The following is a 56,812-nucleotide window of genomic DNA, read 5'->3' as shown; positions in this document are numbered from 1 at the left end:
CGCGGACGTCGAGCTCGCCGCATAATCCCAGCAAGACCGAATCACCCCAAACCCGACAGAGGCACCTTGACGAAAGACATAGAGGCACCCCCCCCAGACGGGGCATCCCCGACCCGTCCGCTCACGCATGGGCCCGAAAACGAGACAGCGCCCAAGCCAGCCGAAGCCGACCTGGACGCTGCGCAGCAGGTCAGAAGGGGTTTCCCCTCCCCCGCATCCGTAGGCCCTGTGGGACTCGAACCCACAACCAATGGATTAAAAGTCCACTGCTCTGCCAATTGAGCTAAGGGCCCAGGCGTTGTTGCCTCCCCGAGCATAGCCGCAGGGAGCCGGGACTCCGATCGGGTATCGGGGTCTCGGCCACCCCAACGGGCGAGATACACCGTCGGCCTGGTCCTCGCGGGCTACGGATCGACCGGCTCCACCGCCACGGCGCGCGCCGCTTCACGGGCGAGGGTGCGCTCGTGCTCGGGGTTCAGGAACCAGTGCCGGGCCGACGCCAGCCACCACGTCGCCGCGAAGCCCAGCACCACCAGGACCGCGATCGGCGCGTAGTTGAACGTCTCCCAGGTCACGGGCGAGAGCTGAGGCAGCATGAACAGGACCGTGATCACTCCGACCCACACCACCGACACGATCCCGATCAGCCGTGACCAGCGGCCCAGGTGCCAGGGTCCGCGCTCGAACGCGTCACCCTTCCGCACCCGCAGCAGCGTCGGGATCACATATGCGACGTAGAGCCCGATGACGGCGATCGACGTCACCGCCGCATAGGCCGTGTAGTTGATCAGGTAGGGCAGGCCAAGTGCCAGAGCGCCCAGCGCCGCGAGCCACACCGCCGCCACCGGCGTCCGGGTCCGCGGGCTGACCGAGTGCCACACATGCGAGAACGGCAGCGCACCGTCACGCGAAAAGGCGTAAATCATGCGGCTGTTGGCCGTCACGGACGCCATTCCGCAGAACAGCTGGGCCCCGACCACCACGAGCAGCAGCAGCTTGCCCGCGCTCGCGCCCAGCGCGTCGAGCAGGATCTGGGCGGGCGGCGCGCCCGTCGGCGAGGCCAGCTCCTTGTCGTACGACTGGATGGCGAAGGTGAAGCCGAGCAGCAGGACGAAACCGGCCACCCACGACGTCCAGATGGACCGTACGATCCCCTTCGGGCCGGCCGTCGACGCATCGTGCGTCTCCTCCGTCATGTGCGCGGAGGCGTCGTACCCGGTGAACGTGTACTGCGCCATCAGCAGCCCGATGAGGACGACATACAGGCCGCTGCCCCAACCCGTGTTGTTCACGAACTTCGTGAACACGAACGACGCCGACTGGTGGTGGTCGGGCACGAGGGCGAGCGCGCCGACGATGACCAGGACTCCCAGCACATGCCACCACACGCTGATGTTGTTCAGGATGCCGACGATCCGGACCCCGAAGGTGTTGAGCAGGCCGTGCAGCACCAGGATCGCGGCGAAGAGCAGCATCGTGCGGCCCGGAGTCACCTCGAAACCGAACTGGAGATTGAGGTAGGCGCCCAGGAACGACGCGGCACCGAAGTCGATACCGGCGGTCACTGCGACCTGCCCGAGGACGTTGAACCACCCGGTGAACCAGGCCCAGGCCGCCGCGCTTCTCGGTGGGGCCAGCCGGTGCGCCCAGAAGTACAGGCCCGCCGAGGTCGGGTACGCCGAACAGATCTCGGCCATGGACAGTCCCACGAACAGGGTCATCAGCCCGACCGCTACCCAGCCCCAGGTGATGAGGGCGGGCCCGCCGGTGTTCATGCCGAAGAGATAGAGCGTCAGGCAGCCGGACAGCACCGAGATGATCGTGAACGACACGGCGTAGTTCGAGAACGCCGACATTCGGCGGGCGAGGACCTGGGTGTAACCGAGCTGGGCAAGCCGTTCCTCGTCCGACAGCCCGCTGGGTGTGGCGTCATGTGTCATGCACCCAGCGATTCCCCGGCCGAAGGCGTGACATGCGCCACACAGTACGTGCTTTGGCCAAAAGTTGCCGCACGGAAAACGCCGCGCCCCCGGCCCGGGATCGGGACGGGGGCGCGGCGCCGGTCGGTGTCAGCCGTTGCGCCGACAGCCTGTGTGCTGTGTCAGCCGTTGCGCTTCCAGCGCGGCTTGTCCTCGCGGCGGCCGAAGGAGCCGGAGCCGCGGTGGTCGTCACGACGGCCGAACGGGCGGTCGTGGCCGCCGGAGCGGAAGCCGGGACGGTCGCCCTGGCGGTCACGGTTGAACGGACGGTCGCTGCCGCGGTGGCCGCTGCGGTCGTCACGACGGTCACGGTCGAAGGGACGACGGTCACGGTCGCCGTCGCGGCGGAAGCCACCACGGTCGTCACGACGCTCGGACGAACGGCCACCACGGTCGCCGTCACGACGGTCACGGTCGAAGGTACGACCACCGCGCTCGCCGTCGCGACGGAAGCCACCACGGTCGTCACGACGCTCGAACGAACGGCCACCACGGTCGCCGTCACGGCGGTCGAAGCCGCGGTCACGGTCCCGGTCGCGGTTGAAGCCGCCGCGGTCGTCACGACGGTCACGGTCGAAGCCGCCACGGTCGTCACGACGGTCACGGTCGAAGGGACGGCCACCGCGCTCGCCGTCACGGCGGAAGCCACCACGGTCGTCACGACGCTCGAACGAACGGCCACCACGGTCGCCGTCACGACGGTCACGGTCGAAGGTACGACCACCGCGCTCGCCGTCACGGCGGAAGCCACCACGGTCGTCACGACGGTCACGACGCTCGAACGAGGAGGAGTCGGCCGCGCGCTCGTCACGCTCGATGTCCTGCGCGGTCGGCTGCTCCGGGACGGAGACCTCCGTCACCGGCGCCTCGACAGCCGACTCCGCCGACGCGGCAGCCGCGAGGGCCGCCTCCGGGTCCTCGCCCCGCTCCCGCGCGGCCCGCGTGACCAGACGGTCGGCCTCCTCGCGCAGTTCGGCCGCGCGCCGCGTGGCACGGTCCAGCTGCTTGGTGAGCTGGGTGACCTCCCGCTCGGCCTGCTGCGCCGCGTTCCCGGCGGACTCGGCCTGGACCTCGGTCATGGACCGGGCACCGGTGATCTCGGCGACCTCGGGGTCGAACGCGGACCCGCCCTGGATGATGTGGCGCGAGGCGTCGACGCCCGCGTCCTCCATCAGCCGGAAGATCTGGCGCCGCTGGTGCGGCAGCGAGAGGGAGACGACCGTGCCCGTACGGCCGGCGCGCGCGGTGCGCCCGGCGCGGTGCAGGTAGTCCTTGTGGTCGCCGGCCGGGTCCACGTTGAGGACGAGGTCGATGCCGTCGACGTGGATGCCGCGGGCCGCGACGTCCGTGGCGACGAGCACGTTCACGTACCCGTCCTTGAAGTCGGCCAGGGTCCGGGTACGCGCGCCCTGCGTCATGCCGCCGTGCAGCGCGTCCGCCTTCGCACCGGCGTCACGCAGCTGCTCGGCGACGCGGTCGGCACCGAGCTGGGTGCGCACGAAGATGATGGTGCGGCCCTTGCGGGACGCGATGGCGGCGGTGACCGGGGCCTTGTCCTTGGGCTTCACGATGAAGATGTGGTGGGACATGGTCGTCACGGCGCCCTGCGCGGCGTCGACCTCGTGGCTCACCGGCTCGTTCAGGTAGCGGTCGACGAGCGTCTGGATCTCGTTCTCCATGGTCGCGGAGAAGAGCATCCGCTGACCGCCCGCCGGCACCTGGTCGAGCAGCTCGGTGACCTCGGGCAGGAAGCCCAGGTCGGACATCTGGTCGGCCTCGTCGAGGACGGTGATCTGCACGTCCTCGAGGGAGCAGGCGCCGCGGTTGATGATGTCGCGCAGCCGGCCCGGGGTGGCGACCAGGATGTCCACGCCGCGCTCGAGGGCGTAGATCTGGTTGCCCATCGAGGTGCCGCCGCAGACGACCTTCATCTTCAGGCCGAGCACGTCGCCGTACGGCTGCAGCGCGTCCGCGACCTGCATGGCCAGCTCACGGGTCGGCGTGAGGATCACGGCCCGCGGGCGCTTCTTCTCGGTGTGCCCGCCGGCCAGGGTGGCCAGGGTCGGCAGACCGAAGGACAGCGTCTTGCCCGAGCCCGTCCGGCCACGGCCGAGGATGTCCTTGCCGACCAGGGCGTCCGGGATGGTCGCCGCCTGGATCGGGAAGGGGGTGGTCACGCCGTTCTGCGCGAGCTTGCGGACGATGCCCTCGGGCAGACCGAGGTCGGCGAACGTGATCTCGGGAGCCGAGTCAACGTTCTCCACGTTGTCGACCGCGACGTTCTCGTCGTTCTCGGGCAGGACGATGTGATCAGTACTGGAAACAGACATGCGAAATGCGAACCTTCCGGAGTTCACGGCACGCGCCCAAACTTCGTGAAGTCGCAAGCGACCGCCTCGATGCGGTCCGGCCACGGCAAGGGAGAGTACGCGCCACACGCGGCGCGTCTTGTTGGCGCCGGGCAAATGGGATCAAACGATCTACCACCATACGCACTCGCCCCCGCCCGACGCAAACCGAATCCCGCATGCCGCGAGTGAGGCTCGCCACAGCGGCTACATCACCGGAATCCCGGCCCTGGGTGCCGGTTCCCGCTCGAACTCCCGCGTGGCCTGCTCGTGGGCCGAGGACGAGGGCTCGGCGGTCGTCGGCGACGGCGACGGCGGATCCGGGGGACTCGTCGGGGACGGGTCGGTGGCCGTCTGCGTGGGGCTCACCCCGCCGCCCGTCGGAGCGGGCGGCACCCCGCCGCCACCCCCCTGGCCGCCGGTCGAAGCCCCGCCGGCGGACGGCCCCGCGCCCTTGCCCCCGGAATCGTGCCGGGACTCCGACGCGGAGGGCGACGCGGAGGCGCCGGAAGCCGACGCGTCCGGACCGGGCGAACCGCTCCTGGCCGCGATACCGCCCCGGCCACCGCCTCTGCCCTCACCCATCACAGGCCCCGACCCGGGCGCGGCACCGCCGTGCCGTCCCGAGGAGTGCGCAGGCGAAGGACTGCCCGCGTCGTCCCCGACGCTCACACAGCCGGCGGCCGCGGCGGTGGCCATCACCGCGGCGGCCAGACGAACGGGTACGTACCAGGCGCGCACGGGCACCCACCTCCGATAGGCGTCTCCCCTGCGCCTGGAGTCCCCGCTCCGGGCGAGCCCGGGAGCGAGGGGTCTTCCGTGAGCCTGGGGAAGGTTCGAGGAGTCCCCCTGTCCAACTCCCGCCGCACGCGCAAGGACACGCGGCGCGCCGGGAGAAGGCCGCACCGCGCATCTGTTTCAGCCGACTGCCGGCCGACCGGCGGTGGACAGAACCTGACCGGACGTCAACCGTCCGCGCCCCGGCCCCGCGCCCCGTCGGCGACCGCCAACGGCGCGCTTCGCCCCGGCTTCCGCCGTCATCCGTACCCGAGCGCGTGCAGCCGCGCGTCGTCGATCCCGAAGTGATGGGCGATCTCGTGCACCACCGTCACCTCGGTCTCCGCCACGACGTCCTCACGCGTCTCGCAGATCCGCAGCGTCGGCCCCCGGTAGATCGTGATCCGGTCCGGCAGCACCCCCGCGTACCACTCCCCGCGGTCCGTCAGCGGAGTGCCCTCGTACAGCCCGAGCAGCTCGGGATCGTCCGTGGACGGCTCGTCCTCCACGAACACGGCCACGTTGTCCATCAGCCGCGTCAGCTCCGGCGGAATGCGGTCGAGCGCCTCCGCGACCAGTTCCTCGAACTCCTCGCGCGTCATCTCCAGCACAGTGCCATTGTCCGGTACGCCCCCTCGTAAGACGGCCGCAAATCTCCTACGAGAGCCTCGAGCCGTTCCGCATACCGGCCCGGGTACTTGGGCATACGGGACCAATGGTCCGCGTCCTCGCCGCAGCTTCGCACCGCATCCGAAGGGCGTCCGGCAGGCTCGCCCGCTCCTACCGCTCCCCGATCCCCGATCCGGCCACCTCCCTGGCACCGCAGCCGCGCCCCTGGCTCCGCGCGCTGGGCATGGTCGCCGTCGTGCTACTCGGCGCCTGGCTGGGGCTGCTGATCGTGGGCGACGTGCGCGTTCCCGTGGGCCCCGTGAACACCACCATGACCCTGCGCCCCTCCCTCTCCGGCGGCACGAAGATCAATGTCTCCCCGCTCGGCACCCTGGAGCTGAGCAGCCACCAGGCCCCGGTCCGCCTCGACGTCAACGTGGACCAGCTCGACCCCGGACGCGCCCAGGCACTGGTCGACCACCCTGAGCGGTTCTCGGACCTCCAGGGGGAGATAACCCACGATGTCGAGCACGGCACGCTCGACCTCGCCGTCCGCTCCTGTATCGCGGTCGTCGCCGGGGCCACCGCACTCGGACTGGCCGTCTACCGCCGCCCGCGCCGCGCCCTGGCGGCCGGCGGTCTGGCGTTCACCCTGCTCGCGGCCTCCGGAGCGACCGCCTACGCCACCTGGAACCCGGAGTCGGTCCTCGAACCGAAGTTCTCCGGTCTGCTCTCCTCCGCCCCCGCCGTGGTCGGCAACGCGCGCAGCATCGTGACCGAATTCGACGTCTACCAGAAGGAGTTGGCGCGCCTGGTGACGAACGTGACGAAGCTGTACGACGTCACCTCAACCCTCCCGGCATACGAGCCCGATCCGACGACCATCCGGGTGCTGCACGTCTCCGACATCCACCTCAACCCGGCGAGCTGGAAGATCATCGCGTCGCTGGTGGAGCAGTACAGGATCAACGTGATCGTCGACTCGGGCGACACCATGGACCACGGCACGGCGGCCGAGAACGGCTTCCTCGACCCGATCGCCGGGCTCGGCGCCCCGTACATCTGGGTCCGCGGCAACCACGACTCCCGTGTCACCCAGCACTACCTGGAGCACCTGAAGAACGTCCACGTCCTCGACGACGGCCGGGCGGTCACAGTGGCGGGCCTGCGCTTCGCCGGGATCGGCGACCCCCAGTTCACCCCCGACCGCTCCATCACGCCGGGCGGCGACCGGGCCGAGGTACTGGCGGGCGCGCGCCTGGCCGCGGCGCTGAACGACCAGAAGGCCGCCGGCACCCCCGTCGACATCGCCATCGCCCATGAGCCAACGGCCGCGCGCGAAACGGACGGCGAGGTGCCCCTCGTCCTGGCCGGGCATCTGCACCACGAGGGGACGGAGATCATGAAGTACGGCACCCGGCTGCGCATCGAGGGCTCCACGGGCGGCAGCGGACTCCGGGCCGTCGAACACGAGTACCCGGCTCCCATCGAGGCCTCGGTCCTCTACCTGGACCGGCGCACCCGCCGTCTGCAGGCGTGGGACGAGATCAGGCTCGGCGGTCTCGGCGAGACCACGGCCGAAGTGACCCGCCATCTGGCCGAGGACAACCAGCCGGGATCGCACCCGTCCCCGGGCGCCACCCCCTCGCCGACCACGCCCACGGGAACCCCCGGAGCACGCACGGCCGGCCCCGGAACGACCCCCACACGGGCCGCCCCGTAAACCGTTTTGGCGAACCCTCCCCGCATCCCATATGCTTCTCACGTCCCCGACGCGCTGAGAAGCGCTCAGGCGGGCCGATAGCCCTCATCGTCTAGCGGCCTAGGACGCCGCCCTTTCAAGGCGGTAGCACGGGTTCGAATCCCGTTGGGGGCACGCACCACCCTGTGCGACACTGTCGTACGCATGCTTGGTCCTGTGGAGCAGTTTGGAGTGCTCGCCACCCTGTCAAGGTGGAGGCCGCGGGTTCAAATCCCGTCAGGACCGCTGAGGTTTCCATGAAGCCTCGTGGCTGGGTAGCTCAGTTGGTACGAGCGATCGCCTGAAAAGCGATAGGTCGCCGGTTCGACCCCGGCCCCAGCCACCAGAGCCCATCAGGGCAAACACCCCCGCGGAAGATTTTCGGCGGGGGTGTTTTGGTATCTGCTACGCCAAGCGGCACGGTGACCTGGTGACACCTGCGCGTCACCACCGCTCACCGGGTTGTTCGTAGGCTACGGGCGAACGACTATAAAACTACCCAAATCGGTGGCCAGGCTTCCGGACCTGGGCTGCCGCTCGACCTGTGCGACCTTGGGGAGCGGCACGGTGGCGAGGTCTCCTGAGGAACGCGGAGTCACGCGCAGCGCGGGTGCGCGGGGCAGGCTGCTGGCCGCGCTGCCTGCTCTGCTGCTGCTCATCGGCCTGCTCATCGGCCTCTTCACACCCATCGACATCAGGCCGGATGCCTTCCTCGCCGCGGCCATGATCTCCGCCGCCGCGCTGCTGCCCCTGTGGGGGACCGTGCTCATCGGAGTGGGCGCATGCTCCGTCTTCGTCGGTCTGATGGTGTACTTCAACGATCTGCATGATGCGATCGCCTACTCCGAGCTGGCCTCCCTCTCGGCGATCGCGGTATTCGCCGCCTTCTTCAACCGCATGCTCGGCCGGCGCGCCCATCAGCTGCTTCAGGTCCGCTCAGTGGCCGAGACCGCCCAGCTGGCGGTGCTGCGTCCGGTACCGCGACACCTCGGGCACGTCTCGCTCGAGAGCCTGTACCTGGCCGCCGCGGCGGAAGCCCGGATCGGCGGCGACCTGTACGAGGCGATACACACCCCGTACGGCGTACGGCTGCTCATCGGCGACGTACGCGGCAAGGGCCTGATCGCGATCCAGGCGGCCGCGGAGCTGCTCAGCGCCTTCCGCGAGGCCGCTCACGACGCGCCCGACCTGCCCCACCTCGCATGCCGCCTGGAGACGAGCATGAGCCGCTACGCGTCCCGGTATCCGGGAGTACCGGGCTCGGAAATCGCTGAACGTTTCATCACCGCCCTCCTCGCCGAGATCCCGGACGAGGAACCGGTCGTCCGGACCGTCGCCTGCGGCCACCCGCCCCCTCTGCTGCTGCACCACGGCGAGGTCCGGGAGCTGCAGCCCGCCGATCCCTCGCCGCCGCTCAACCTGGGGATGCTGGTGAGTGACGGGTACCACGTCGACCTCGCCCCCTTCCACCCCGGAGACCAGCTCCTGCTGTACACCGACGGGGTCACCGAGACCCGCGACCGCTCCGGCACCTTCTACCCCCTCGCCGAACGCGTCCGCTCATGGAGCGCCGAGGCGCCCCACCAGCTCCTCGACCATCTCCACCGTGACCTGATCGCCTACAGCGGCGGGCGGCTCGACGACGACATCGCCGCCCTGGTCGCCCGGCGGCGTTCCGAGCCGCTGAGCCTGAGATGAGGCTCCGAGCCGCCCGGGCCTGATCCGAACGAAAGACCCTAGGGTCTGCGGCCGCCGGAGTGTGCCAAGTAGCGGGCCTTCGGAGCGAGTCGGCCGCACGCGAGGTTCCCCAGCTGCAGCGCCTCGAACGAATTACCGCCGCGCGTCGCGCCGTCTTGGCATGTCCCCTTCGGAGGGGTACGTTCTGGCCGGTCGGGGGCAGTCATACGGCGGTCGTGCGTCAGTCGTACGGCGGCCATACGGTGGGGGATCATGAGCCGGGGCGGGGCGAGTGCCATGCAGGACGTCGAGCTGGAGAAGGACCGGGCCCGTTTCGGCCTGCTAGCCGTGATCGTCAGCAACCTCGCCATCGCCGGGGTCGCGATCTTCGGCGTATGGCGTCTGGACGGCGACAAGTCGGTGATCGTGGGCGTGCTCACCGCCGCCTTCACCGCCGTCAGCGGCATGACCACCGCCTATCTGGGCATCAAGGCCGTCTCCAACACCGCGAAGTCGATGTCCCAGGACAGGGCCGCCCACACGCACCCGGCGCCCACGGCACCGGCACACCCCGCGCCCGCACCCTCGGTACCCCAGCAGCCGGGCGACCACTGACCCATCAGGGGTACGACACGCAGGACCCGCGCGGGCCGGGCAGGCTCCTGGCGCCCACCCGGCCCGCGCGCCCCGGACAGGCCGGACACGCCGCACGGCTTACGGCACCGGTTCCCCGGCCGAACCGCCGACGGCAAATCGTTAGCCATGAATTTCGCCAAGGTGAGATCCTGGACCGCGTATGTCTACGCATCCTGCCCCCACCCTCGGCACCCTGGCCCCCCGCCTGACCGGACTGTCCCTGCGCGACGCGCAGCGTCTCGGCCGCAGGCTCGAAGGCGCGCGCAAGATCCGCTCGCCCGAGTCCCGGGCCGCCGTGCTCGCCGAGATCGAGGCCGAGCTCGCCAAGGCCGAGGGCAGGATCGCCGAGCGCGGCGCCCGCCTCCCCGCGATCACGTACCCCGAACAGCTTCCGGTCAGCCAGAAGAAGAACGAGATCGCCGAGGCCATACGCGACCACCAGGTCGTGATCGTCGCCGGTGAGACCGGTTCCGGCAAGACCACGCAGATCCCCAAGATCTGTCTGGAACTCGGCCGCGGAGTCCGCGGCATGATCGGCCACACCCAGCCCCGCCGAATCGCGGCCCGTACCGTCGCGGAGCGGGTGGCCGAGGAGCTCGACACCCCGCTCGGCGAGGCCGTCGGCTGGAAGGTGCGGTTCACCGACCAGGTGAACCCCGACGCCACCTTCATCAAGCTGATGACCGACGGCATCCTGCTCGCCGAGATCCAGACGGACCGCGAGCTGCGCGCCTACGACACGATCATCATCGACGAGGCCCACGAGCGCTCGCTCAACATCGACTTCCTGCTCGGCTACCTGGCCCAGCTGCTGCCGAAGCGGCCGGACCTGAAGGTCGTGATCACGTCCGCGACCATCGACCCCGAGCGCTTCTCCCGGCACTTCGGCGACGCGCCGATCGTCGAGGTCAGCGGGCGGACGTATCCCGTGGAGGTGCGCTACCGGCCGCTCCTGGAGGAGGACTCCGAGGACGCCGACCGGGACCAGATCACCGCGATCACGGACGCCGTCGAGGAGCTGATGGGGGAGGGCAAGGGCGACATCCTCGTCTTCCTCTCCGGTGAGCGGGAGATCCGGGACACCGCTGACGCGCTGACGAAGAAGCAGTACCGGTTCACGGAAGTGCTTCCGTTGTACGCCCGGCTCTCGCACGCCGAGCAGCACCGGGTCTTCCAGCAGCACACCGGCCGGCGGATCGTGCTGGCGACCAACGTCGCCGAGACCTCGCTCACCGTCCCCGGCATCAAGTATGTCATCGACCCCGGCTTCGCCCGCATCTCGCGCTACAGCCACCGCACCAAGGTCCAGCGCCTGCCCATCGAGGCGGTGTCCCAGGCCAGCGCCAACCAGCGCAAGGGCCGCTGCGGCCGTACGTCGGACGGCATCTGCATCCGGCTGTACAGCGAGGAGGACTTCGAGGCGCGGCCCGAGTTCACGGACGCGGAGATCCTCCGTACGAACCTCGCCTCCGTCATCCTCCAGATGACCGCCGCCGGTCTCGGCGACATCGAGAAGTTCCCCTTCATCGACCCGCCGGACCACCGCAACATCCGCGACGGCGTGCAGCTCCTCCAGGAACTGGGAGCGCTCGACCCCGCGCAGAAGGACGTACGCAAGCGGCTCACGGACACCGGCCGCAAGCTCGCCCAGCTGCCCGTGGACCCCCGGCTGGCCCGGATGGTCCTGGAAGCCGACAAGAACGACTGTGTCCGCGAGGTCATGGTCATCGCCGCCGCCCTCTCCATCCAGGACCCGCGCGAACGCCCGGCCGACAAGCAGACGCAGGCCGACCAGCAGCACGCCCGGTTCAAGGACGAGACGAGCGACTTCCTCGCCTACCTCAACCTGTGGCGCTACATCCGCGAACAGCAGAAGGAGCGCGGCTCGTCCGCGTTCCGGCGCATGTGCAAGCAGGAGTACCTGAACTTCCTGCGTATCCGCGAGTGGCAGGACATCTACACCCAGCTGCGCACGGTCGCCAGGCAGATGGGCATCCACCTCAGCGAGCAGGACGCCCCCGACGACCGTGTCCATGTGTCGCTGCTGGCCGGTCTCCTGTCGCACATCGGCATGAAGGATGTGAAGGACGGCGCGAAGAACGAGTACCTCGGCGCCCGCAACGCCAAGTTCGCGGTCTTCCCGGGCTCGTCCCTCTTCAAGAAGCCGCCACGCTTCGTGATGTCGGCGGAACTCGTGGAGACCTCCCGGCTGTGGGCGCGGGTCAACGCGAAGATCGAGCCCGAGTGGGTGGAGCCGCTGGCCGGGCATCTGCTCAAGCGGACCTACAGCGAGCCGCACTGGGAGAAGGACCAGGCGGCCGTGATGGCGTACGAGAAGGTCACGCTGTACGGCGTGCCGATCGTCGCCCAGCGGAAGGTGAACTACGGCCGTATCGACCCCGAGGCGAGCCGGGAGCTGTTCATCCGCAACGCCCTCGTCGAGGGCGACTGGCGTACGCACCACAAGTTCTTCGCCGACAACCGCAGGCTGCTCACCGAGGTCGAGGAGCTGGAGCATCGCGCCCGGCGCCGGGACATCGTCGTGGACGACGAGACGCTCTTCGACTTCTACGACCAGCGGGTCCCCGCTCATGTCGTGTCCGGCGCGCACTTCGACTCCTGGTGGAAGCGCAAGCGACACGAGCAGCCCGACTTCCTCGACTTCGAGCGGGAGATGCTCATCCGGGAGTCGGCGGAGGCGGTCACCAAGGCCGACTACCCCGACTCGTGGCGGCAGGGGCAGCTGAAGTTCCGGGTGACGTACCAGTTCGAGCCGGGTGCCGACGCGGACGGCGTGACGGTCCACATTCCGCTCCAGGTCCTCAACCAGGTCACGGAGGAGGGCTTCGACTGGCAGATCCCGGGCCTGCGCGAGGAGTTGGTGACGGAGCTGATCCGCTCTCTGCCCAAGCCCATTCGCCGTCACTACGTGCCCGCCCCGAACTACGCCAGGGCGTTCCTGGAGAAGGCGACGCCCCAGGGGGAGCCCCTGACGGCCGCGATGGCGCGCGAGCTCAGGCGCAGGGTCGGTGTGCCGTTCGAGGCCGACGACTTCGACTGGGCCAAGGTGCCCGAGCACCTCAAGATCACGTTCCGGATCGTCGACGAGCGGCGCCGCAAGCTGGACGAGGACAAGGATCTCGAGGCGCTGAAGCTGCAGCTGAAGCCGAAGGCGCGCAAGGCCCTCTCCCAGGCCGCCGCGGCCACGGCCGAGCGGCAGGGCGGGGAGTCCCTCGAGCGCACGGGCCTTGCGGACTGGACGATCGGCACGCTCAGCCGCATCTTCGAGACCCGCCGTTCCGGCCAGCCGGTGAAGGCCTACCCCGCGCTGGTCGACGACGGCGACACGGTCTCCGTACGTCTCTTCGACACGGAGGAGGAGCAGGCCCAGGCGATGTGGAAGGGCACGCGCCGTCTGATCCTGCGGAACATCCCGGTGAACCCGGCGAAGTTCGCCTCGGAGAAGCTCACGAACGCCCAGAAGCTCGGCCTGTCGGCCAACCCGCACGGCTCGATCCAGGCCCTGTTCGACGACTGTGCGATGGCGGCGGCGGACAAACTGATCGGGGACTTCGGGGGCCCCGCCTGGGACGAGGAGTCCCACCGGAAGCTGTACGACAAGGTGCGCGCGGAGATCGTGGACACGACCGTCCGCACCGTCGGGCAGGTGCAGCAGGTGCTGGCCGCGTGGCAGGCGTGCGAACGCCGTCTGAAGGGCGTTCGCAGCCCGGTGCTGCTCGCCAACCTGGCGGACGTCCGGGCGCAGCTGGACGCCCTCGTGAAGCCCGGCTTCGTCACGGAGGCGGGGACGCGGCGGCTGCCCGACCTGATGCGCTACCTGGTCGCCGCGGACCGCCGGCTCCAGCAGATGCCGACGAACGTCCAGCGGGACACGACGCGCATGGACAAGGTGCGCGAGATGCAGGACGAGTACGCGTGGCTGCTGGAGCAGCTGCCGCAGGGGCGTCCTGTGGCCTCGTCGGTGCTGGACATCCGCTGGATGATCGAGGAGCTACGGGTCAGCTACTTCGCGCACGCGCTGGGGACGGCGTACCCCGTCTCGGACAAGCGCATCGTGAAGGCGATCGACGCCGCCGTACCGTGATCACCTGCTCACGGGGGGTGAGTTCGACCAAGGGCTCACCCTCCTGTACAGTCTCTTCTCGCAGCGCACCGCGCGGGAAGCGCCGGGAAACCGGCCCATCCGAACGGACGCCGCGACTCCTGGTCCTGTGGAGCAGTTTGGAGTGCTCGCCACCCTGTCAAGGTGGAGGCCGCGGGTTCAAATCCCGTCAGGACCGCATCGAATGACTGAGGCCCGCATCCGGAAACGGATGCGGGCCTCAGTCATTCCCGGACCGCCCGACCCCCGGCAGAGGCCGCGCCCGCGGCGGAGCCTCGATCAAACAGAGCAAATCCCGTCAGGACCGCAGCGGCCCCGGATGCTCTCCGCGTCCCCACGCCCCTGGCGAGCCCCTCGGGTGAGCCCCTGCGCGCCCATCAGTCCCGGACCCGATAGGCGGTCCTAGCGGTCTTGACGGCGTCACATTCCACCGGTACCCCAGAATCCAGGGACCCGACTGCCCGGGCCCCCGGGGGAGGTGGCGTATGGCAGCGTCCGTTCGGCACGAGACCCGCGCGCTGCTGCGCGCCCATCTGTCCGCCGCGTCCGGGTACCGCCATCTGACGCGACACTGCCCGGTCTGCCATCAGCTGCTGCGCCTGGCCATGGAACCCGCCCAGCGCGGCGACGAGGAGCCCGAGGAGACCGCTGCGGAGGCCGCGGAGGACGACAGCCCCTCCCGGACGTGAGACCGATCCGCGGGGGCCCTGCCGGGGGCGTACGGCCGCCGGCGTACGGCCGGCGCAGGCGTCGGGCATCCCGGAGGTTCCGAGCCGCCGCGCGTGGGCACTCCTGCACGTGCGGCCCGGCGGTCGGCGCCCCTGCCCAACACCCGCTCCCGGAAGCGATGTTCCATTAGCAAAGAGCTCACGGAAGCAGCAAGGAGCTCGCGGTGTGATGGGTGTCACCGCGTGAGTTTCGGGGAGCGTGGTACTTACCACCCTCATACAAAGGGTCAATTTAATATGTGCAATTGCACCATGCCCCCGGGGTCTCGCAGCCAGATCCGACAGCCCTCCTCAGACTCCGACAAGGAAGCTCACAGACTCGGCCCCGCAGCCGCGACCTGGGCACAAAAAAGATCGCGCCGGACCTGGTGGGGTCCAGCGCGATCGACGACGCACCCGTGTCGTGCCACTTACCGAAGCAGGGAGAGGGCTCTGTTGGGGCAGAACCCGCGTCGTGTGGAGCTGTGGTCCGGACGTCGCGGCGGGTTGGGGGACCTGCCGGTATGTCCGTTATGAAGTTGTTCAGGCTTCGCTGCGCTGCTGCGGGATGCCCGCCAGCAGAGCGCGGACCTCAGCCTCGCGGTAGCGGCGGTGCCCGCCGAGCGTACGGATCGAAGTGAGCTTGCCGGCCTTCGCCCACCGCGTGACCGTCTTGGGGTCGACACGGAACATGGTGGCGACCTCAGCCGGGGTCAGCAGCGGCTCGGCATCAGGGGTGCGAGCGGTCATGAGCGGCCTCCTCGGGAGAACCGAACCTTCTCGGTTCTTTCCTCTAAATTCTGCACCTTGACCCGCGTTGCCCGAAATGGCGGACGCGAGTCGAGTCGGTTATAGGACGAACGGCTTGTCCTCGGCACTACAACTACACCATCTGTCCAGCCGCGTCGGCCAAACCGATGGAATTGCCCTCCCAGGTGTTCATCAGCGACGGAAGCCGATGGACCATGCCATAGCGGACAGTCACACCCTTGTGACGATCAGTCACAGGGAGATCAGTGGTCACTAAACCCCCCAAAGCGTGCAATGCGGAGTTTCCGTCCATAGGTGGGCAGATGGAGCCTCCCCCGGGCTCCTTGTCCTATTTTGGCATGAGGAGGGCCGTAAGACGCAAGGTCCGCGTAAGTGCGCTCCATCACGCTTGACGGCATACGCCCGGATCAGCTACCTACGTCCCCGTACCGGGATGCGGTAGGTCAACCATGGGCCAATGGTTGCGACTTCACCATGTCTGGCAGGTCACAATTCGTGCACTGGTGCACGGGCTGCACCGGCGTCTCTGATTTATCTGCGTCGCCGGATTCATCTGTGTCACTCTCACGCCGGCGCCCAGGGTCTTTCGTTTGGATCAGGTCAGGGAGCGGGGTCCGATCCAAACGAGAGGCCCTGCGTCACCGCGAGGCCGGGACGGCCCGGACGAGGCCGGTCCTGCGCATCCCGGACTGGGCCGGTCCTCAGTTCGCCGACCGCCGGTCACGCACCCCGCGCCAGCGCTCCACCAGCCGCGCGTACGCCTCCCCGGCCGCGGCCCCGTCCCCCAGCCGCAGCGCCTCGATGCCCTCGGCGACATCCGCGGCCGAATGGTCCCCGTCCAGGTCCGCGGCCGGCAGCACATGGACGAGCCCGCCGTAGTCCAGCTCGACCAGCGACCGCGGGTGGAACTCCTCCAGCCACCGGCCCACGTCCACCAGCCCGTCGAGGAGCGGTCCCTCGTCGATCGCGTTCCTGAGGGTGCGCAGCGCCCGCGCGGTGCGCCGCCGGGCCTGCACCATGGGCGTGCGGTACCGCAGCATCGGAGGCACCTCGGTGGACCCCTTCTCGTAGCGGCGCTCCCCGTCGGAGACCAGCACGAACCAGTGCAGCGGCACCTGCCAGGTCGAGGTGCGGATCCACGGCCGGGCGTCCGGGTTGCGGGCCAGCCAGCGCTCGTAGTCCTGGGCGGCCTGGCGGCGCACGACGACCGGCAGGACCGCGTCCAGGACCGGCGCGGGGAGCTCCTGCGGCAGGTCCTCGAGGGCCTGCCAGCCGCGCAGCCGGGTGCTCCACGGACAGACGCACAGCGCCCCGTCCACCTCGGTCACGAAGGCGTCGCTGCTCTCGTGCACGGGGACCGGGACGGGCGGGGTGGGCAGCAAGTCGGCCAGGGAGCGGCGCAGTTCGTCCTGGTACGAGGGGCGGTCGGGGCGTCGGGCGTAGCGCTCCCAGTGGGCACGTTCCGGCTCGGGGAAGGCGGCCAGCGGCTCGTACACGCGCAAGTAGGACGCGTACGGGACGATCACGGAGGACACCTTGGGCACGCCTGCTCCCTCCCCATCGGACCTGACACGGAACCCGGCCGGGCGCCACCCGGTCCGCATGGGCGGTCCGGGCGGAAAGTCCGGTGGAAAACCACAGCAAATCGTCCCACGAACCCGTACGGGCGTACTCCGGGGGAGGGTGATCCGCGACACGGCGCGCCCTGTGGCCCGTTTCACGCTCTACCCTCATCCCCACGGGACCCCGCCACCCGTACGGGACCCCGCCCCCAACCGCCGCTACACCCTCGGGAGTCACCACCGTGACCGACGTAACCGACGGCGTCCTGCACACCCTGTTCCGCACGGACCAGGGAGGTCACGAGCAAGTCGTGCTCTGCCAGGACCGGGCCACCGGGCTCAAGGCCGTCATCGCGATCCACTCCACCGCCCTGGGCCCCGCCCTCGGCGGGACCCGTTTCTACCCGTACGCGAGCGAGGAAGAGGCCGTCGCCGACGCCCTGAACCTCGCGCGCGGCATGTCGTACAAGAACGCCATGGCCGGTCTCGGCCACGGCGGCGGCAAGGCCGTGATCATCGGCGACCCCGAGCGGATCAAGACGGAGGACCTGCTGCTGGCGTACGGCCGCTTCGTGGCCTCGCTCGGCGGCCGGTACGTCACCGCCTGCGACGTCGGCACCTATGTGGCCGACATGGATGTCGTGGCGCGGGAGTGCGCCTGGACCACCGGGCGTTCGCCGGAGAACGGCGGCGCGGGCGACTCGTCGGTCCTGACCGCCTACGGCGTCTTCCAGGGCATGCGCGCCTCCGCCCAGCACCTGTGGGGCGACCCCACCCTGCGCGGGCGCAAGGTCGGCATCGCGGGCGTCGGCAAGGTCGGGCGCTACCTGGTCGAGCACCTGCTCGAGGACGGCGCCGAGGTCGTGATCACGGATGTGCGTGCGGACGCGGTGCACCGGATCACCGAGGCGCACCCCGAGGTCGCCGTGGCCGCCGACACCGACGCCCTGATCCGGACCGAGGGCCTCGACATCTACGCCCCGTGCGCCCTCGGCGGTGCGCTCAACGACGACTCCGTGCCGGTGCTGACCGCGAAGGTGGTGTGCGGCGCGGCCAACAACCAGCTCGCGCACCCGGGCGTGGAGAAGGACGTCGCGGACCGCGGGATCCTGTACGCCCCGGACTATGTGGTCAACGCCGGCGGTGTCATCCAGGTCGCCGACGAGTTGCAGGGGTTCGACTTCGACCGGTGCAAGGCGAAGGCGTCGAAGATCTTCGACACCACGCTGGCCATATTCGCACGTGCGAAGGAAGACGGCATTCCGCCGGCCGCGGCCGCCGACCGGATCGCCGAGCAGCGCATGGCCGAGGCGCGTACGCCGACCCCCTCCGGGGAAGCAGCGCAGGTCTGAGCGGTACCCGCCGACAGGAGGTTGGAGAGAACTCTCACTCTTATCGGCGGGTCGCCCGCCAATAAGTGGTTAAAATCGGCCGTGACCAGCGAGGACGGGGCGTCTCGCCGGTCATGGGCACACGCCCGCCCTGCGGGCGACGTACCGTATGGGCGTGGGCTCAGGTACCGTGGAAGCCCTACGGACCGGTCTCTCTGCGGAGAGCCCGTTCCGGATCATGAACGCGTGTCAAGACTCTGGGGCCGTCGAGCCCCGTCACCGAGGGGGTCGAGCCATGGGGCGCGGCCGGGCCAAGGCCAAGCAGACGAAGGTCGCCCGCCAGCTGAAGTACAACAGCGGTGGGACTGATCTGTCACGGCTTGCCAATGAACTGGGCGCATCGACTTCGAACCAGCCGCCGAACAGCGAGCCGTTCGAGGACGACGAAGACGACGACCCGTACGCACGGTACGCGGATCTGTACAACGACGACGATGAGGACGAGGACGACGAGTCCGGTCCCACGTCGCAGCGTCGCGGCGCTTGACTCAACGCCGAGTGCGCTGCGCAGTTCCCGTAGCAACTTCGCAGTACCTGCACCTCACCCGGTCCGGGGCCTCAATGCCGGACCGGGTTTCGTGCTGCCTTTCCAGGATCGGTCACCGCTTCGGGCCCCGGCGCCCTCTCAGGCGTAGTCGCCGACCATCCGCGCGCCCGTCTCGTGGTCCCCGCGGCCGGTGATCTCTCCGGCCACCCACGCCTCGACCCCGCGGTCGGCGAGGGCGGCGAGCGCGACATCCACCGACTGCTCGGGGACGATCGCCATCATGCCCACGCCCATGTTCAGGGTCTTCTCCAGCTCCAGGCGCTCGACGTCGCCGGACCTGCCGACGAGCTCGAACACCGGCGCGGGAGTCCAGGTGGAACGGTCCACGACCGCGTGCAGGTCGTCCGGGATCACCCGGGCCAGGTTGGCCGCGAGGCCGCCGCCGGTGATGTGGCTGAACGCGTGCACCTCGGCGGTGCGGATCAGCGCCAGGCAGTCCAGCGAGTAGATCTTCGTGGGTTCGAGCAGTTCCTCTCCGAGGGTGCGCCCGAGCTCCTCGATGTGCTGGTCGAGACCCAGCTTCGCCCGGTCGAGAAGGACATGGCGGACCAGGGAGTACCCGTTCGAGTGAAGTCCGGAGGCGGCCATGGCGATCACGGCGTCACCTTCGCGAATACGCTCGGCGCCCAGCAGCCGGTCGGCCTCCACGACACCGGTGCCCGCGCCCGCGACATCGAAGTCGTCAGGGCCGAGGAGACCGGGGTGCTCGGCGGTCTCGCCGCCGACGAGGGCGCAGCCCGCCAGGACGCAGCCCTCGGCGATGCCCTTCACGATCGCGGCGACGCGCTCCGGGTGGACCTTGCCGACACAGATGTAGTCGGTCATGAACAGCGGCTCGGCGCCGCACACCACGATGTCGTCCATCACCATGGCGACCAGGTCGTGACCGATGGTGTCGTAGACGCCCATCCGGCGCGCGATGTCGACCTTGGTGCCGACGCCGTCGGTGGCGGAGGCGAGCAGCGGACGCTCGTAGTGCTTGAGGGCGGACGCGTCGAAGAGGCCGGCGAAGCCACCGAGGCCGCCGAGGACCTCGGGGCGCCGCGTCTTCTTCACCCACTCCTTCATGAGCTCAACGGCGCGGTCGCCCGCCTCGATGTCGACGCCCGCCGCCGCGTAGGAGGCACCGGAGGTTCCCGTCGACGGAGTCGACTGGTCGAACACAGACATTGCCTGGGATCTTTCGGTTCGGTGGAACGGGCTCAGGGGCGACGGATGGCGTCGGCCGCGGCCGTGGCGGCGGGACCGGCCGCCAGCTCGGTCTCCAGCAGCTGCTTGCCCAGCAGCTCCGGGTCGGGCAGCTCCATCGGGTACTCGCCGTCGAAGCAGGCCCGGCACAGGTTCGGCTTGGCGATGGTCGTCGCCTCGATCATGCCGTCGATGGAGATGTACGAAAGCGAGTCGGCGCCCAGGGACCGGCCGATCTCGTCCACGGACATGCCGTTGGCGATCAGCTCGGCGCGGGTGGCGAAGTCGATGCCGAAGAAGCAGGGCCACTTCACGGGCGGCGAGGAGATCCGGATGTGGACCTCGGCGGCGCCGGCCTCGCGCAGCATCCGCACCAGAGCCCGCTGGGTGTTGCCGCGCACGATGGAGTCGTCCACGACGACCAGGCGCTTGCCCTTGATGACTTCCTTGAGGGGGTTCAGCTTGAGACGGATGCCGAGCTGGCGGATCGTCTGCGAGGGCTGGATGAATGTACGGCCGACGTACGCGTTCTTCACCAGTCCGGCGCCGAACGGGATGCCGGAGGCCTCCGCGTACCCGATCGCGGCCGGAGTGCCGGACTCGGGCGTCGCTATGACCAGATCGGCCTCGGCGGGCGCCTCCTTGGCGAGACGGCGGCCCATCTCGACACGGGACAGGTACACGTTCCGGCCGGCGATATCGGTGTCCGGACGGGCCAGGTACACATACTCGAAGACACAGCCGCGGGGCTTCGCTTCCGCGAATCGGGACGTCCGCAGACCGTTCTCGTCGATGGCGACGAACTCGCCCGGCTCGATCTCGCGGACGAAGCTGGCGCCCGTGATGTCCAGCGCGGCGGTCTCGGAGGCGATGACCCAGCCGCGCTCCAGGCGGCCGAGGACCAGCGGGCGGATGCCCTGCGGGTCACGGGCCGCGTAGAGGGTGTGCTCGTCCATGAAGACCAGCGAGAAGGCGCCCATGACCTGGGGCAGGACCTTGGCGGCCGACTCCTCGATCGTCAGTGGCTTGCCGTCGTCGTCTACCTGGCCCGCGAGCAGGGCGGTGACGAGGTCGGTGTCGTTCGTCGCGGCCACCTGGGTGGCACGGCCGTTCTCCTTGGGCAGCTCGGCGACCATCTCGGCGAGCCGCGCCGTGTTGACCAGGTTGCCGTTGTGGCCGAGCGCGATCGATCCGTTGGCCGTGGCGCGGAACGTCGGCTGGGCGTTCTCCCACACGGAGGCACCGGTGGTCGAGTAGCGGGCGTGTCCGACCGCGATATGACCCTGGAGCGAACCGAGCGAGGTCTCGTCGAAGACCTGGGAGACTAGGCCCATGTCCTTGAAGACGAGGATCTGGGAGCCGTTGCTGACCGCGATTCCCGCGGATTCCTGACCCCGGTGCTGGAGGGCGTAGAGCCCGAAGTACGTCAGTTTTGCGACCTCTTCACCCGGGGCCCAGACACCGAAGACGCCGCACGCGTCCTGGGGGCCTTTCTCACCGGGGAGCAGATCGTGATTGAGTCGACCGTCACCACGTGGCACGGCACCGAGTGTAGGCGAGATCGCGCACTGGTCCGAATCCGGCCGACCGCACCACGGGGCCCGGGGCCCTGTTCCGCCGCCGGGTTCAGGGCTCCGTGAGCACCGGTAGGACCCATCCGTTTTCGCAGGTCAGCGTGGCTTCGCGAGGGTCGTTCCGACGGCTGGGCGACCGGCCGCAGAACCTGCCCAGGGCGTTCTGCGCCCCCCTGAGTGAGCCGTCGCACATCATGCGAATTCCTGGCGGTATCGGGCACTGTCCGCAGCGCGGGGTGGCGCTCCGTGAGGAGTCGGGCCATGAAGTTCACGGCATGGGTTCGTGCCATGGGTTCACGCCATGAGGGGTCACGCCATGAGAGGCAGCAATCCGCTGAGGTCGGCCCGCTCGCCGCTGGCGCTGACCTTGGCCTCGGCGAGCGCGGCGGACCACTCCACTCGTCCCGTCGCCAGCCGGACCCAGGTCAGCGGGTCGGTCTCGACGACGTTCGGCGGGGTGCCGCGGGTGTGCCGAGGGCCCTCGACGCACTGCACCACGGCGAACGGCGGAACGCGCACCTCGGTCGAGGCGCCCGGAGCCTTCGCCGCGAGCGCGTCGGCGAGCAGCCGGGTGGCCGCGGCGAGCGCCTGGCGGTCGTGCGTGATGCCGAGACCCGGGACCGCGGCGTTCAGGTCGTCCGTGTGGACGACGAGTTCGACGGTACGGGTGACGAGGTAGTCGGCCAGGGGCATGGCACCCGCGTTCGTGTCGAGCAGCCGGGTCGCGGGCTGCTCGGCGAGGTGCTGGATCAGGCTCTTCTCGACGTCTGCGAGGAAGGCGCCGGGCCCCGGGCACGGCCGGAACGCGTGCGTGAGGTCCGCGGAGGCGGCCGGCGGCCAGTCCAGGACAGTGGCGTCCTGCCGACCGGGCTCCGGAACGCCGAGAAGCCGGTCGACGCTCTCAAGGGCCATGCCGATGTGCGTGACCAGCTCGCCGACGGTCCACTCCCCCAGCCGGGTGGGCAACTCGAGCTGCTCCGGCGTGAGCACGCCCACGGCCGCCCGGACGTTCCCGAACTGGGCGAGGACCGCCGTACGGGTCCTGGCGGGGTCATAGGTCCGGGTGCGCTTCCTGGCCGGGGGCATGGAGTTGAGCCTATGCCTTCACGGCGTACCCGCCGAGACCGTTTTCGATCAGGTCGAACGACACGGCGTTCAGACCGGCCGACGGGTCGCGCGCCCGGACCACCGGGTTCCGCCACCCGCGGGAAGACGAACTCCCCGCCGCGTGGCGAGGACCCCGCCCGGCGGACCGGGCGGGGCCTGGGGCGTCGTACGGCCCGGGGGCTTACGCCAGCAGGGCCGGGATGGTGCGCTCGTGCGCCTCGCGCAGCTCGGCCAGCGACAGCGCGAACTCGCCCTGCACGTCGACCGTGTCCCCGTCGACGACACCGATGCGGGTGGCGGGCAGACCGCGTGCCCCGCACATGTCGTTGAAGCGGATCTCCTCGGAGCGCGGCACCGCCACGATCGCGCGGCCCGCCGACTCGGAGAAGAGGAAGGTGAAGGCGTCCAGACCGTCCGGGACGATCAGCCGCGCGCCCTTGTCGCCCAGCAGCGCCGACTCCACCACGGCCTGGATCAGGCCGCCGTCGGACAGGTCGTGCGCCGAGTCGACCATGCCGTCACGGGAAGCCGAGATGAGGATCTCGCCGAGCAGCCGCTCACGCTCCAGGTCGACCTGCGGGGGCAGACCGCCGAGGTGGTCGTGGACGACCTGGGACCAGGCCGAACCGCCGAACTCCTCACGGGTGTCGCCGAGGAGGTAGAGCAGCTGGCCCTCCTCCTGGAAGGCGACGGGCGTACGGCGGGCGACGTCGTCGATGACACCCAGCACCGCCACCACCGGGGTGGGGTGGATGGCCGCCTCACCCGTCTGGTTGTAGAGGGAGACGTTGCCGCCGGTCACCGGGGTGCCCAGCTGAAGGCAGGCGTCGGCGAGCCCGCGTACGGCCTCCGCGAACTGCCACATCACGGCCGGGTCCTCGGGCGAGCCGAAGTTCAGGCAATCGGAGACGGCCAGCGGCCTGGCGCCGGTGGTCGCCACATTGCGGTAGGCCTCGGCGAGGGCGAGCTGGGCGCCCGCGTACGGGTCCAGCTTCGCGTAGCGGCCGTTGCCGTCGGTCGCGATGGCGACACCGAGCCCGGACTCCTCGTCGATCCGGATCATGCCGGAGTCCTCGGGCTGCGCGAGGACCGTGTTGCCCTGGACGAAGTGGTCGTACTGCGAGGTGACCCACTTCTTGGAGGCCTGGTTGGGGGAGGCCACCAGCTTCAGGACCTGATCCTTCAGCTGTTCGGAGGTCTCCGGCCGGGGCAGCTTGTTCGCGTCGTCGGCCTGGAGGGCGTCCTGCCACTCGGGGCGCGCGTAAGGGCGCTCGTAGACCGGGCCCTCGTGTGCGACCGTCCGCGGGTCGACATCGACGATCTTCCCGCCGTGCCAGTAGATCTCCAGGCGGTCGCCGTCCGTCACCTCACCGATGACGGTGGCGATGACGTCCCACTTCTCGCAGATCTCGAGGAACCGCCCGACCTTCTCCGGCTCGACCACCGCGCACATGCGTTCCTGCGACTCGCTCATGAGGATCTCCTCCGGCGAGAGCGTCGAGTCGCGCAGCGGCACGTCGTCCAGGGTGACGCGCATGCCGCCGGAGCCATTGGAGGCGAGCTCGGAGGTGGCGCACGACAGACCGGCCGCGCCGAGGTCCTGGATCCCGACGACCAGCTTCTCCCTGAACGCCTCCAGGGTGCACTCGATGAGGAGCTTCTCCTGGAAGGGGTCGCCCACCTGGACGGCCGGCCGCTTCGACGGCTTGGCGTCGTCGAAGGTCTCGGAGGCGAGGATCGAGGCGCCGCCGATGCCGTCACCGCCGGTGCGGGCGCCGTAGAGAACGACCTTGTTGCCCGCGCCGGAGGCCTTCGCGAGGTGGATGTCCTCGTGCCGCATCACACCGATGGCACCGGCGTTGACCAGCGGGTTGCCCTGGTAGCAGGCGTCGAAGACGACCTCGCCGCCGATGTTGGGCAGGCCCAGGCAGTTGCCGTAGCCGCCGATGCCGGCCACGACTCCCGGCAGGACGCGCTTGGTGTCCGGGTGGTCGGCCGCGCCGAAGCGCAGCGGGTCCACGACGGCGACCGGCCGCGCGCCCATCGCGATGATGTCGCGCACGATGCCGCCGACGCCCGTCGCGGCGCCCTGGTAGGGCTCCACGTAGGAGGGGTGGTTGTGCGATTCGACCTTGAACGTGACCGCGTAACCCTGGCCGACGTCGACGACGCCCGCGTTCTCGCCGATGCCCACGAGCAGGGCGTCGGACTGCGGGGCCTTCTCGCCGAACTGCCGCAGATGGACCTTGCTGCTCTTGTAGGAGCAGTGCTCGGACCACATGACCGAGTACATGGCGAGCTCGGCGCCCGTGGGGCGGCGGCCCAGGATCTCCACGATCCGCTCGTACTCGTCCTTCTTCAGGCCGAGTTCGGCCCAGGGCAGCTCGACGTCGGGGGTCGCGGTCGCGTGCTCGACCGTGTCCAGAGGCGTCCTGCTCATGCGCTGACCAGTTTCTTGATGATCGAGGTGAAGAACGGCAGTCCATCGGTACGGCCCGTACCGATCAGCGGTTCGACGGCGTGCTCGGGGTGCGGCATGAGGCCCACGACGTTCCCGGCCTCGTTGGTGATGCCGGCGATGTCGCGGAGCGAACCGTTCGGGTTGAAGTCGAGGTAACGGAAGACGACCCGCCCCTCGGCCTCCAGCTTGTCGAGCGTGTACGAGTCGGCGACGTACCGGCCGTCCATGTTCTTCAGCGGGATGTGGATCTCCTGGCCCGCGGTGTAGTCACCGGTCCAGGCGGTCCCCGCGTTCTCCACCCGCAGCTTCTGGTCGCGGCAGATGAAATGGAGGTGGTCGTTGCCGAGCATGCCGCCCGGCAGGAGGTGGGCCTCGGTGAGGATCTGGAAACCGTTGCAGATGCCGAGGACCGGGAGGCCGGCCTTCGCCTGCTCGATGACGGCCTCCATCACCGGGGAGAAACGGGAGATGGCACCGGCACGCAGATAGTCGCCGTACGAGAAACCGCCGGGGAGCACCACGGCGTCAACCTGGGCGAGGTTCTTGTCCTTGTGCCAGAGGGCGACGGGTTCGGCTCCGGCGAGGCGGATCGCGCGCTGGGTGTCCCGGTCGTCGAGGCTGCCCGGGAAGGTGACGACGCCGATACGAGCGGTCACTTGGCGGCCTCCGCCACATCCTCCACCTTGACGGTGAAGTCCTCGATCACGGTGTTGGCGAGGAAGGATTCCGCGAGATCGTGGATGCGGGCGAGAGCCGCGTCATCGACGGGCCCGTCCACTTCGAGTTCGAATCGCTTTCCCTGACGTACGTCGGAGATGCCTTCGAATCCGAGCCGCGGCAGGGCGCGGTGCACCGCCTGGCCCTGGGGGTCGAGGATCTCCGGCTTGAGCATGACGTCGACTACGACGCGTGCCACTGGCACTCCCGGTGTGTGGTGCTGAGCAGGTTCCTTCAGACTACCCGCACAAAATTTCTACTCGCGTAGATTCGTAGTATCCTACGTGACGGCCGTCACGATCCCGCAGGAGCGGAGGCGTCCGCGTGGAAAATCCTGGGAAAAACCACAGAAGGGTGCCGGTGGGGCATTGCACGCGGACACGCGGATGTATTCAGTCGGTCTTCACAATGCAATGCCGGGCACTGTACAAAGGAATTGGCAATAGCCGATACTTCGCTCAATTACTGCCGGACAGTCGACATCTCCCGGACATCCGCCTGACGTCTACGCACGTCATGGTGGGCTCTCAGGGAGGTGCCGCACGAAGGGACCGATATTCGTGGCGCAGCGTGTCGTGGTCACTCTCTTTGACGACATCGACGGCTCAGAAGCGGCGGAAACGATCGCCTTCGGACTGGACGGCAAGTCGTACGAGATCGACCTCAATCAAGCCAATGCCAAGAAACTGCGTAAGGCGCTGGCGCCCTACGTCGAGGCGGGCCGCAAGAAGGCGAAGTCAGGGAAGGCGTACACCCACACGGCGCTGACGCCCGACCCGGCCGCCGTCCGCGCCTGGGCACGCTCCAACAAGATGGACGTTCCGCCACGGGGCCGTATCCCCAAGAAGGTGTACGAGGCGTTCGCCGAGGCGAACTGACGCGAGCTCCGGCGGGCGGGGCCCGAGGGCCCCTTCGCGGGAGGCTCCATCGGACCCCGCCCGCAACCGACTTGCGCTGCCCCCCTGGTGATCAGCTAGAGTCTGGAACACGCCGAGGGGCGAGGCCGGAAGGCCAGGGTCCCAAGGAGTCACGCGGGTGTAGTTCAGTAGCAGAACACCCCCTTTCCAAGGGGGAGGCGCAGTGTGCAATCCCTGTCACCCGCTCCAAGCATCAGCCGGACCACCATGAGGGTTCCCCTGCCCGGGCTTGTCCAGAGCTCGGCGGAGGATCAGGTAGGCTGGTGCTCGCACCGATCGGTGAAAGCCGGTCGGGGGCAATGCGGACGTAGCTCAGTTGGTAGAGCGCAACCTTGCCAAGGTTGAGGTCGCGAGTTCGAGCCTCGTCGTCCGCTCCATGGAGGAAGGCCCCGGTCATCGACCGGGGCCTTCGTCGTGCCACGGCTTCTTCTCCCGGTCTGACATTTGTCACGAAGACCGGTGACACCGCGCACTGCTGCCCCCGCCCGGCGCCCCGGACGCTGGGCTCATGGACATGAACCAGTGCGGACCGCTGATCGAGGCCACCGGCCTGCGGCGTGTGTACGAGGGCGGCTTCGAGGCTGTGCGCGGGATCACCTTCTCCGTGGACCGCGGCGAGGTCTTCGCGCTCCTGGGCACCAACGGTGCCGGAAAGACCTCCACGGTCGAACTGCTGGAAGGACTCGCCCCACCGTCCGGCGGGCACGTACGGGTCCTCGGTCACGACCCCCACAGGGAGCGCGCGGCCGTCCGGCCGCGGATCGGGGTGATGCTCCAGGAGGGTGGCTTCCCCTCCGAACTGACGGTCGCGGAGACCGCTCGGATGTGGGCCGCCTGCACCAGCGGCGCCCGGCCCGTCGAGGAGGCACTCGAACTGGTCGGGCTGCGCCGGCGCTCCGGTGTACGGATCAAACAGCTGTCGGGTGGTGAGAAGCGGCGACTGGACCTCGCGCTCGCGCTGCTCGGCCGGCCCGAGGTCCTCTTCCTCGACGAGCCCACGACCGGGCTGGACGCCGAGGGCCGCCAGGACACCTGGAGGGTCGTCCGCGATCTGTGTGCCACCGGCACCACGGTGCTGCTGACCACGCACTACCTTCAGGAGGCCGAGAGCCTCGCCGACCGCCTCGCCATCCTCCACGAAGGGCGCATCGCCGTCTGCGGCACACCGGCCGAGGTGACCGCCGCCCAGCCCTCGCGGATCTCCTTCGAGCTGCCCGAGGGCTACTTCCTCGGCGACCTGCCCCCGCTCGCCGACCTCGGTGTCACGGCGCATGAGACGGAGGGACGGACGGTCCGGATGCGCACGGGGGACCTCCAGCACACGGCCACCGGCCTCCTGCTGTGGGCCCAGCGCGCCCGGGTCGAACTGCGCCGCCTCGACATACGGTCCGCCTCGCTGGAGGAGGCGTTCCTGCGCATCGCACAGGAGGCCGCGGCAGGCGCCGGGGACACGAGCGGCAGTGCCCGCACCGTGAACGACGGGCCGGCGCGCGGGGACGCGCACCACGGGACGGAGGCGGCTGCATGAGCACCACCACGGCGACCGGACGGCTGCGGGCCCTCGCACACGCCGAACTGACCCTGCTGTTCCGCAACAAGAGCGCGGTCGTCACCGCGCTGTTCGTCCCGCTGATGCTGCCCTTCAGCGTGCGGCCCGCGATGCGGCAGATGGATCTCAAGGCCGCGGGACTGACCATGGGCGCAGTGACGGCGACCGCCGCCATCGGATTCTCCCTGCTCTTCGCGGTGTACACGTCGCTGGTGAGCGTTTTCGCCGCACGCCGCGAGGAGTTGGTGCTCAAACGACTGCGCACCGGCGAACTCGGCGACGCCGAGATCCTCGCCGGCGCCGCGCTCCCCGCCGTCTGCGTCGGCCTGGTCCAGTCCGTGATCCTGGCCGTCGGCTGCACGGCACTGCTCGACGCCGGAACGCCACGGGCCCCTCATCTCATCTTCCTGGGACTGCTGTTGGGACTCGTGTTGTGCGCGGCGCTCGCGGCCGTCACCGCGAGTTTCAGCAGGACCGTGGAAAGCGCCCAGGTGACGGCGCTGCCGCTGCTGTTCGTCTCCATGCTGGGCTCGGGCATCGCGATCCCCTCCTCACTGCTGCCCGGCAAGATCGCCTCCGTGTGCGCGCTGCTGCCGCTGTCACCGGCGGTCCGGCTCGTCCGCGCAGGCTGGAGCGGCGGACTGTCGGCGTACGGCATCCTGGGCGCCGTGGCCACGGGGACCGCCTGGGTGGTGGTCGCGGTACTGGCCGTACGACGATGGTTCCGCTGGGATCCACGGCGCTGACCGGCACCGGGGGCGGAGCGAGGCGGGTACGGACGACCGGGCACGCAGGGGGAGGGACGGGTGTGATCACACGGATGAGGGCCTGGCAGCGCCGTACCTGGCACGACCGCAGCCAGGCCGCCCGGGTGGAGCTGCAGAGCGTGATCGTGTGGCACGCCTCGGTCTGGTTCTTCTGCCTGTGCTGGATGGTCATGCCACTCGTCTCGGCACCCCACCACGCTCCCCTGACGCTGGCCCTCCAGGTACTGCTTGTCCTCGTCAACGCCGCGCAGTGCGCGGCAGCCGACCGCGCCCTCAGGCCGGTGCTCGACCACTACCTGGGCCGGGCCGTGCTGCCGCCGCGCGCCCTGTGGACCCCGGCCGGCCTGTTCGTACTGGGACTGGCGCTGGCGCCGGTACTCGTCGCCGTACACGTGATCACGCCCTCGACGGGCAAACTGGCCCTGTCCGCCGTGCTGCTCCCGTTCGGGATGCTGTACGGGATCGCCGTGTCCGTACGGCAGTTCCTGCGCAGGGCCGCCGTGCTCGGGGCCGTCCTCATGGCGGCGAGCGCGCTGATCCGCGAGGACGCCGCGGATGCGGTGGCGACCGCCGCCATCATCGCCTTCGGGGCCGGGTTCTCCTTGCTCGCCACCCGCTGCGGAGCCTGGAACCTGGCCGTGCTGTGGGAGGCCGAGAGATCCCGTGGGATCGAGGCCCGGCTCGCGGTGGCCGAGGAGCGGCTCCGCTTCGCACGCGATCTGCACGATGTGATGGGCCGCAACCTCGCGGTGATCGCCCTCAAGAGCGAACTCGCCGTGCAGCTGGCGCGGCGCGGACGCCCTGAGGCGCTGGAACAGATGATCGAGGTGCAGCGGATCGCCCAGGAGTCCCAGCGGGAGGTCCGCGAGGTGGTCCGCGGCTATCGCGAGGCCGATTTGGAAGCCGAACTCGCCGGTGCGCGAGGTGTGTTGAGGGCGGCGGGCATCGACTGCACGGTGAGCGGCTCGGCGGCCGGGCTTCCGGCGGCCGTGCAGTCCGCTCTGGCGTGGGTCGTAAGGGAGGCGGCGACGAACGTACTGCGCCACGGGGACGCCGGACGGTGTGCCGTGTCCCTGCGCACGACGGGCGAACAGGTCGTGCTCCGCGTCGAGAACGACGGGGCACCGGACGACGGGCAAGGGCGGGGATCGGGACTCATGGGACTGCGCGAACGGCTGTCGGAGGTCGGGGGCACCCTGCGGGCCGGACCCGCGGAACAGGGACTGTTCCGGCTGACGGCGGAGGTCCCCCTGCCACGGTCCGCGGATTCTCCCGTCGTCGCCGAGGGCATGGACGGGGTCGCCTCATGACCTCCGCACCGCTTGTACGCCTGCTGCTCGCCGACGACGAGCATCTGATCCGGGGCGCCCTGGCCGCGCTGCTGGCCCTGGAGGAGGACCTGCTGGTCGTGGCCGAGGCGGCCACAGGACCCGAGGCGCTCGCGATGGCGCGGGCGCACGCCCCGGACGTGGCCGTTCTGGATCTCCAGATGCCGGGCGCGGACGGTGTGAAGGTCGCCACATCGCTGCGGACCGAACTGCCGGAGTGCCGCGTGCTGATCGTGACCAGCCACAGCCGGCCGGGACATCTGAAACGGGCCCTTGAGGCGGGTGTGCGCGGGTTCGTCCCGAAGACCGTCAGCGCCCGGCGGCTCGCCGAGATCATCCGCACCGTTCATGCCGGAAGCCGTTATGTGGACCCCGAGTTGGCGGCCGACGCCATCGCCGCCGGGGACTCGCCGCTGACCGCCCGGGAAGCCGAGGTGCTGGAGTACGCGGCCGACGGGGCGCCGGTCGCGGAGATCGCCGAGCGGGCCGCGCTCGCGGAGGGGACCGTGCGGAACTACCTCTCGTCGGCCGTGTCCAAACTCGGGACCGAGAACCGTCACGCGGCGGTGCGTCTCGCACGCGAGCGAGGTTGGGTATAGTTGCTCTCGCGCAGCAGCGCAATGCGGACGTAGCTCAGTTGGTAGAGCGCAACCTTGCCAAGGTTGAGGTCGCGAGTTCGAGCCTCGTCGTCCGCTCTGAAAAGAAGCCCCCGGTGATCACCGGGGGCTTTTTCATGCGTGCCTCAGGACCAACTCATGCCCGTCAGACGCTCGTAAGCCTCCACGTACTTCGCCCGGGTCGCCTCCACGATCTCCTGCGACAGCGGCGGCGGAGGCTGCTCGCTCGCGCGGTCCCAGCCGGACTCTGGAGAGGTGAGCCAGTTCCGTACGAACTGCTTGTCGAACGACGCCTGGGCACGGCCGGGCTTCCACTGATCGGCCGGCCAGAAGCGGGAGGAGTCCGGGGTGAGGACCTCGTCGGCGAGGACAAGGTCCTCACCGTCGTAGCCGAACTCGAACTTGGTGTCCGCGAGGATGATCCCGCGGTCACGGGCGATGTCACGGGCCCGGCCGTAGACGGCGAGGGTCGCCTGCCGCAGCTGGGCGGCGGTCTCGGCACCGACCTGGCGGGCGACCTCCTCGTAGGAGACGTTCTCGTCGTGCTCGCCGACCGCCGCCTTGGTGGCGGGGGTGAAGATCGGCGCGGGCAGCTCGGAGCCGTCGACCAGGCCCTCGGGCAGCGCCAGCCCGCAGACGGTACGGGACTCGTTGTACTCGACGAGACCCGAGCCGGTGAGATAGCCGCGCGCCACGCATTCCACGGGCACCATCCGCAGCGACTTGCACACCAGGGTGCGGCCCGCCCAGTCTGCGGGGGCGCCGGGCGGCAGTTCGGTGCTCAGGACATGGCTCGGGACCAGGTCGGCGAGCTGCTCGAACCACCACAGCGACAGCTGGGTGAGGATCCGGCCCTTGTCCGGGATCTCGGTCGGCAACACCCAGTCGAACGCGGACGTACGGTCGCTGGCGACCATCACGAGGTCGCCCGCCTCGTTCTGGTACAGCTCGCGCACCTTCCCGGTGTGCAGATGCACCAGACCCGGCACCTGGACGGGCTCGGGCTTTTCCACGAATCCGGACACGGTTCCTCCCCGTGGTTCTCTCCAATTGGCTCGATTCTCCCGTATGCGGGCAGCGCGCCGGACCGCGGGGCCCCGGCCGGGGTGCGGAGCAGGCCGGAGGGCGGACGCCGGGCGGGTCCGGGGCCGGGCGCGGTCAGTCCCGTTTGCAGATGCGGTCGAGGAGGTTGGCGGTCGCCTGCTGGACCCGCGTGTCGACGTGGCCGGGACGGTCGAGCGCGGGAGACCAGGCGAACGTTCCGGACGCGAAGACCAGGGCGCCGGACGGGGCGCGGTAGAGGGAGGTCTCCTGATGGCGCAGCACTCCCTCGCCGTCCCGGTACGGGGAGTGGGCGAGCAGGATGCGGCCCTGGTGCTCGGGCAAAGGGGCGCGCGGGAAGTAACGGTCCGCCTCTCCGGCGACCATCCCCGCCAGCTCATCGCCCTCGTGGGTGTCGGTCGCCTCCCACAGCCAGTGGTCCGCGTTGCGGACGACGAGCGGATGGGGCTCGGGCACCCGTCCCGCGTACTGGATGCCGATCATCTCCTGCTCGGGACGGTCGATTTCCCGCCACAGCGTGGCCTTCCCGGGGCCGCGGCGCTTGCGACAGGTGAGCAGGCGGTCGGGAACACCTGACGGGGACGGTCCCAGCTCCACCTGCCAGTACATGGTGTTGGCCGAGAGGAAGACGAGCGAGGTGCCGTTCTCGCGGGCGAGTTCGACGGTACGGCGCATCTGGGCCGACCAGTACTCGTCGTGCCCCGGGAAGACGAGGCCGCGGTAGCGGGTGGGGTCGATGCGGCCGGCGTGCAGATCACGGGCGTCGGCATAGGAGAGGTCGTAGTGGTAGCGCTCGGCCCAGCGGATGAAGTCGTAGGCGTGGCCGACGTGGAGCGGGAGGCCCGCGCCCGCGTAGGGGCGGTCGAAGGAGACCGTGGTGGCGGCGTCCGCCTCGCCGAGCAGCCGGCCCTGCTGGTCCCACGCGTGATAGAGGCTGGCGCCGGTGTGGCCGTCCTCCGGATAGAGGTTGTACGCCTGCCAGGTGACGTCCGGCAGCAGCAGAAGGAGGTCCGCGGGGCGGCTGTCGCGCACGGTGAAGGGGACATGGGAGCGGTAGCCGTCGGATGTGGTGAGAACGGCGACGTACGCCCCGATGCTCCAGTACGACGGGATCTGCAGCCTCCAGGACAGCCACCAGTGATGGCAGGAGACCGTGCGGTCGGCCGCGAGCGGGGGCGGCTGGACGATCCCGGAGAGCCGCGGGCTTGTGGTGATCTTGCAGGCCCCGTCGCCCCCGTAGTGCCCGATCCGGTACACGTCGACGGCGAACTCCTGGGGCGGGTCGACCGTGATGTGGAAATCGATGGCCTCGCCGGGGGCGACCGCGCCGGTGGAGGTGAACCCCTTGATCTGGCGGTGCACATCGTCCGCGGAGCGGGGGCCGCCCGTGCGGGGTGCCGGGATGCGCGCGCCCTTGTGGCTCTGGGACGGGACGTGGGCCGGCGCCGGGTCCACGTACCAGGGGACCACGTGGCCCGTGTCGTCGAAATACGTCTCGCTTCCGCGAAGCCAGGGGACGGGGCCCTGGCCGAAAGGATCCGTCACGGCGTGCGCGAGAGCGCCCGACTCCCAGCGGCGGATGTGCTCCGACCCCATGCTGTCCCCTCCCTCGTCCCCCGTGAGCCGTCTGGTGGCCTGGTCGAGGCCGTGCGTCGTACGCGATCGGTCCCAGCACATCACATTACGCACGCAGTCCGTCACCGTTCGTCGCGAATTGACGTGAACGGAATGGGATTCTCCGGCCAGGGGTCGGGGTTGCGGATCCGGGGTGCGGAGCGTTCTCGCAGGTGGGCGGGGTGGGACCGCCTTCGGTGCGTCGACCCGGCACCTGAGGGGTGACGGCGGGCACACGGGGTGGATGGGGCGCGGGGGGCCTTCGGGCCACCGAGCCCCGGGACGGTCCCCGGCCCGCCGGTGTCCGTCCGCCCCTTCACACCAGGCGGACCGGCTTCTCGGGGCGTACGCCGAGCTGAAGAAGCCAGGCGCGCAGCGGTGCCGGGTCGCCCTCCTCGACCAGCGTGAGGATCCGAGGGGCCAGATCGACCGCGCGCTCGCCCCTGACCAGCAGGGACGGTCCGTCCAGCCAGTCGAGGCCGGGCGCGGCCCCGGCCGTGTCCATCGCGGCGCAGCACACCATCGCGGTGACGTGGTCGACCAGTAGCTCGCGACCGGTGCGGGGAGGCTGGAGCGGGAACAGCGGCAGCCAGGCGCCGTCCCACAGCGCCTGGTCCGGTCCGGGCGGCTGCCCGGTGGCACCGCCGGGCAGCGTCCTCGCCAGGACCGCCTCCTCTCGCGCCATCTCGGCGCTGAGTCCCGCGCCGAGGGCGGCCGTCCGTACGCCGGCGAGCACACCGTCCTCGCCGTCGCCGTCCTCGCAGTCAGTGCCGTCGCCCTCAGTACCCTCGCCGTCAGTGCCCTCGGCATCGCCGACCGATTCGTCACCGAAGACGGCGTTCTCATCGGTCTCCGCCCCTGGGACCTGCGCGCCGTACACGGCCGCCGCGTACAGCGCGCTCTCCGCACCGGGGGCCCGTTCACCGGGCACAACGCTGTGGCGCGGACCGTCCTGGCCATCGCCCTCGCTCCCGGGCGTGCGGACCGTCAGATACTCCAGCACCCGCTCAAGCGTCGGTCCGCCCGCGTCGCGCGCGGCCTGCCGTGCCGCGTGCCGCACCCCCAGGGCGTCCAGCACGCGGTGGAGGCGCGCCGCGTCGGTGCGCCACTTGCGGTCGACGACCTCCTCCGGGTACTCCTGCCAGTTCACCGGGGACCAGGCAGGTCCGGATTCCGCCGGGCCGCCGTGGAAGAGACGGGCCGCCAGCAGCGACGCGGCCTCGTCGACCGTCCCGGGCTCCTCCAGCAGATCGCAGGCCGGGCGTTCACCCAGGCGTGAGGCGAACCCCTCGGCCAGCCGGTCCCGGCGGGACAGCTCCGTGAGCGCCGCGACGACGCCCGCGTCCAGACGGGACGGCCAGCGGCCCATACGCCAGGCCGGCAGCGCCACCCGGGTCAGCAGCCGGTCCCAGCCCGCGTACGCCAGGCCCACCTGCTCCTGGGCGACGATCCGCAGGCCGTAATCCACAGCCTGTGCACGCTCGGCGGCGGCCGACGCGACCCCCCGCTCCATCTCCTCCGCGTGCCCCCGGCAGCTTCGCAGCAGCAGCCGGGCCACCCAGCCCGCACCGGCCAGCACCGGCCGGGTCAGGGGACCGCGCGTCGACGTCGACGTCACGGCCACGGCGGCGTCCAGCCCCCGTACGAAACGGCGCGCCGCGGCTATGTCCGGGTGCGCCGACGGGCCCGTACCGGCGACGACCGGGGCGAGGACGGCACGCAGCTCACCCACCCGCATCCACCACAGGAACGGCGAGCCGATGACGAGGACGGGCGCGGTCGGGGCGCGGTGGTGCCGGGACGCGGCCAGGACGCCCATGCCCCGCGCTTCCCCCGCACCTCGTGCACCGGGTATCCGGGCGCCGTTCCGGCGCGGCGGACCGTGAGCGGGATGGGTGCGGTCCTCCAGCCAGCTGTCACAGTCCGGGGTGAGCGCTATGGCGGAGGGCGCGGGCACCTCGAGGCGGTCGGCCAGGTCGCGGACCATCCGGTACAGATCGGGCGCCGCGTCCTCCGTGACCGGGACCGTGGGGCTCAGGGCCGGGCGAGCCCGGGCGACGACCAGGGCGATACCGGCGGCGGCGAGCAGGACGGCCACCGCGACGCCGGTCACGATCCAGCGCACGGTCCCCCAGTGCCCACCGGTGATGTGACCGGTGGAGTGGCCCACGAGAAGCACGACGGCGACGGCGGCGGGCAGCAGGGCGACGGCCAGCGCTCTGCTGCGGATCCGCAGCACGGCGAGGGCCCTGGAACGCGCTGCCTGCGCGCCCACTTCCACACCCATACCGGTCACGACCGGACGTCACCCCCTTTGACCCGCCTCTGTCCCGCGCGGCGGACGCCGTGACGCTCCCCGTCACCCGTGTCGCCGCCGGATATCCGTGCGTTGCTCACTCCCCCACTGTGGCATCCGTCACTGACATCGCAATGCCGGTGGGCCAAGTGCCGGAACGCTTGCGCCGCACCCTAGTTGGGGCACCGGCCCTCGTCAGCCGGATGGGGCACCGCTCACTCGATGGAATGGCTTTGGGGAAAGGTGGATGACGCAGCGCGAGCGGCGCGGGTCCTGATCCCCGCTCCCGATCACCGCCTCCCCTTCCCCGCTCTCACGTTCTCCACTTCACGACGCGGGCCCCGAATCCTGAGACGGATCCGGGGCCCGCGGGGTTGTTCATGGGCGCTCATGGCCGGGCGGGGCCACGGCGCCGGGGCCGGGGCCGTGCGGCCGGGCTCGCCTCGGGCTCACGCGCCGGTCTTCGCGGCCTGAGCCGCTTCCGCCGCCTTCGCCGCGATGTCCGTACGGTGCTGGGAGCCCTCGAGTCCGATGCGGTCCAGCGCCGTGTACGCCCGTCGGCGGGCCTGTTCGAGACCGGAGCCGGTCGCCGTGACGGACAGCACGCGTCCGCCCGCGCTCACCACGGTGTCGCCCTCGCGCCTGGTACCCGCGTGCAGGACGTACGTGTGCGGGGCGTCCTGCACCGCCACCGCGTCGAGCCCGGTGATCGGGTCGCCTGTGCGCGGGGTGCCCGGGTAGTTGTGCGAGGCCACGACCACGGTGACGGCCGCGTCCTCGCTCCAGCGCAGGGGCTCCAGATCGCCCAGGGTGCCCGTCGCCGCGGCCAGCAGCACCCCGGCCAGCGGGGTCCTCAGCCTGGCGAGGACGACCTGGGTCTCCGGGTCGCCGAAACGGGCGTTGAACTCGATGACCCGTACGCCGCGCGAGGTGATCGCCAGCCCCGCGTACAGCAGCCCCGAGAAGGGCGTGCCCCGGCGGCGCATCTCGTCGACCGTCGGCCGCAGAACGGTCTCCAGGACCTCCTCGACCAGCTTCGGGTCGGCCCAGGGAAGGGGCGAGTACGCGCCCATGCCACCGGTGTTGGGGCCCTCGTCGCCGTCCAGGGCGCGCTTGAAGTCCTGGGCGGGCTGGAGCGGGACCACCGTCTCGCCGTCGGTGACGGCGAACAGGGAGACCTCCGGACCGTCGAGGAACTCCTCGATGACCACCCGCTCGCAGTGTGCAGCGTGCGCCTTGGCCGCCTCCAGGTCGTCGGTGACGACGACACCCTTTCCGGCGGCGAGGCCGTCGTCCTTCACGACGTAGGGGGCACCGAAGGCGTCGAGCGCCTCGGCCACCTCGTCGGCGTTCGTGCAGACGTACGAGCGTGCGGTGGGGACGCCCGCAGCCGCCATCACGTCCTTCGCGAACGCCTTGGAGCCCTCCAGCTGCGCGGCCTCACCGGAGGGGCCGAAGACGGGGATCCCCGCCTCACGCACCGCGTCGGCGACGCCCGCGACAAGGGGCGCTTCGGGACCCACGACGACCAGTCCGGCGCCGAGGCCGGTGGCCAGCGCGGTCACGGCCGCTCCGTCGAGGGCGTCGACCGGGTGCAGCCGGGCCACCTCCGCGATGCCCGCGTTGCCGGGGGCACAGTGCAGTTCGGTGACGTCGGGGTCGAGGGAGAGGGAACGGCACAGGGCGTGTTCGCGGGCGCCGTTACCGATGACGAGGACCTTCACGGGGTCAGCCTAACCGGCAGGAGAAGGGGATCCTTGTGGGGGCCGCCGAAGGAAGTGGGGGTGAAGGTTTGTAGCTTCCTCCCACGGCCCGGAAATGGCGCCCACCGTTCCCCGAAGTTCTCCACGGGAAGGTGTCACTCGTTGGGGATCTCGTCCACCACCGTCGCCCCCAGTTCCCGGATGATCAGTTCATGCCCCGAGAGAGCCGACTCCTCAAGGTCCGGGTCGTCGTCCTCCGGCATGTCGTCCTCGGGGGCCACCACCTGCCGCTCCGGCGTGGGAGGCGTGGCGGGACCCCGGTCGGAAGGCGAAGGAGCGGGCGCCGGGGCGGGGGCGGGAGTGGCGGCCGGTCGCGCGGCGGGGGCCTGCTGCTGGGGTGCGGGGCGCGGAGCGGCGGGGGCGCCGCCGTGACCACCGCTTGCCGCGGACTGGAAACCGCCGCCGAACCCGGAGCCCGGGGCGACCGGTGGTGCCGAGCCGCCCGACGGGTCGACGATCGCCTCGACCTTCCACTGCACATTGAACTGCTCCGCCAGCGCCTGCCTCAGCACGTCCTCGCTGCCGCTGCTCAGGAAGTTGTCCCGTGCGCCAGCGTTCACGAAGCCGAGTTGCAGCGTCGTGCCGTCGAACCCGGCCACCTGGGCGTTCTGGCTCAGCAGGATCCAGGTGAAGCGGCGACGGTTCTTGACCGCCTCCAGGATGTTGGGCCAGAGCATGCGCGGGTCGAGGCCGCCGGGCGCGGGCGTGGCGGCCTCGGCCGGGGCGGGCGCCGGGGGCGCGGCCGGTGCGGAAGGCGTCGCCGGTCGTGCGGAAGCCGCAGGGGGCTGCCCCCCGCCGGCGGGCGCCGCCGTGGGCCACCCTCCGGGCCTGCGGCCGCCGCCCGCGGGGGCAGCGGTGGGCCAGGCACCGGCGGCCGGGACGGCGGGTGTCTGAGGCTGAGGCTGTTCCACCACGGGTGCGGTGGCCCGTGCGGGCTCGGGTGCGGGGGCCCGTGCGGGCTCGGGTGCGGGCGCCGGTGCGGGCTCGGGTGCGGGCGCCGGTGCGGCGGGGGGCGTCGCCCCACCGTCCTGGACACCCGGGGCGGGCGCGGGGCCGGGCCCGGCGGGCGCTCCCGCACCGGCCGCCCGCGCCGCCGCCCGCGCCGCGGCGGCACCGCCGCCGTGCGCCTCGGGCGCGGGCACATAACCCATGGCGGGCCCCACGGCGGGCCCCGAGCCGCCACCGCCGGCCGCGGCCCCCCGCTCCAGCCGGTCGAGCCGTGCCATGACCGACCGCTCGTCCCCGTACGCCGCGGGCAGCAGCACACGGGCGCAGATCAGTTCGAGCTGGAGCCGGGGCGAGTTGGCCCCGCGCATCTCGGTGAGCCCCTCGTTGACGAGGTCGGCGGCCCGGCTCAGCTCGGCCGGGCCGAACACGCCCGCCTGCGCCTGCATCCGCTCCAGTACATCGGCCGGGGCGTCGATGAGCCCCTTCTCGATGGCGTCGGGGACGGCGGCGAGGATCACCAGGTCCCGCAGCCGCTCCAGAAGGTCGGTGACGAACCGGCGGGGATCGTTGCCCCCCTCGATGATCCGGTCCACGACCTCGAAGGCGGCGGCCCCGTCCCCGGACGCGAACGCCTCCACGACGGAGTCGAGAAGCGGCCCGTCCGTGTACCCGAGCAGGGAGGTGGCCATGGCATAGGTCACACCGTCGGCATCCGCACCCGCGAGCAGCTGGTCCATGACGGACATGGAGTCACGCACGGACCCGGCACCCGCGCGCACGACGAGCGGCAGAACGCCGTCCTCGACGGGGATCTCCTCCTTCTGGCACACCTCGGAGAGGTAGTCCCGGAGGGTCCCCGGAGGCACGAGCCGGAAGGGGTAGTGATGCGTACGCGACCGGATGGTCCCGATGACCTTCTCCGGCTCGGTGGTCGCGAAGATGAACTTGAGGTGCTCCGGCGGCTCCTCGACGACCTTGAGCAGCGCGTTGAACCCTGCCGACGTGACCATGTGTGCCTCGTCGATGATGTAGATCTTGTACCGGCTGCTCGCGGGCCCGAAGAACGCCTTCTCGCGCAGGTCACGGGCGTCGTCCACACCACCGTGCGACGCGGCGTCGATCTCGATGACGTCGATGGACCCCGGCCCGTTCCTGGCCAGGTCACGACACGACTGGCACTCGCCGCACGGGGTCGGCGTGGGACCCTTCTCGCAGTTCAGGCAGCGGGCCAGAATCCGCGCGCTGGTCGTCTTACCGCAGCCGCGAGGCCCGCTGAACAGGTACGCGTGATTGACCCGGTTGTTCCGCAGCGCCTGCTGCAACGGGTCGGTTACATGCTCCTGCCCGATGACCTCGGCGAACGACTCCGGGCGATAACGGCGGTACAGCGCGAGAGACGACACGCATACGAGGTTATAGGCGCCCGCTGACAAAGCGCCCCGCTCAAGCCGGGGCCCCGGCCGCTCGGCCCCAGGCCCAGGGAACGCAGAAGACCCCCCACGCACCCGCCAGAGCCGACCTACCCTTGCTGCCTTCCGGCCCTGGGGGAGTTCAGTCAGATAGCGCCGCGTGAGGGGCTGTACCCCAGCCTACCCGATCCCAGGGGGGCCGAACGAGTTCGCAAGCACTCCCCAGCGTCATGTAATGTTTCCGGCGGAGGATTCGCCTAGAGGCCTAGGGCGCACGCTTGGAAAGCGTGTTGGGGGCAACCCCTCACGAGTTCGAATCTCGTATCCTCCGCCAGTGCCTCACCGGGCACGATGTCGAAGGGCCCCCTGGAAACAGGGGGCCCTTCGACATTGTCCTCAGACCTCGTTGTCCTGGTTTTTGTCCACAGTGGATGTTTCCGCGGGTCCCCAGATGGCATCGGCGATCTTCCGGGCGACTTCCTTGAGCATGACGTCCGGCACATGGAGGTACCGCGCCCGCATGCTCGCGGAGGTGCCCGGCTCCCAGCCCATGATCTGATCGATGACGCGAGCCGGGACACCAAGCAGCATGAGCACGGTCGCGGCCGTGTGACGTGCGTCATGAAGTCGAGCGTTCCGAACCCCCGCGTCCTCCAGCAGCCGCTTCCAGTCGTGATAGTCCGTGTTCGGGCTCAGGGGACCACCTAGCGGCTTGGTGAACACGTAGTCCGACTCGACCCACAGGTCCGCTGCCACCTTGCGCTCGCGCCCTTGTGTTTCAGCATGTGCACGGAGCATGGCGACCAGCGGGCCCGGCAGGGGCACGGCACGGCGGCCGGCGCGGGACTTGGTGTTCTTGGTCTCGCGCCGAACCTGCACTTTTTCCGGGCAGTAGCCGGGCTTCCGGCCGCAGGGTGAGGCTTCCGGGCACCCATGCCTGTACCTGGGGCGCAGACGGTTCCGCCGCAACTTCAGGTACTCATTGGCGAGGTCGACGTCAGACCAGCGCAGTCCAAGCGTCTCGCCCTGCCGCAATCCGAGCGCCAGCGCCAACATCCACCGGGCGCTGTTCCGACGCTTGTTGGCTTCGAGCAGCAAGCACTGAACCTCTTCCACGGAATAGGGCTCAACCTCTGATTCGTCTTCTTCCATCCGTGGCGGTTTCGCCAAGGCGGCGGCATTCTTCGCCGCGTAGCCGCGCCGTACCGCCTCCCCCAGCGCGGTTCGGGCAGTGCGGTGGGCCTGGTGAGCCGTACCGGCCTTGCGCTCCCCGTTCGCCTGCATACGGCGGTACAGGCTTTCCAGGTGTTCAGGCTGCAAGCGGTCAAGACGGTGCTTGCCGACACCAGGCACGAGGTGCACGCGAACGGCGACCTCGTATCCGTCGTACGTGTTCTCGCTGACGGTCGGCTTGGCGATGTTCTCCACCCAGTGCTGAAGCCACTTCTCAACCGTCCATGGCTTGCCTGGCTGTTGTGCCGAACCCGCGTCGCGCTGCTTCTCCAGCCTTTTGACTTCTTCGACCAAGTCATCGCGGGTCTTGCGCGTCAGGTGTCGACGGTACGGCTCGCCATTGTCTTTGTAGCCCATCGGTACACGAGCGTGCCAACGACCGTCTTGGCCGAAGTAGATGGCGGTTTCGCCGTTGGCCCGGCGGGTGCGCTTCTTGTCTTCCGCCACGGGCGGACTCCTTCGGGTTCATGTGGGTGGAAACGACCGGAGCGCCACCTCGCTGCGGGGTGGCGCTCCGGTGAGGAGTGCGTCAGGCCGCACGCTGCTCAGCGCGACGGCGAGCGAGGTAGGCAGCGGGAGCATCGGCGGGAACTCGTCGGAGCCCGCCGATCATCAGGGACTCCAGCTCCCCGGTGCGGATGAGGCCGAAGCAGGTGGTGCGACCGACCCGGAGGCATCGGGCAGCCTCTTCAACGGTCAGGAAGACGGGAGGCAGACCGCCCGTCTTGGCGAGCGGGACAACCTCAACACTGGCGATGCTCATATGGGCTCTCCTCTTGGACTGTCCTTCGGGGGTGCCTTCTGAGGGGCGCTACTTCCGCTACCTCCGCTACCTCGCAGGTCAGGGGCCTGCTGGAGGTAGCGGGAAGGGGTAGCGGTAGCGGATGGGTAGCGCCGGGGTAGCGGCTCCGGATGCCGGTTGCCGCTACCCCGTTCCTGCTGGTCAGACCAGGTTTTCGGTGCGAGGTAGCGGAGGTAGCGGACTTTCCCGGGGTGGGGGGCAGTAGCGTGTCCACGCGTCGTGCAGATCGGCGGCGTAGTAGCCCTTGAGGACGCTCCCTGCGGTCTTGATGTTGCGGGAGCCAATGGGCTCGTTATCGACCGTCATGTACTCCGCGAGCATCTTCGACAGGCGCCGGTTGTCCAGCGGCTTGCCGTGCAGGTCGGCCCACGGAGCGTCGTCCAGGGCGTTGAGCCTGTCGAGGATGGCGACGGTGGGCAGGCGGTCGATACCGACCATGACGTGATCGCGCAGGTCGGTCAGCAGCCGGACTCCCAGGCTGCCCTTGTCGTTGACCCGGGATGCTTTGACGAACGCGATGCAGGCTTTGCGGGCCCGGGCGGGCCAGTGCCCACCGGCTGCGTCCGCGATGGCCAGCAGTGGCTCCCATACGTCTGCGGGCCGGTCGGCTACACCGTCTGGCAGCTCCGGGAACACGTCGGTGACCTGCTCCTGAATGGCTTCGGCCCACCGGGCGAGCCGGTCGCGGAGCTTGTTGCCTTCCGGTACGTGGATGCGGGTGCGGAAGGGCTCGATCTTCTCGTTCCTGGCCCGACGCCGCATATGCACGATGACGGACCGGGTCATGATCGTGTCGGGTAGCTTGCCGAGTCCTGCAACGGCGACCGCGCAGAACGAGGGGAAGCCTTGGACTTGCTGGTTGGCGCCGTCCCCGACGCACCGGTACACGGGTCGTCCTCGGGTGTGTCCGGCGTTGATGAACCCTCGGAGCTGTTCGTTCTCTCCGGCTTTCGGGCCGAAGATGGTGTCGATCTCGTCGAACAGGATGGTGGGGCGCCCGCCGTCGACCCCGGAGACAGACCGGAAAAGGGCAGCGACAGACGCGTCGACGGCCGCCATGGAGTTCGGCACGAGCGTCTCGACCACTTCCAGCGCCCGTGACTTCCCCGATCCCGGCTCGGGGGACAGGAACGCCAGACGAGGCGTGGAATCGAACGCATCGAGCAGATGGGCGTGCGCGTCCCAGAGCGTGACGGCGACGTATCCGGCCTCGGTGGGGAAGACGTTGAAGCGCCGGTGGAAGGCTTCGACCTCGTCCAGCAGCACGGCTCCGTCGATGGTGTCGGTCATGCGGCGCTCCTCCCTTCGGTGCGCGGCGCGGGAGCTCCCGTGCAGAAGTGCTTGTGGGCGGCGTATTCGGTGACCAGAGCAGCCACGGCGTCCTGTCCGCGGGCGGTGTCGGTCTGCCCGCAGGGGCAGGCGTAGGCAGCAGTGGGCGTGTTGGCGTAGCGCTTGGACCAGCAGGCGCCGTCCCAGTGGTCGCGGTAAACCGGCGGCGCGTAGATGCGGATACCGGGCCGGTCCGGGGTGGGATCAGCGCTGGGGCCCGTGTTGTGGGTCGGGAACCGGTTCGAGCGAAGAGCAGATACGACGCCCTTACGGGCGGTGCCTTTCGGCTCGCCCACGGCCGTCGTATCCACAGGCTGTGGAGCGACCTGCGGACCGTTCAGTGTGGGGGTAGGGCAATCCAGGGCGGGGGGAGTCGGCGCCGTCATGCCGCCTCCCGTGGCGTGGCGTGGGCGATGACCCAGTCCATGGCGCTGCGGATGGTCGTGCGGCACTCGGCCGGCGGCAGGCCCGTCGACTCCCCCGCCCCCTGGATTGCCTGCTCCACCACGTGCCGGGGGATGTCGCCCCACGCGACGAACCGGGCCACCTTGCAGGCGCTCTCGTGCAGGGTGTTGTTGCGGCCGTTTGGCCCGCCCTCGGTCGCGGCCTGGATGACGGCGCACTCGCGTTCTAGAGCGACCTGGGCGGCCCGTGTGCCGTCGTTCACGCGCACGGGCACCGGAGCGGGCCTGTCCGGCTCCACCAGCAGCGGGGTGAGCCAGTCGGGGACTTCGGCCACGGGCACGTCGTGGGCGACCGTGTAGGTGCCGTCGGGGGTGGTGCTGCCTGGGGCGACGACGTAGCCGCCCCAGGCGCGGGTGTCGATGTGCGGTCCGATCCGGTTCGCACTGCACTTCAGCCGCACCCCAGCGGGAGCGGTGAAGTAGAGGTGTTCACCGCGCGCGGTCCGCACCCGGTAGGTATCGGGGAGTACCTGTCCGGCGCGCTCGCAGAGCGCTTGCAAGGATGCGGCGCCGTCAGGCGCTCCTTCTGGCTCTTCCGGTTTGACCGGGTCCAGGTCGATGACGAGCAGTCCGGCCGGGCCGGTCGCGATGCCGACGTTGTAGGGCCGGTGCGACCACGCGGCCTGAATCAGCCCGGGGTTGGTGGTGGCTCGCTGTTCGGGGGTGCGGTGCCCGTCGGCGCACCGCCCGGTGCCGGGGCATGCCGGTTCGGCGTGGCCCGCAGGGCGCTTGCTGCCGGGGTGGAGTGGGATGACGGGCCAGCCACGCTCTGCCGCCGTGAGGGCGGCAGCGAGCAACGGCAGGCTGGGGATCGTCGGCGGCGCACTGGGCACTCGCCGGATGCCGGTGGGTTGGGTCATGCTGGGAGACCTCCACAGTTCTGTTGAGGACTGGAGACAAGGGCGGCCCGGGACTTTGGCGAGAAGCGGGCCGCCCTTGGCGTAGCTAGAAGGGCGGTTCGTCGCTGGCCCACGGGTCGCGGACCGTGGTGGAGCGGCTTGACCAGCGGGGGCGGCGCGGCAGGGGCGTCAGGAGCCAGCGGCGGTTCTCGTTCCAGCACGTGCACGACCACCAGTGGGTGTCCGCGTACTCGCCGGTGTCGTAGTCGCCGTAGTCCTCCTCGATGCCGCCGTCGCCGTCGCACTGCAGGCAGTCGGGGCGGGGTGTGTCGGTGAGGATCAGCGCCGGGCGTGGCCAGGTGGCGCGCTGAATGCGCAGACGCAGCATGGGGTTGGTCTCCTGTCAGTCGTCGCATTCGCAGTTGTCGGGGAGCTGCTGGCAGTAGAGGCAGCGGGGGCAATCGCATCCGCAGGGGTGCAGGTAGCCGACGCAGGAGCACTGGCACATGCCCTCCCCGCAGGGTTCGTCTTCCGGGCCGTCATCGGGGCCGCTGTAGGTGAGCGTGCTGGTGGTGCTGTGGGCGAGGTCCAGGCACTGGGCGAGTCCCCTGGCCTGTTCCATGGCCGTGATCAGGAACTCTTGGGTGCAGGCGACCAGCCTGTTCGGGTCGTCACCGTCGGCGGATCCGAGGTGCCCGACGCTGGCGAGGGCGTCCAGCGCGGTGCCGATCTGTTCGATGGCCTGCGGGAGCCTTTGGGCGACTGTCTTGAGGGCGCCGATGGCGTCGTACGCGTCGCCCGGATACGGGAGGGCGGGTGTCTGGTCGGGGCGGGGGAAGGTGAGGTGGTTGAACTCGCGGACGGCCTCGGCGGCATCCCGAACGAGCTGCGCCGGGTCAGTGGTGGTGCTCATGTGGCCTCCTGGTCAGTTGTGCAGGTGGGTGTGGGAGCGGGCGAACGCGCCCTTGGTGTGGGTGGTCACGTGGGTGTTCTTGGTGACCGGCCCGGTGTAGACGGCCTTGGAAACGGAGCGCCTGGCCCGGGAGAAGGCGGCGCCGATGGAGAGCGCGGCGAAGGCGATGCCGGAGAAGAGCACGGCCATGCAGGCGACGCCGGTGACGCTCATGGAGGCGAATCCCTTCAGCACGAGCCAGATCCCGCACCCGACCCCGGTGGCGCCGGCACCAATGCCGATGGAGGCGACTGCGGCCCCGGCGGCCCACGCGGGCACGACGCGCCGGTCGTCCTGCCAGACCGGTGCCGCGTCCCCGATCGGCGGGGGCTCGGTGTCGTCCCGGTAGGACGTCGGTATGGGACGCGGCGGCGGGGCCGGGCGGTAGACGTCGTCGATGATCCGGCGGGCTTCCGCGTTGGCGGCGGCGTCGCTCATGCGCGGCCACCAGTCGGCGGGAGTGTCGGTCTCACTCACAGCAGTGCCTCCCTTCCAGGGGTTAGGCGATGGTCGAGACGGCGTTGATGAGGGCCCGCAGGGTGGTGCGTATCGCGGTGGAGGCTCCGGTGTCGGCGGTGAAGAACCCGAACAGGAACACCGCGGTAGCGGCGAGCGGGCCGACGTAGCGGCAGCGGACGAGGACAGCCGTCAGGACTCCGAAGAAGGCGACGGCGGACAGGGTCACGATCACGAGCGGCTCCCTTGGGGAACGGTCGGCGGGCAGCACCCGAACCGGGGTGCTGCCCGCCGATGGCTTGTCGCGTTGCTTGTCGTGCGGCTTGTCGCTTGTCTTGTCGTCTCGCTTGTCTTGTCGCTTGTCGCCTCCCAGGTCACACCCCGTTTTCGACCCCTCACGACAAGCCGGAAGGCATGTGCGTGTGGGGCGGGCGACAAGCGACAAGCGCTACTCGGATGCAGGGGGTTCGGGGGCGTGGTCGCGGTGGACGTAGCGGGCCTTGGTGCCCTCCCCGACACGTACGGCGGTGCCGTCCTCGGTCCATGCCTTGAGCCAGCCGACCACCGTCTGACGGTTCGTGCCGTACTCGTCCGCGAGCGCGCGGGCGATAGCAGAGGCTCCGGTGCCCTCCGGTCCGGCAGCGATCAGCGCGTCGAGCGCGGCCCGCTGGGCGGGACTGTCCTGCTCCGGCTCCTTGCGCAGCGCGGACAGGTTCAGCCCCGACGGGGCAGGTGGCGCGGACGGGTCCGGGTCGGGGGCGGTGTCGAACTGTGCGTCGATCTCCTCGCGGAACCGGCGCAGCAGGTCATCCTCCGACGCCTTGCCCGCCTGCTCCGCGCGGAGCGCGGACAGGTTCAGCCCCCCACCATCGCTGACCGCTTCCGATCCGGTGTCGGTCTGCGGTCCGAGGTCGCGCATCCATGCGGTGCGCTCGGCGTCCCAGCGGCGGGCGTAGTCGGCGCCAGCGGCCTTCGCGGACACGTCATCGAGCCGCGGGTGACGCAGAGAGGTGGCGGTGGTGATGTCGCGGATCTGGCTGGGCTTGATCCGCCACGCCTTGAACAGCGCCCCCGGAGACTCCGGGGTGCCCATGAACCCGGCGCCTTTGAACGGGGCCTGGTCCACGCGCAGTCCGCGCCGCCCGGGGAACATCTTGGACAGGTCCATGCCCTCGGTCTCACCGCCGGTCAGCACGACGCGGACTTTGGCTTCGCGGCGGATGAGGAGGTTGCCCAGCACACTGCCGGTGGCACCGAGCGCGGTGATGACGGTGCGTCCGCCCATGGCGCGCTGCATGCGGATGAATTCCTGGATCCGCTTGGCGAGTTCCTTCATGCGCCGGTCGGTGCTGACCAGGATCTCCGCGCCCTCATCGATGACCAGCATGATCTGGGGAATCTTCGCGCTGACCGGCAGCAGGTCGGTGTCGTGCTTGGCCATCAGCTCCTGATAGGCGCGCTTGCGGTGCAGCCCGACCGCGATCGCCGCGTCCAGGAGCTTGAGGGCTTCCTCGTAGGTGCCGGCGAGCCAGTCGATACCCGGGCGGACCGGCTGTCCGTCGGGCTGCTTCAACTCGCCACTCAAGGCGGGCAGCACCCAAGGCAGGCCAGCTGACCCGGCGTTGAGGTCGATGACCCAGGTCAGGACATCCTCGGCGCGGGCGAACCCGGCCAGGATCGTGTGGAGCATGTTCGTCTTGCCCGACCCCGTGGGGCCGACCACCAGGGCGCACTGTTCGCGCAGGTAGGTGAGTACCTTGTCACCGTTGGTGCGAAAGCCCCAGGGGATGCCGGTCAGGACCGACAGCGGCGTGTAGTCGTCGGGGTAGGTGCGTGCCTCGGCGAGCACGTTGCGGGTGGTCACGTCCACGATGGCCCGGCCCTGGTGGATGCCAGCGGTGACGGCGGCGGTGCAGCCGTGCGGCAGCTTGGCGTCCGCGGACAGGGCCGGGCTGTACTGGGCGATGCGGTCGTAGGTGATTCCACCCTGCGGTTCCAGGTCGAGGGAGTAGCCGTTGCCGGTCTCCCACATCTCCACAGCCAGCACCTTCACGGTGATGGAGCAGATCCTTTGGATGCGCTCGACCCACTCCGCGGCGATCGCGCGCCGCTCCGCGGACAGCTCCCGGGCGATGGCCCGTCGCTCTGCGGCGAGGGCTTCTTCTTCGCGGGCTTCCTCGTACAGGGCGACGGAACGGGCGCCGGCACCCATGCCGACGCCGATCGTGGCCAGGGATCCGAGAGCGGCCCACGAGAGCGGGCCGGTGGCGATGGCCCAGGTGGTCCACCCGGCGCCGACCAGCCAGGATGCGGCCTTGAAGGCGAGGGTTCGGCCCGCGTTGCGGACCTTCAGCCCAGCGACAGTGTGCCCGAGGGCGCCCGCGGCGCCGACGGCCATAGCCCAGGCGGGCGGCATGGACAGGGCGGCACCGGTGGTAGCGACGGCGAAGGCTCCGGTGGTCGCGGACAGGGCGCCGGTCACGGGTCCGTGACCGGCAGTCCAGTCCAGCACCGGGCCACTGTCCGCCTGCTTCTTCTTCACGGCAGTGGTGGCAGTCATGCTCAGACGTTCCATCCCTTCTCGGCTTCCGGACCGTTGCGCGGGTCCTCATGGCGGGCGATGTCGTGCTCGTGCGCCTGACGGAACAGCGGCCCCATGTCCTCCGCCACGGCGACAGCGGACATCAGGGCGCCGAAGATGTCGTTGAAGCCGTCCGCGACTTCCTTCTCCAGCGGGAACTCACTGTCGGCGCGCTCGGCGAGGGTCTTCATCACGTTCGCCACCGACGTGAGCGCGGCCGGGAGGCTCTCGACCATGGCGAGGATCTCCATGGCGTCCTCGGGGTCGTAGGCCTGGGCGGCCTGCTCCATCTCCGCTGCGTGCTCTTCGAACTGGAACCCGGACACGTGATCTCCTTCACTGCTCGATGTGATGGTGTTCTCCGGGACCCGCTCGGCCGGGCGGTCGACCCTGCCTCCGAGCCCCTCGCTCCCGTCCTTCTGGGCCTCCTCATCCGCCGCGGCTTCCGCCGCTGTCTGCTCTTCGCGGATTGCGGCGTCGCGCTCGGCTCGCTCGTCACGGGCCATGCCGGACAGGCGGCGGTACAGGCGCCGACCGGGGTGCACGAGCCAGGGAAGACCCAACTTCCGCCCCAGCGGACTCGACAGACACCCGAGCACACCGATGGGCAGGGCCAGCAGCGCGGCCAGTGCCCGGCGCCCGTGGAAGCGGGCCGCGGAGCGAAGCAGGGCCTTGCGGGCTGCCTTACGGGCCGGGGCCTTGCGGACGCCGGCGCGCTGCCCGGCCACCTTCCGGGCCGTGGCCGCGTCCTTGTGGGCCCGCTGCTTGGCGATCGCGGCCTGCTTCACCGCGCGAGCCTTCCGGCCCACCCCGCCAAGCATCCGCCCCGCCAGACCACGTGACCGGGCCTTGCCTGCCGACCTACTACTGGCCTGCGGCTTGTTCTGCTTCGGGGCGTTGCGGCGAGCGTCGGCGACTGCCCGACGTGCGGCGGTGGCCTGCTCCCGCTTCTGCGCACGGGATGTCCCGGCCTGCTTTTGCGCACTGCGCAGGGCCTTGACCTGCCCCGCCTTGCGCAGCGCACCCGCAGCCCCGCCGCGGCCCTTGGGCATGGCGGACTTGTTCAGGGAGACCGGAGCGCGACGCTTACCCGCCCCGGACCGACCCTGACCAGCAGTGCCACCGCCCGGACCAGCGCCCGCACTGCGCCGCTTCTGCCCCGGCACCCGACCCGCTCCGCCAGCTGTACGACCGGACGAGGCCAGACCCCCGGAGCGGTTGCGGGCTGCGGTGCGGGCCGCGGCCCGGCGTGCGGCCTGCCTGGGCCGGGGGTTGCGGCTGCGGTAGGAGGCGACCGTACCGAGCACGGCCATGCCGGTCGCAGCCACCGCGGCAGCGATCGGTCCGCCGGTCAGACCGGCCGCGGCGATCGTGCTCACGGTCGCGTTCGCACCCGTCAGTGCCAGCGGCGCGACCGGCCAGCCGCCCGGCGTGTGCTCCACCTCCACGCCCTTGACTGCGGTGGGCGAGGTGTCGGGCGGCGTGGGCGGCGGAGCCGGGGCGGCCTGGACGGCTACCGGCTCCGTGCTGAGTTCCGTCATGCTGAGAGCACTCCTTCATGGGAGTAGGGCCCGGCCAGGGCTGTAGGAGGTGCTTGGCCGGGCCTGCCAACAGGGCTTATGCAGCGCGCTGTTCCTCGGGGTAGGCGCAGGCGGGACACATGCCGAGCGAGGTCGGGATGACGTATCCGGCATCACGCCCGCACTCAGGGCACCTGCGCCGGGCGGCATTCGCTTTCGCCAGTGCCGCCCACTTCGCGGGCGTCATCGGCCGCACAGGCTTGGCCTGGTCGATCGAGTAGAGGTAGGCCACAAGCGGCCCGCGGCGCCGCCGCGGGCGCTCGATCTGAGCCGCTACGTCCTGACCGCCGGGTCGCAGCCCGCGGGCGCGGAGTTGCCGGCGGGTGGCCAAGCCGTCTGGGGCGAGTCGCCATCGGTAGACGAGGATGGTGGCCATCACACGGCGGTGGTGTCGACGGCCCGCAGGACGGGCCGGGGCGGTTCCTCCTCGTCGCGTACGGCGAGGATCTGCTTGCGGCCCCACGACTCGCTCATGCCGAACGCCTCGCCCAGCGCACGCGCACTGAGCGGACGGGATGCCTGTGTGGATTCGGCGTACGCACGGCGTGCGTCCTGCCGCATCCGCTCCAGCTCCGCCTCCTCGAACTGGGCCTGCCGCAGCACGTCATCGGCGCTCTCGGCGTCGGGTGTGCGGACGGTGTGCGGGGTGTGCGGCTCGGTCTCCCGCACAGGGTCCGTATGGGCCGTGACCAGCGTCGACGGCTCAAGTACGGGCGGCGCGGCGGGAGGCGCGTCGATCGCGGCGGCGGGAGCTTGTTCGGGGTGTGCGGGGGTGTGCGGGGCGGGTGCGGATTCCTGTCCTTTCGGCTCGCACGCCGCGTCCTGTCGGGCGGGGGCAGGCTGGTGGAGCACCTTGGCCACGAGGTCGGAGCCGAAGTAGATGGAGCCGACCGGCAGGGAGGAGGCGAGCAGGACCAGCGCCCAGTTTCCCGCGTTCCACTCGGCCAGCCGCACGGGGCCGGCGGGTGCGTTGTGGAGGGCGGGGACGAGCCCGTGTACGTAGTTCAGGACGAGCGAGGCGAGGGTGTAGGCGGCCAGTACCTTCAGCGCGAACCGTTTGTCGTCGTCGTTGGTCAGGACGAGCGTGGCCACCAGTGCGAGCGCCATCAGGCCGTCCACCACGAACGGGTACAGCAAAGCGGCGGTGGCGTCTGCTCCGATCGCCTTGGCCACGTCGCGCAGGGCGTTCCAGGAGACCCGGAAGGCCATCGCGACGACCGCGACCAGCGCGAGAACGAGCAGGATCCTTCCCTTGCGGTTCACCGCTCGCCCCCGTGGCCGATCCACGGGGTGTAGGTGACCGGGTGGCGAGCCGTGCAGGCCCGCAGCGACGCTGTCGCCCCGCCCGCCTCGTGCCCGGCGTCCAGGACGCAGGCGAGGATGATCCTCGCGTCCGCAGCCCGGCTGTCCAGGAGCTTGGTGTAGGCGTGTTCGTCCTCGTCGGTGAGGCCCGGCAGCGGGATGTCCAGCGCATCATGGACCGCGCGGAGCAAAGCCACAACCGGCTCCGGCCAGGAGTCGACGCGCTGGGGGTCGGATCGCTTGTTCATGCGCTGACCCCCATGACCGTGGCTTGGTTGGTCAGTGCGCGCCGGGCGGCCAGCACCTTGCGCCGCGCCCGCCGGAGACGCCGCGTGTCCATCTCCGACGGAGTGCGGTCCAGCACGGTGATCTCCGCATCCAGCAACTCCACCTCAGCCGAGATCAGCGGGAGCTCCCGCTCGATCGCCTCCAGCTCCGCGACCGACGGCTCGCGGACGGAATGGTCCGCGGTAACAACCGCCTGAAGTGCAACGATGTGCTCCATGGGTCGTTGTTCTCCTTTCGCTTCCTGAACGGCCCAAAACCGCGCCCCCGGTGCTCGAACACCGGGGGCGCTTGCCGTTATGGGGTGATCAGCCGCCAGTCGTGTGCGGCACGGCCGCGCAGCGGCGACCGGAGCGCCCCGACCGGGAGTCGAACCCGGCCTACGACCATCGGGGCTGATCAGAACCACTCGCCTACTTCCGGGGAAGGATCGCCACGATCGCGCCCGGGAACTCCTCACGCAGTTCGTGAGCGAAGTAGACGGCGGCCGTCCCGTCGAGCCCAGCGCCGACGCTGGCCACCTCACACACTGCGGCAGCGCGCTGATACGCCACGACCATGAACCCGGAGGCTCCCCCCGGGCTGTCGTCCGCCCTGGCTTGGTTGCTCTTGTGCTTGCCCATGGATGCCCCTCCTGGGTCGTGGTCTGTTCAGTGTTGGCGGTACGTGCCCCGGCCGGGAGTCGAACCCTGCCGGGGCTGTGGTGCGAAACAGAACCGGGCTTCACCGGTGCGCCGTTGCCACGGAGTACCGGTCCCGAGCCGGGGAAGTCGGGTGCGTCATCGTCACTGCTCTGACGCCAGCAGGGCAGCGCGCACCAGGTGGCAACCCAGGGGTTGGTCTCCAGAAATGGAGGAATGGTCCCCGGGGTCGTTCTCCAGAGCTGGCACGCAGGACAGGACAGGTACACCTGCCACGAAGTGGCTGCCGACGGCCATCACCCGGGCCGTAGCGGGGACGGGGAATCGCACCCCGTCAACTCGTCGCACTGTTGAGTTCTCAATGAACGGACGCTTCCTTGAGCCCCTTTCGGGGGCCTCCGGGCGCACTGCACACAGACTGGCACCTCTGGTTCTTCTGGTACCAACCAGTTGCAGACATGATGCTGCACCCACAGGTGTGAGGTGTCAAGCACTTTGGTCCTGCTCGTACCAACCAGTGAGTCCAGTGGGGCATCATGGAGCTATGGCGACGCGCTCAGATCCCCTGTACATGCAGTTGGCGGCCAGCCTGCGGGCGAAGATCCAGGGCGGGGAGTACCCGCCGGGGAGCAAGCTGCCGAGTGAACGGAAGCTGATGGAACTACACGACGCTTCCCGCAATACCGTGCGCCTCGGGTTGCAGCGGCTCGTAGCTGAAGGGCTGGTCTTTGCCAGCCAAGGGCGGGCCTACATGGTTCACCGACAGGATGTCCTGGTCTATAACTCGTCCCGCTCGGAGGACCACAACAGGCGCTTGGCGGCAGGCGTCGATGCATGGGTGCAGGACATTCAAGAACAGGGACGCACGCCGAGTCAGGAGATCTCTGTAAGCATCGAAAAGGCCAGTCCTGAAATCGCACGGCGCCTTGAAATGGAGTCGGGTGACCTGGTTCTGGTGCGCCGCCGACTGCGCTTTGTTGATGAGCAGCCCTGGTCCACCGAAGACTCGTACTATCCGCATGAGCTTGTCAAAGGCACCCCTATTGCGGAACCGGCCGATATCCCCGAGGGGGTCATCGCGTACATGGCTTCGATCGGGCATAAGCAGATTCGCTACGTCGATGACGTTACAGCGGTTATGCCAAACCCGAAGCAGGCTGACGAGCTAGCCGTTGAAGCGGGGATCCCACTGCTGGTCCGAACTCGCGTCGGCCATACGGTTTCCACGCCAGTACGCGTGACTGTGACCTCCATGCCAACGGATCGCAACGTCCTCCGCTACGAGCTGGGAACAGGGGTAAGTAATGCGTGACGACGTCACTATCCGGCCTGCCGTCTCAAGTGAAGTCGATGTCATCGCTTCCATGTGGGCAGAGGCGGGTCGATGGCTCAATTCAAAGGGTATTGACCAGTGGCAATACCCCGCGAACACAGGGAAGATTTTCCGCGACATCGAGCATGGCTACGTGTACATAATGGAGGACGGTCCGGAAACATTGGGCACCATCACCGTGGACGAGTTCGCGGATCCTGAATTCTGGGCTTCGGGCGATGGCCCCGATGCCGCCCTGTATGCGCATCGAATCATCGTCCGCCCTGTTTTTGGTGGCGCCTCATTGGGGAGTTCGATGCTTGATTGGGCCGCCCAAAAAGCGAAGGTCATGGGAAAGGTCTGGCTTCGGATAGATGCCTGGAAGACCAACGCTACTCTCGGGCGGTACTACGAGTCACAGGGCTTCACCCATGTCAGAACGGTCGATCTTCCCCATCGGCGCTCCGGTGCTCTGTATCAACGGCCAGCGGGAACAGCCGTAGGCGAGGGGCCCCGATACCTGGGGCTGGAGGCGGAGGCACGAGACATGAACGGAAATCCGATCTGGGGTTGGACGTCGGCGCCGTAGAGTCGCGCGCCCTGCCGGCACCCGGAGTCGGGTGCCGGCAGAGCCCTAAGGCCATACGTCCGCCCCGCCGCCCCGCCACTCGATCAGCCCCTCTGCCGCGACCACGTCGAGTTCGTCCCAACCCTCCAGCCCGGCACGTTCGAGGAACACCGCTAGGTCGTGCAGCGAGTAAGCCGTCCCAAGGATCATCCCGTCCACACGCACCCGCCTGCCACCACCTTCCGACGGCGGATACACGACGACACGCGGTGCGGGCACAATCCCAGCGTCACCCGCGGAACCGATTCATGCACGCGGACCTCAACGGCGGTGCTTTAGCGCCTGCTGGCTGGCAAAGCCCTGGCTGACCAGGTCGAGGCGCAGCGGCGTTGTCCTGGTCATTGTCCAGTGCGCTGATGGACACCTGAGTTCACCGTCATACGCGCACCCCGCCTGACCTGCCGTATGAACGTCCACGGACCCTCCTGGACGGCTAGACGCATAGTTGGAACCAGAGGCGGATACGTCAGCGTGGAACTGACCTGCGCGGCAGGCCACGGCTTTGACTTCATCGTCAGCAACCACAAAGGGGCCGAGTTCGTTGGGGTAGTCGCTCGCACCTGATCTCGTTGTCCTGGTCTTTGTCCAGTGCATCGACGGCCGCCACCGTTCACCGCCGTACGCGCACCCCCTCTGACCTGCCCCGCAAACCCGTGCGTACGCCCCCGTACGGCCACGCGGACAGTTGGTCAGCAGACGCCGACCCGCAGGGCGAAGCGGGCCTGATGCCGGATAGTGGCTGTTCGTATGACGGTGCCACGCAGGGCGGAATTTCTGCTTCGCTTGCAAAATGGCCCCGGGCCGTGTTGGTCCGGGGTCTTCGTCTTGCTGCAAGTCCAGGGCAGTGCAGCTGCTCGTATGACTATCAATCCATGACGGCATGTCAGCCTTGATTCCTTTATGTCCCGATTAGCTTGAATGCTGCCGTCCGCATCCGCGGGCCGGATGAGCAGGACGAGCCAGCGGAGGCACACACATGGGTCGGCGAAGTCTGAGTCTCGCTATGGCGGCGGGGGTGCTGCTCGCAGGAGTGGCGGCGGTGCCGGCGCATGCGAATACGCCGGTGGCCTGCTCGGACACAGCCCTGATCCAGGCCATCAACGACTCCAACGCGGGCCTGAACGACCACATCCTGGACCTCACGACATACTGCCTCTATACCCTCACCGACGCTGACCAGTCCCTCCCCACGATCACGCAGCCGCTGACCGTCCACGGCCACAACGCCACGATCCGCCGCGACCCGAATGCCACCACGGACTTTCGGATCTTCGAGGTCGGCGCCACTTCGCTAACGATGGACACCCTCACCGTCATGAACGGCTCCGATCCCGGCGATGGAGGCGGCCTGCTTGCCGACGCTGGCACCACGGTCTCACTGACCGATGTCAACTTCAGCGGCAACCACGCCGGCGTCCACGGTGGAGCGATCTTGAGCGGCAACGGCGTCAACCTGACTATGCAGAGAGGCACCGTTTCGGACAACCGGTCCGATACCGACGCCGCCGGTGTCGAGATGGTAGGAAACGCGACCACGGGGACCGCCTCGTTCACCGGAGTCACCTTCACCCGCAACCGCGCGGGGAACGAGGGCGGAGCCATCACCGTGGCCGGCAGGGCTGTCACCACCATCGCCGACTCCACCATCAGCAACAACACAGCGAAGGCCACGGGCGGTGGCATTGCCATGACCAACCCAGCGGGGGGTGTCAACGTCACCATCAGCGGCTCCACCATCGCCGACAACCGCGTCGCACAAAGCACGGGGGGCGGTGGCGGCATGGAGGTGCGAGGCAACGCTGGGACCATCACTGTCAGCAACTCCGTCATCAGCGGCAACGTCGTGACCGGCTTCACCACACCCGGAGTCGCCGGCAGCGGCGGGGGAATCGTCAAACAGGGCACCGCCCCCGTCACACTGGACAACACCCAGGTCATCAAGAACAGCGTCGTCGGCGCCCAGGGGCAGGGAGGCGGGATCGCCATCCTCCAAGGGTCCCTCAACCTCACCAACGGAACCCTGGTCACCGGCAACCTCGGCTCCGGCAGATACTCTTTGGGCGGCGGCCTCTACTCGGACGACTCCTTGGGCGCGACCACCGTGAGCGTCGACGCCTCCTCCATCAATGCCAACAAGGTCACCGGCACCGGATCCGTCTCCGGCGGCATCTACAACAGCGGCGGCACCGTCTCCCTCACCAACTCCAGCGTGAACAACAACGT

49 protein-coding genes, 9 tRNA genes and 1 other RNA gene are annotated in these 56,812 nt (G+C 69.7%); 23 read left to right on the top strand and 36 right to left on the bottom strand.

Features of this window, described 5'->3' with window-relative positions:
- Positions 1-220: 220 nt before the first annotated feature.
- From ABZ845_RS28085 to ABZ845_RS28065, 5 genes are all read right to left on the bottom strand, one after another.
- Positions 221-293: transfer RNA gene (locus ABZ845_RS28085), tRNA-Lys, on the bottom strand.
- Between the two features lie 111 nt (positions 294-404).
- Positions 405-1,940 (bottom strand): amino acid permease, encoded by a 1,536-nt coding sequence (locus ABZ845_RS28080; protein WP_360984883.1) that lies wholly within the window; start codon positions 1,938-1,940, stop codon positions 405-407.
- Between the two features lie 161 nt (positions 1,941-2,101).
- Positions 2,102-4,309 (bottom strand): DEAD/DEAH box helicase, encoded by a 2,208-nt coding sequence (locus tag ABZ845_RS28075; RefSeq protein ID WP_360984880.1) that lies wholly within the window; start codon positions 4,307-4,309, stop codon positions 2,102-2,104.
- Positions 4,310-4,534: 225 nt separating this feature from the next.
- Positions 4,535-5,068, bottom strand: coding sequence for a hypothetical protein (locus ABZ845_RS28070; protein ID WP_360984877.1), 534 nt, complete (start codon positions 5,066-5,068; stop codon positions 4,535-4,537).
- A 296-nt stretch (positions 5,069-5,364) separates the two neighbouring features.
- Positions 5,365-5,715: a metallopeptidase family protein gene (locus ABZ845_RS28065; RefSeq protein WP_360984874.1), complete on the bottom strand. Its 351-nt coding sequence runs from the start codon at positions 5,713-5,715 to the stop codon at positions 5,365-5,367.
- A 104-nt stretch (positions 5,716-5,819) separates the two neighbouring features.
- On the opposite strand from ABZ845_RS28065, the gene ABZ845_RS28060 reads away from it, so the two are divergent.
- The 9 genes from ABZ845_RS28060 (at position 5,820) to ABZ845_RS28020 (ending at position 14,579) form a co-directional block, all read left to right on the top strand.
- Positions 5,820-7,436 carry a metallophosphoesterase gene (locus tag ABZ845_RS28060; RefSeq protein WP_360984871.1) on the top strand — a complete coding sequence of 539 codons (1,617 nt, stop codon included), beginning with the start codon at positions 5,820-5,822 and terminating at the stop codon, positions 7,434-7,436.
- An 80-nt stretch (positions 7,437-7,516) separates the two neighbouring features.
- Positions 7,517-7,589 (top strand) — tRNA-Glu (locus tag ABZ845_RS28055).
- A 36-nt stretch (positions 7,590-7,625) separates the two neighbouring features.
- Positions 7,626-7,700: transfer RNA gene (locus ABZ845_RS28050), tRNA-Asp, on the top strand.
- 23 nt (positions 7,701-7,723) lie between these two features.
- Positions 7,724-7,800, top strand: a tRNA-Phe gene (locus tag ABZ845_RS28045).
- A gap of 221 nt (positions 7,801-8,021) precedes the next feature.
- Complete coding sequence (locus tag ABZ845_RS28040) at positions 8,022-9,152, top strand: PP2C family protein-serine/threonine phosphatase (RefSeq protein WP_360984868.1); 1,131 nt, start codon at positions 8,022-8,024, stop codon at positions 9,150-9,152.
- 252 nt (positions 9,153-9,404) lie between these two features.
- On the top strand, positions 9,405-9,746 hold the full coding sequence (locus ABZ845_RS28035; protein WP_360984865.1) for a hypothetical protein: 342 nt from the start codon (positions 9,405-9,407) through the stop codon (positions 9,744-9,746).
- A 181-nt stretch (positions 9,747-9,927) separates the two neighbouring features.
- Positions 9,928-13,872 (top strand): ATP-dependent RNA helicase HrpA, encoded by a 3,945-nt coding sequence (hrpA, locus tag ABZ845_RS28030; RefSeq protein ID WP_360984862.1) that lies wholly within the window; start codon positions 9,928-9,930, stop codon positions 13,870-13,872.
- Positions 13,873-13,993: 121 nt separating this feature from the next.
- Positions 13,994-14,068: transfer RNA gene (locus tag ABZ845_RS28025), tRNA-Asp, on the top strand.
- 307 nt (positions 14,069-14,375) lie between these two features.
- The gene (locus ABZ845_RS28020) at positions 14,376-14,579 is read left to right on the top strand and encodes a DUF6274 family protein (protein WP_360984859.1); all 204 of its coding nucleotides are present in this window, start codon (positions 14,376-14,378) and stop codon (positions 14,577-14,579) included.
- A 561-nt stretch (positions 14,580-15,140) separates the two neighbouring features.
- Here the strand turns inward: ABZ845_RS28020 and bldC are convergent.
- Both bldC and ABZ845_RS28010 read right to left on the bottom strand, forming a co-directional pair.
- Positions 15,141-15,347, bottom strand: a complete 207-nt coding sequence (gene bldC, locus ABZ845_RS28015) for a developmental transcriptional regulator BldC (RefSeq protein WP_003949541.1) — start codon at positions 15,345-15,347, stop codon at positions 15,141-15,143.
- A 722-nt stretch (positions 15,348-16,069) separates the two neighbouring features.
- Positions 16,070-16,912 (bottom strand): hypothetical protein, encoded by an 843-nt coding sequence (locus ABZ845_RS28010; protein WP_360984856.1) that lies wholly within the window; start codon positions 16,910-16,912, stop codon positions 16,070-16,072.
- Between the two features lie 260 nt (positions 16,913-17,172).
- Between ABZ845_RS28010 and ABZ845_RS28005 the strand changes: the two genes are divergently transcribed.
- Both ABZ845_RS28005 and ABZ845_RS28000 read left to right on the top strand, forming a co-directional pair.
- Positions 17,173-18,282: a Glu/Leu/Phe/Val dehydrogenase dimerization domain-containing protein gene (locus ABZ845_RS28005; protein WP_360984853.1), complete on the top strand. Its 1,110-nt coding sequence runs from the start codon at positions 17,173-17,175 to the stop codon at positions 18,280-18,282.
- Between the two features lie 274 nt (positions 18,283-18,556).
- Positions 18,557-18,808: a DUF3073 domain-containing protein gene (locus ABZ845_RS28000; RefSeq protein ID WP_360984850.1), complete on the top strand. Its 252-nt coding sequence runs from the start codon at positions 18,557-18,559 to the stop codon at positions 18,806-18,808.
- Positions 18,809-18,946: 138 nt separating this feature from the next.
- On the opposite strand, the gene purM is transcribed toward ABZ845_RS28000, so the two are convergent.
- The 6 genes from purM to purS all read right to left on the bottom strand — a co-directional run bounded on the left by purM (position 18,947) and on the right by purS (position 26,114).
- Positions 18,947-20,038: a phosphoribosylformylglycinamidine cyclo-ligase gene (gene purM / locus ABZ845_RS27995; protein ID WP_360984847.1), complete on the bottom strand. Its 1,092-nt coding sequence runs from the start codon at positions 20,036-20,038 to the stop codon at positions 18,947-18,949.
- Positions 20,039-20,070: 32 nt separating this feature from the next.
- Positions 20,071-21,597: an amidophosphoribosyltransferase gene (gene purF, locus ABZ845_RS27990; RefSeq protein WP_360984844.1), complete on the bottom strand. Its 1,527-nt coding sequence runs from the start codon at positions 21,595-21,597 to the stop codon at positions 20,071-20,073.
- 342 nt (positions 21,598-21,939) lie between these two features.
- Complete coding sequence (locus ABZ845_RS27985; protein WP_360984841.1) at positions 21,940-22,716, bottom strand: sterol carrier family protein; 777 nt, start codon at positions 22,714-22,716, stop codon at positions 21,940-21,942.
- Between the two features lie 202 nt (positions 22,717-22,918).
- Positions 22,919-25,177 carry a phosphoribosylformylglycinamidine synthase subunit PurL gene (gene purL, locus ABZ845_RS27980; RefSeq protein ID WP_360984838.1) on the bottom strand — a complete coding sequence of 753 codons (2,259 nt, stop codon included), beginning with the start codon at positions 25,175-25,177 and terminating at the stop codon, positions 22,919-22,921.
- Positions 25,174-25,854, bottom strand: a complete 681-nt coding sequence (gene purQ, locus ABZ845_RS27975) for a phosphoribosylformylglycinamidine synthase subunit PurQ (RefSeq protein ID WP_360984835.1) — start codon at positions 25,852-25,854, stop codon at positions 25,174-25,176. Before purQ ends, purL begins: the two co-directional genes overlap by 4 nt.
- The gene (gene purS, locus ABZ845_RS27970; RefSeq protein WP_360984832.1) at positions 25,851-26,114 is read right to left on the bottom strand and encodes a phosphoribosylformylglycinamidine synthase subunit PurS; all 264 of its coding nucleotides are present in this window, start codon (positions 26,112-26,114) and stop codon (positions 25,851-25,853) included. The genes purQ and purS overlap by 4 nt, the downstream gene beginning before the upstream one ends.
- A gap of 361 nt (positions 26,115-26,475) precedes the next feature.
- On the opposite strand from purS, the gene ABZ845_RS27965 reads away from it, so the two are divergent.
- From ABZ845_RS27965 to ABZ845_RS27930, 8 genes are all read left to right on the top strand, one after another.
- Positions 26,476-26,793, top strand: a complete 318-nt coding sequence (locus tag ABZ845_RS27965) for an Lsr2 family protein (RefSeq protein ID WP_360984829.1) — start codon at positions 26,476-26,478, stop codon at positions 26,791-26,793.
- A 153-nt stretch (positions 26,794-26,946) separates the two neighbouring features.
- Positions 26,947-27,021, top strand: a tRNA-Gly gene (locus tag ABZ845_RS27960).
- Positions 27,022-27,133: 112 nt separating this feature from the next.
- Positions 27,134-27,209 (top strand) — tRNA-Gly (locus ABZ845_RS27955).
- A gap of 131 nt (positions 27,210-27,340) precedes the next feature.
- Positions 27,341-28,360: an ABC transporter ATP-binding protein gene (locus tag ABZ845_RS27950; RefSeq protein WP_360984826.1), complete on the top strand. Its 1,020-nt coding sequence runs from the start codon at positions 27,341-27,343 to the stop codon at positions 28,358-28,360.
- Positions 28,357-29,127 carry an ABC transporter permease gene (locus ABZ845_RS27945; RefSeq protein WP_360984823.1) on the top strand — a complete coding sequence of 257 codons (771 nt, stop codon included), beginning with the start codon at positions 28,357-28,359 and terminating at the stop codon, positions 29,125-29,127. Before ABZ845_RS27950 ends, ABZ845_RS27945 begins: the two co-directional genes overlap by 4 nt.
- A gap of 62 nt (positions 29,128-29,189) precedes the next feature.
- Complete coding sequence (locus ABZ845_RS27940; protein ID WP_360984820.1) at positions 29,190-30,458, top strand: sensor histidine kinase; 1,269 nt, start codon at positions 29,190-29,192, stop codon at positions 30,456-30,458.
- Positions 30,455-31,075 (top strand): response regulator transcription factor, encoded by a 621-nt coding sequence (locus ABZ845_RS27935; protein ID WP_360984817.1) that lies wholly within the window; start codon positions 30,455-30,457, stop codon positions 31,073-31,075. The genes ABZ845_RS27940 and ABZ845_RS27935 overlap by 4 nt, the downstream gene beginning before the upstream one ends.
- Before the next feature lie 23 nt (positions 31,076-31,098).
- A tRNA-Gly gene (locus tag ABZ845_RS27930) sits at positions 31,099-31,171 on the top strand.
- A 47-nt stretch (positions 31,172-31,218) separates the two neighbouring features.
- On the opposite strand, the gene ABZ845_RS27925 is transcribed toward ABZ845_RS27930, so the two are convergent.
- The 6 genes from ABZ845_RS27925 to ffs form a co-directional block, all read right to left on the bottom strand.
- The gene (locus ABZ845_RS27925; RefSeq protein ID WP_360984814.1) at positions 31,219-32,118 is read right to left on the bottom strand and encodes a phosphoribosylaminoimidazolesuccinocarboxamide synthase; all 900 of its coding nucleotides are present in this window, start codon (positions 32,116-32,118) and stop codon (positions 31,219-31,221) included.
- Positions 32,119-32,251: 133 nt separating this feature from the next.
- Entirely contained in the window at positions 32,252-33,751 is a 1,500-nt protein-coding gene (locus tag ABZ845_RS27920; protein ID WP_360984811.1) for a N,N-dimethylformamidase beta subunit family domain-containing protein, read from the bottom strand.
- A gap of 334 nt (positions 33,752-34,085) precedes the next feature.
- On the bottom strand, positions 34,086-36,056 hold the full coding sequence (locus tag ABZ845_RS27915) for a hypothetical protein (RefSeq protein WP_360984889.1): 1,971 nt from the start codon (positions 36,054-36,056) through the stop codon (positions 34,086-34,088).
- Between the two features lie 458 nt (positions 36,057-36,514).
- The gene (purD, locus tag ABZ845_RS27910; protein ID WP_360984808.1) at positions 36,515-37,789 is read right to left on the bottom strand and encodes a phosphoribosylamine--glycine ligase; all 1,275 of its coding nucleotides are present in this window, start codon (positions 37,787-37,789) and stop codon (positions 36,515-36,517) included.
- A gap of 134 nt (positions 37,790-37,923) precedes the next feature.
- On the bottom strand, positions 37,924-40,179 hold the full coding sequence (locus ABZ845_RS27905; RefSeq protein WP_360984805.1) for a DNA polymerase III subunit gamma and tau: 2,256 nt from the start codon (positions 40,177-40,179) through the stop codon (positions 37,924-37,926).
- A gap of 82 nt (positions 40,180-40,261) precedes the next feature.
- Positions 40,262-40,358: signal recognition particle sRNA small type (gene ffs / locus ABZ845_RS27900), an RNA gene on the bottom strand.
- A 73-nt stretch (positions 40,359-40,431) separates the two neighbouring features.
- Here ffs and ABZ845_RS27895 point away from each other — a divergent pair.
- A tRNA-Ser gene (locus tag ABZ845_RS27895) sits at positions 40,432-40,519 on the top strand.
- A gap of 62 nt (positions 40,520-40,581) precedes the next feature.
- Here ABZ845_RS27895 and ABZ845_RS27890 read toward each other — a convergent pair.
- The 16 genes from ABZ845_RS27890 to ABZ845_RS27815 all read right to left on the bottom strand — a co-directional run bounded on the left by ABZ845_RS27890 (position 40,582) and on the right by ABZ845_RS27815 (position 52,631).
- Entirely contained in the window at positions 40,582-41,865 is a 1,284-nt protein-coding gene (locus ABZ845_RS27890; RefSeq protein WP_360984802.1) for a tyrosine-type recombinase/integrase, read from the bottom strand.
- An 82-nt stretch (positions 41,866-41,947) separates the two neighbouring features.
- Complete coding sequence (locus tag ABZ845_RS27885) at positions 41,948-42,181, bottom strand: excisionase family DNA-binding protein (RefSeq protein ID WP_360984799.1); 234 nt, start codon at positions 42,179-42,181, stop codon at positions 41,948-41,950.
- 180 nt (positions 42,182-42,361) lie between these two features.
- Positions 42,362-43,510: a DUF3631 domain-containing protein gene (locus tag ABZ845_RS27880; protein WP_360984796.1), complete on the bottom strand. Its 1,149-nt coding sequence runs from the start codon at positions 43,508-43,510 to the stop codon at positions 42,362-42,364.
- Complete coding sequence (locus ABZ845_RS27875; RefSeq protein ID WP_360984793.1) at positions 43,507-43,845, bottom strand: hypothetical protein; 339 nt, start codon at positions 43,843-43,845, stop codon at positions 43,507-43,509. Before ABZ845_RS27875 ends, ABZ845_RS27880 begins: the two co-directional genes overlap by 4 nt.
- Positions 43,846-43,931: 86 nt before the next feature.
- Positions 43,932-44,873 carry a bifunctional DNA primase/polymerase gene (locus tag ABZ845_RS27870; RefSeq protein WP_360984790.1) on the bottom strand — a complete coding sequence of 314 codons (942 nt, stop codon included), beginning with the start codon at positions 44,871-44,873 and terminating at the stop codon, positions 43,932-43,934.
- Positions 44,874-44,958: 85 nt separating this feature from the next.
- Positions 44,959-45,240, bottom strand: a complete 282-nt coding sequence (locus ABZ845_RS27865) for a hypothetical protein (RefSeq protein ID WP_360984787.1) — start codon at positions 45,238-45,240, stop codon at positions 44,959-44,961.
- A 15-nt stretch (positions 45,241-45,255) separates the two neighbouring features.
- Positions 45,256-45,765, bottom strand: a complete 510-nt coding sequence (locus tag ABZ845_RS27860; protein ID WP_360984784.1) for a hypothetical protein — start codon at positions 45,763-45,765, stop codon at positions 45,256-45,258.
- Between the two features lie 12 nt (positions 45,766-45,777).
- Positions 45,778-46,281 carry a hypothetical protein gene (locus tag ABZ845_RS27855; protein ID WP_360984781.1) on the bottom strand — a complete coding sequence of 168 codons (504 nt, stop codon included), beginning with the start codon at positions 46,279-46,281 and terminating at the stop codon, positions 45,778-45,780.
- A gap of 22 nt (positions 46,282-46,303) precedes the next feature.
- Positions 46,304-46,495: a hypothetical protein gene (locus ABZ845_RS27850; protein WP_360984778.1), complete on the bottom strand. Its 192-nt coding sequence runs from the start codon at positions 46,493-46,495 to the stop codon at positions 46,304-46,306.
- 213 nt (positions 46,496-46,708) lie between these two features.
- Positions 46,709-48,820, bottom strand: a complete 2,112-nt coding sequence (locus ABZ845_RS27845; protein WP_360984775.1) for a hypothetical protein — start codon at positions 48,818-48,820, stop codon at positions 46,709-46,711.
- Between the two features lie 2 nt (positions 48,821-48,822).
- Positions 48,823-50,382 (bottom strand): hypothetical protein, encoded by a 1,560-nt coding sequence (locus ABZ845_RS27840; protein WP_360984772.1) that lies wholly within the window; start codon positions 50,380-50,382, stop codon positions 48,823-48,825.
- 76 nt (positions 50,383-50,458) lie between these two features.
- The gene (locus tag ABZ845_RS27835; RefSeq protein ID WP_360984769.1) at positions 50,459-50,797 is read right to left on the bottom strand and encodes an RRQRL motif-containing zinc-binding protein; all 339 of its coding nucleotides are present in this window, start codon (positions 50,795-50,797) and stop codon (positions 50,459-50,461) included.
- Positions 50,797-51,684, bottom strand: coding sequence for a DUF2637 domain-containing protein (locus tag ABZ845_RS27830; RefSeq protein ID WP_360984766.1), 888 nt, complete (start codon positions 51,682-51,684; stop codon positions 50,797-50,799). The genes ABZ845_RS27835 and ABZ845_RS27830 overlap by 1 nt, the downstream gene beginning before the upstream one ends.
- A complete protein-coding gene (locus tag ABZ845_RS27825) occupies positions 51,681-51,971 on the bottom strand; it encodes a hypothetical protein (RefSeq protein ID WP_360984763.1) in 291 nt (96 codons plus the stop codon). Before ABZ845_RS27825 ends, ABZ845_RS27830 begins: the two co-directional genes overlap by 4 nt.
- Positions 51,968-52,228 (bottom strand): DUF6284 family protein, encoded by a 261-nt coding sequence (locus ABZ845_RS27820; RefSeq protein WP_360984760.1) that lies wholly within the window; start codon positions 52,226-52,228, stop codon positions 51,968-51,970. Before ABZ845_RS27820 ends, ABZ845_RS27825 begins: the two co-directional genes overlap by 4 nt.
- 193 nt (positions 52,229-52,421) lie before the next feature.
- On the bottom strand, positions 52,422-52,631 hold the full coding sequence (locus tag ABZ845_RS27815) for a hypothetical protein (RefSeq protein ID WP_360984757.1): 210 nt from the start codon (positions 52,629-52,631) through the stop codon (positions 52,422-52,424).
- Between the two features lie 562 nt (positions 52,632-53,193).
- On the opposite strand from ABZ845_RS27815, the gene ABZ845_RS27810 reads away from it, so the two are divergent.
- Entirely contained in the window at positions 53,194-53,961 is a 768-nt protein-coding gene (locus ABZ845_RS27810; RefSeq protein WP_360984754.1) for a GntR family transcriptional regulator, read from the top strand.
- Positions 53,954-54,550, top strand: a complete 597-nt coding sequence (locus ABZ845_RS27805; RefSeq protein WP_360984751.1) for a GNAT family N-acetyltransferase — start codon at positions 53,954-53,956, stop codon at positions 54,548-54,550. Before ABZ845_RS27810 ends, ABZ845_RS27805 begins: the two co-directional genes overlap by 8 nt.
- Before the next feature lie 45 nt (positions 54,551-54,595).
- On the opposite strand, the gene ABZ845_RS27800 is transcribed toward ABZ845_RS27805, so the two are convergent.
- Positions 54,596-54,811 (bottom strand): hypothetical protein, encoded by a 216-nt coding sequence (locus ABZ845_RS27800; protein WP_360984886.1) that lies wholly within the window; start codon positions 54,809-54,811, stop codon positions 54,596-54,598.
- A gap of 754 nt (positions 54,812-55,565) precedes the next feature.
- Here ABZ845_RS27800 and ABZ845_RS27795 point away from each other — a divergent pair.
- Positions 55,566-56,812: hypothetical protein (locus ABZ845_RS27795; RefSeq protein WP_360984748.1), on the top strand; the 1,247-nt coding region annotated here is incomplete at its 3' end.

It is taken from the genome of Streptomyces sp. NPDC047022 (assembly GCF_040644155.1).
Lineage (GTDB): Bacteria > Actinomycetota > Actinomycetes > Streptomycetales > Streptomycetaceae > Streptomyces.
This window is presented reverse-complemented; position numbering and strand designations above follow the sequence as displayed.

Coding starts and splice junctions, on each gene's coding strand:
- ABZ845_RS28080 (WP_360984883.1), bottom strand. CDS start 1,940: ATGACACATGACGCCACACCCAGCGGGCTGTCGGACGAGGAACGGCTT.
- ABZ845_RS28075 (WP_360984880.1), bottom strand. CDS start 4,309: ATGTCTGTTTCCAGTACTGATCACATCGTCCTGCCCGAGAACGACGAG.
- ABZ845_RS28060 (WP_360984871.1), top strand. CDS start 5,820: ATGGTCCGCGTCCTCGCCGCAGCTTCGCACCGCATCCGAAGGGCGTCC.
- ABZ845_RS28035 (WP_360984865.1), top strand. CDS start 9,405: ATGAGCCGGGGCGGGGCGAGTGCCATGCAGGACGTCGAGCTGGAGAAG.
- hrpA (WP_360984862.1), top strand. CDS start 9,928: ATGTCTACGCATCCTGCCCCCACCCTCGGCACCCTGGCCCCCCGCCTG.
- ABZ845_RS28020 (WP_360984859.1), top strand. CDS start 14,376: ATGGCAGCGTCCGTTCGGCACGAGACCCGCGCGCTGCTGCGCGCCCAT.
- bldC (WP_003949541.1), bottom strand. CDS start 15,347: ATGACCGCTCGCACCCCTGATGCCGAGCCGCTGCTGACCCCGGCTGAG.
- ABZ845_RS28000 (WP_360984850.1), top strand. CDS start 18,557: ATGGGGCGCGGCCGGGCCAAGGCCAAGCAGACGAAGGTCGCCCGCCAG.
- purM (WP_360984847.1), bottom strand. CDS start 20,038: ATGTCTGTGTTCGACCAGTCGACTCCGTCGACGGGAACCTCCGGTGCC.
- ABZ845_RS27985 (WP_360984841.1), bottom strand. CDS start 22,716: ATGCCCCCGGCCAGGAAGCGCACCCGGACCTATGACCCCGCCAGGACC.
- purL (WP_360984838.1), bottom strand. CDS start 25,177: ATGAGCAGGACGCCTCTGGACACGGTCGAGCACGCGACCGCGACCCCC.
- ABZ845_RS27950 (WP_360984826.1), top strand. CDS start 27,341: ATGGACATGAACCAGTGCGGACCGCTGATCGAGGCCACCGGCCTGCGG.
- ABZ845_RS27945 (WP_360984823.1), top strand. CDS start 28,357: ATGAGCACCACCACGGCGACCGGACGGCTGCGGGCCCTCGCACACGCC.
- ABZ845_RS27935 (WP_360984817.1), top strand. CDS start 30,455: ATGACCTCCGCACCGCTTGTACGCCTGCTGCTCGCCGACGACGAGCAT.
- ABZ845_RS27920 (WP_360984811.1), bottom strand. CDS start 33,751: ATGGGGTCGGAGCACATCCGCCGCTGGGAGTCGGGCGCTCTCGCGCAC.
- ABZ845_RS27915 (WP_360984889.1), bottom strand. CDS start 36,056: ATGGGTGTGGAAGTGGGCGCGCAGGCAGCGCGTTCCAGGGCCCTCGCC.
- ABZ845_RS27885 (WP_360984799.1), bottom strand. CDS start 42,181: ATGAGCATCGCCAGTGTTGAGGTTGTCCCGCTCGCCAAGACGGGCGGT.
- ABZ845_RS27880 (WP_360984796.1), bottom strand. CDS start 43,510: ATGACCGACACCATCGACGGAGCCGTGCTGCTGGACGAGGTCGAAGCC.
- ABZ845_RS27870 (WP_360984790.1), bottom strand. CDS start 44,873: ATGACCCAACCCACCGGCATCCGGCGAGTGCCCAGTGCGCCGCCGACG.
- ABZ845_RS27865 (WP_360984787.1), bottom strand. CDS start 45,240: ATGCTGCGTCTGCGCATTCAGCGCGCCACCTGGCCACGCCCGGCGCTG.
- ABZ845_RS27860 (WP_360984784.1), bottom strand. CDS start 45,765: ATGAGCACCACCACTGACCCGGCGCAGCTCGTTCGGGATGCCGCCGAG.
- ABZ845_RS27845 (WP_360984775.1), bottom strand. CDS start 48,820: ATGACTGCCACCACTGCCGTGAAGAAGAAGCAGGCGGACAGTGGCCCG.
- ABZ845_RS27840 (WP_360984772.1), bottom strand. CDS start 50,382: ATGACGGAACTCAGCACGGAGCCGGTAGCCGTCCAGGCCGCCCCGGCT.
- ABZ845_RS27835 (WP_360984769.1), bottom strand. CDS start 50,797: ATGGCCACCATCCTCGTCTACCGATGGCGACTCGCCCCAGACGGCTTG.
- ABZ845_RS27825 (WP_360984763.1), bottom strand. CDS start 51,971: ATGAACAAGCGATCCGACCCCCAGCGCGTCGACTCCTGGCCGGAGCCG.
- ABZ845_RS27820 (WP_360984760.1), bottom strand. CDS start 52,228: ATGGAGCACATCGTTGCACTTCAGGCGGTTGTTACCGCGGACCATTCC.
- ABZ845_RS27815 (WP_360984757.1), bottom strand. CDS start 52,631: ATGGGCAAGCACAAGAGCAACCAAGCCAGGGCGGACGACAGCCCGGGG.
- ABZ845_RS27810 (WP_360984754.1), top strand. CDS start 53,194: ATGGCGACGCGCTCAGATCCCCTGTACATGCAGTTGGCGGCCAGCCTG.
- ABZ845_RS27805 (WP_360984751.1), top strand. CDS start 53,954: ATGCGTGACGACGTCACTATCCGGCCTGCCGTCTCAAGTGAAGTCGAT.